The sequence below is a fragment of the Niallia sp. Kr1 genome, assembly GCF_050389805.1.
Lineage (GTDB): Bacteria > Bacillota > Bacilli > Bacillales > Cytobacillaceae > Bacillus_BD.
Genome location: NZ_CP130945.1, coordinates 4502501 through 4560171, shown reverse-complemented (window position 1 = coordinate 4560171; position 57671 = coordinate 4502501). Strand labels below are relative to the sequence as shown.

Here is a 57671-nt window from a genome sequence, read left to right as displayed (position 1 = left end):
TTGGCCACGAATCGTCATTATTCTTTTAATGAATTAAATTGGTTAACCGTTTCTTTAGGGCTATTTACCCTAACAGGAGTGATATGGCTTTCTTTTTTACTCCCTCTCCAAAGAAAAATGATTAAATACAGTGGTGAAGAATTCCAAATCACTAACTATCAAAAAGCCTCTAGAGCTTGGGATATGATTGGTATCATTGCAACGATTATTCCTATTGTTGTTCTATATTTAATGGTTACCAAACCTTTTTGAAACATGGGGACGGTTCTCGCGTTTCATTAGGTGAGTCAAGGGGACAGGGTCCTCGACTCATACCAGTATCAGATGATGAGTCACGGGACCTGTTCCTGTGACTCATGGAATCAGATAGTGAAACGGGCAGAACCGTCCCCGTGTTTCTTACCCCTGTTTCTTATACCCCAAACCGAATATACAACCGATCATCAAATGATACATTTCCTTTACGTAATCCTTTTGTGCATTTGTATTGTTGGAAGCATAGTGGATCTGTCTTCAAGAGGTCTTGAAGGCTGTCCTCAGATTCTTGAAGGGTAGGCTTAAGGTAAGGATATCCGTCCGACGCTAAGACCATTTCCTTTACGTTGCTTGGTACTTTAATCTTTTTGACTTTTGATAAGGCCACCTCAAACCCGTCAATTACTTCAAAGCCATATTGACTTTCAGGATCATTTTGCAGATAGTATTGCTGCTGAATCAAAGGTTTTATATAGTCCCATCCGCTGTCCTCCACTAACAGGTCTTCGACGGTCTTTCCTTTTTTGAGTTCTGCCTCTAAGAATAAGGATCTTGCATTGGCGGTGATGCTGTCTAATTCTTTCTCATTAATAAAAAGCTTTCCATCTATCATGGCTTGACAATCACCAATTTGCCAAATTTCCTGATGGTAGTGGCTATAAACCACCAAACTGGCAGTTGGAGCTAGGGTTCGATTATGCTTTATTTCTTCTAAAATCCCATTTTCTTGATAGGCTTGTTGCAAATCTTTATTGATATTTTCTATTAATTCTTCAAGCGTACATCTTTCATTCTCGATTTGTTCAATCGATTGTTTAATCACTTCAGCAGCAAACCGCCCAGGGGATTTACCCCTAATCACTCGGTCCCAGATGTTTGTAGCTCCATCAATGACTGCTACAAACTGATTATTGAACACATACATGTCTTCACATAAATCCTCGTTATTCTGTTTTCCTTGCTGAAATAACTCAATGAGTTCTATTCCCACTTCATCCACTCCTACTAGAAACTTTTTTTCCAATTATATTGATCCATTAATTTCTTAAGTTTATCAATTATTATCAGTCTAAGTGTAGACTATTAACCCCGTTTTAACGTTTTGTGAATAAATGTAAAGGTTAAAAGGTGTGAAACCTTTGCTGAAAGGAGCACATATATAAAGGAAGGAAGAGACAACCTTTTGGAAGTTAGTGTGCGGGTTTAATAGAATATCGCCATTGTAAAGGGTGACCTAAAGCCAATGTTGTCACGTTTCTTACAAAATCTATCAAACTTCAACAAATATTTACAGTAGGTTTACCTCTATCGGAAAAATGATTAACATTAAGAGTTTATACTAACCTCGTTGATAACAAATGATATTAAATGACAAAAAATGAAATATCATTGAATCTCAACAATCCTATTAAAAAATCGAAGGGATGGGAACAACAACATGGTTATGGGGAAAAAGTGGAAACATGTAAGTTTACTTTTCGTATTATTTCTTGCGCTTATATTAACAGCATGTGGCAATGGGGGAACGGCATCTACTACTGAAGAAACTGAAAATATTTCTGAAGCAACGAATAAAGATGAAAAATTAGTAGTATACACGAATTCAAATAGTGATGGCCGTGGGGAATGGCTAGTAGAAGAAGCCGAAAAAGCAGGCTTTAACATTGAAATTGTTGGCGCTGGGGGCGGAGACCTTACAAACCGTTTGATCTCGGAAAAAGCAAAACCAGTAGCCGATGTTGTATTTGGGTTAAATCATATGTTCTTTGAACAATTACAATCAGAAGATGTATTGCTTCCATATGAACCAGCATGGGCTGGAGAGGTTGAAGAAGGCATTAACGATCCTGATAACTATTACCATGGTTTAGTAAAACAAGCGTTAATTTTATCGTATAATCCTGAATTTGTTAAGGAAGAGGATGCACCTGAAGGCTATCTCGACTTGGCAAATAAGGAAGAGTTTGCTGGAATCTACCAGGCTCGTGATGATTTAGGAGCGGCTACGTCAAAAGTGATCGTTGCTGGGATTCTATCACAATTCCAAGATTCAAACGGGGAATTAGGAATTTCTGCAGAAGGCTGGGAAACGATTGAACGTTATTTTGAGAATGGCGTGCAAATTCCAGAAGGTGAAGATTATTCCACTATGTTTGCGTCTGGTAAAGCACCAATTGGTACGATGATTTCTGGTGAATTAGGAGCAAAGACAGAACAATATGGAACAGAGCCAGCTTTTATCCATCCAGAAGCTGGAACACCGTTAGTCGTTGAAAGTGTTGGAATTGTCAATGGAACCGAACAAGAGAAATTAGCACAGGAATTTATCGATTGGTTTGGTTCTGCAGATGTTCAAGGGGCTTTCGCAGCTGAATTTAATGCCATGCCTGCTAATACGAAAGCTCAGGGTCAAGTGACTGAGTTCCAGAAAGAGGTATTTGCGGATGTCAAAGCGCAAGAGATTGACTGGGCATTTGTCACAGAAAACATTGATTCATGGGTAGAAAAACTAGAACTAGAAATCTTTTAAGCTAGTCATTTTTTAAACGATTAATAGGCTCAGGATTGAAATAATAGGATTTTATCATTATTTCAATCCTTTTTATTTTTGGAAAGAGGGAGAATTCGATGATTACTTTTAAAGATATCACCATCCAATATGATGATTTTATAGCGGTAAAGAAGTTGAATTTTGATGTGAAAGAAGGAGAGTTCTTCACCTTTTTAGGGCCTTCAGGCTGTGGAAAAACGACAACTTTACGTGCCTTAGTGGGTCTAACCCAGCCGTCGTCGGGGAGTATTTATTTAAATGACCGTGACATTACCAAGTTACCTACGGAAAAACGAGATATTAAAATGGTCTTCCAAAGCTACGCTCTGTTTCCAACGATGACGGTATTTGACAACATTGCATTTGGGCCAAAAGTGAATAAAGTGGATAAAGGGATGATTGAGAAAAAGGTTCATGAGATTGCAAGAAAGGTGGATCTAACTTCCGAGCAGTTGAGTAAGAAGGTATCCGAACTATCAGGCGGACAACAGCAGCGGGTGGCCATTGCCCGGGCACTGGTGAATCAGCCGAATATTTTAGTATTGGACGAGCCCTTGTCCAATCTCGATGCAAAGCTACGTGTGCAGCTGCGAAATGAGCTGAAAAGTTTGCAAAGAAACTTTGGGATTACGACGATTTATGTCACTCACGATCAGGAAGAGGCGTTGACCTTATCTGACCGGATTGCTGTTTTTAATAAGGGTGAAATTGAACAAATCGGGACACCCCAAGAGATTTATGAACAATCTGCAACGGAATTTGTCTGTAACTTTATTGGGGATAGCAATGATATGACAACCCTCGTTCATCGATATCCAGAAAAATTTCCTGCCTTGAATTTTAGAGATCACCGTCATTTCTATACACGAATTGAAAAATTAAAACTGTTTACTAGTGATCAATCTTATTCACTTAATGAGGACGAGGTCGCATTCGAAGGGGTTTTGGTCGATACGGAGTATTATGGCATTTACACGAAATATACCATCGCCATTGAGAATACCATTATACGCACCATTTTAAAGGAAAAACTGCCAATGGAAGAGTTACAAAACCAAAAGGTACGAGTTGTCCTAAATCAGCAGCACGTTCTGCAGTATGCATAAGAGGAGGTGGACCTGAGATGGATACGTTAAAAAACAAATTTAATCCCGTCATTATTCTTTTAAGCTTTTTAATCTCTTGGTTTGTCTTTGCCTTTTTGATTTTTCCGAATGTCAATACGATTTATGAGACCTTTTTCGGAACAGGTGACTTTTCGCTTGAACCTGTTCAAAAGCTTTTAAGTTCTGAGCGCGCGGTTCGCAGTATTTTTAATAGTATTTTATTAGCCGTTATTTTAACATGTACAGTTAATTTTGTAGGGATTGCCCTTGTATTAATCACAAATTATTTTGATATCAAAGGGGCCCGCTTTTTAAAAATAAGCTATTTTACCACCCTTATTTACAGTGGAGTTGCACTTAATTTAGGATATAAACTTGTTTATGGTGAGAATAGCCCATTGACTAACCTTTTTCTACAACTAAATCCGAATGGGGATCCTAACTGGTTTAGTGGGTTATTTGCGGTTACATTTGTCATGACTTTCGCGTGTACATCGAACCATGTGCTGTTTTTATCTAGTGCCCTGAAAAGCGTGGATTATCAGACCATTGAAGCAGCCAAAAATTTAGGGGCTTCGCAGTGGACAATTCTCAGGAAAGTGGTTCTCCCTACTTTAAAGCCTACGTTGTTTGCTTTGACGATTTTGACCTTTTTAACAGGATTAAGTGCCACTTCAGCGCCATTAGTGTTTGGTGGGAAAGAATTTGAGACGATTACCCCGATGATTCTAACCTTTGCCAACAGCTCTAGTTCAAAGGATTTAGCGACTGTGCTGGCACTGATTTTAGGGGTTGTAACCATTATTTTATTAACGTTCATGCTTCGATCTGAAGAAAAAGGGAACTACATGTCTATTTCTAAAACGAAGTCGAACTTGGTAAAACAAAAGATCAATCACAAACTGGGAAATGTGCTTGTCCACCTTTTTGCATATGGTGCTTTTGTGATCTATAGCCTTCCTGTGCTAGCCATTATTCTTTATTCCTTTACCGATTCCTTAGCGATTTCATCCGGTGTTCTGACTCTAGACAGTTTTACTTTAGATCATTACTTTTTGGCTTTTTCTAGTTTAGAAGCGCTCAGTCCTTATTTAGTATCACTAGGGTATGGTCTAGCGGGCTCTTTCTTGGTTGTTGCTTTTTGTTTGTTGTGTGCCTATTTGATGAAAAAATATAATAATACATTAACGAGGCTATTAGACTATGTGTTAATGATTCCTTGGTTCCTGCCATCCACATTGATTGCTGTTGGATTAATTGTTACGTTCAATACCAGCCAATGGATTGTGCTGAATCAGGTTTTTACTGGGACATTTTGGTTGCTGTTAATTGGCTATATCATCGTTCATATTCCGTTCACACTGCGTATCTCAAAGTCTACCTTTTACGGGATTAATCATGAAATCGAAGAAGCGGCCAAAAATTTAGGTGCCAATTCTTTCTATACATTTATTAAAGTGCTATTGCCGATCATTTTGCCTTCCATTGCAGGAATTTTTGCTCTAAATTTTATTGGTATTTTGCCAGATTACGATTTAACTGTGTTTCTCTATCATCCATTATATGAGCCACTAGGGATCACCATTATGAATGCGACGAGCAATTCCGTTTCAGCAGACACAAAGGCGCTGACTCTTGTTTATACGGCTATTTTAATGGTCTTAAACACGCTGATTCTTACAGCTGTTTATGGAAATGTAAGGTTTAAAAAAAGAAAGAGGAGAGGTGGTACACATGAGTAATTTACGTTTAGCGACCTATAACATCCGGATGGAAACCCCTGATGATGTCGAAGATCTTTGGGTGAATAGAAAAAATCAAGTCATGAAAGTCATTCGGGATTATGACTTTGATCTGGTGGGGCTACAGGAAGTAAAAGAGGGACAGCTACAGGATCTGCAATCATTAACGGATTATGATTATTTTGGAGTGGGTAGGTCCGAGGAAGAGAGCAATGAATACAATCCTATTTTTTATAAAAAATCAAAGTTCGATTTAGTAGAATTTGATACCTTTTGGCTGTCAGAGACATTAAAATATGAAGAGAAGGAGAAAAGATGGGAGGCCGACTGCCCGAGAATTTGTACGTGGGGAAGATTTCAGATTAGGGAGTCGGGGAAGGAATTTTATGTGTTTAATACCCATTTTGACCATCGCAGTGAAGAAGCTCGTTTTCAGTCTACACAGATTTTATTAGATCGGATTGCAGCGATCGTTGATCATCCGGTATTTTTAATGGGTGATTTTAATGGGGAGAGGGATGAACGGTTTTATCAAGTACTGGTTCCCGAGTTGAGAAATGTTGTCGATGGATCTCCACACCATACCGGTCCGACGGGAACCTGTACAGGTGTTGGTTTTAATCATGGATTAAGTTGGGATCAGTACCATTGGATTGATTATATTTTTGTGAATCAGTATGTAAGAGTGGAAAAAACGACGGTGATTACGGACCGATTCCATGGACGGTATCCTTCCGATCATTTTCCCGTTTGTGTAGATGTGGGATTGTGATGAGGGATGGAAGTGTTAAGAAAAGCGATATGAGTGGTGGTGAGGAAGATGATCCCTTTTAAACGACATGAATACATTTTAGAGAAATTGAAGAAAAAGCCTTCCTATATCACGGAGCTCGCGATGGAGATGGGGGTTTCGGAAATTACCGTCCGTCGAGATTTAAAGCAGCTTGAGGAAAAAGGAATCGTTGAAGTCAAGTATGGCGGTCTAGCTACGTTCATTGATACGACGAAAGAAACGTCCATGAGCAATCGTAATATTCTTTATGTAGAGGAAAAAAAACGAATTGCTGAAAAAGCGATCTCTTACATTGAAGATGGAGATATTATTTTCATTGACTCCGGCACGACGACCCAGATGATGTTCGAATGTTACCAGAATACGAATACAAATACAACGATCTATACAAATGGGATTACCAATATCAATATTGCGGTCGAGAGGAATATAAAGGTCAGTGTCATCGGAGGGAATTTAAAGCATGAAACGATGGCGATGGTGGGACCCATGGCGATTGAGGCGCTATCGAAAATTTATTTTGATAAAGTTTTTCTTGGGACCAATGCGATTGATTCAAGATTCGGACTGACCAATGCGGACCAAAATGAATCGTTACTCAAAGAATTAAGCATCAAAAATTCCCGCCAAGCCTTCGTCTTAGCGGATTCCTCTAAATTCGGAAAGGTGTCCCCCTATCAATTTGCCAGGATCGGGGACGTTCAAATCATAACCGATCACGTACCTGAAGAGTATCAGGGGTATGGGAATATCATTACATGAAACAGGGGGACGGTTCTCCTTGTTCCATTTTAAGCATAATAGGGAAGTGAAATACGGTGGCTCTCCTCATTTCATTTGATGAGGTGAAACAGGAGAACCGTCCCCCTGTTTCATCCCTGTGACTCAATCCAGCCATTCTCAACGCCGGCATGGAAGTTTCCATCTGCATGTGTAACTAAAATATTTACCTTTGTTGGATCTTCTTGGGAAGGAGTGTAGATAAGTAATTGTTCATTTTCTGGATTGTATAGGTAAATTGATTCGCTGTCACCCCTATATTTTTCACCATTAAATTGGTCTGAAATAGCGGTCTCTAACTGATCTTTACTTACCACTGCTGAAATAGAGTCTACCTGATTGCTATAATAAGAGATTAAAAGATGATTCATGTCAAAGGTCTGTATCCATTCATAAAATTCCTCTTCATCCGGACCTTCGTTTTCTGGATTTCCAATTAACCCCTTTACGATAGACGGCGTATCTCCCATTGATATACCAAAAACTTGGAAATTTCCATTATGAATCTGTAAGAGAGGTGGAATCTCAATCGACTCTGCTTTTTTATAATCGCCCTCTAAATATACTTGTGGTGTATGACAACCTCCATTAGGTATAGAAACAGTAATCACATCATGATTTTTAACAAAGGAACCGCCACAATCTGGATTTGAGCTACTTGTTAATTCAATAGAGTTTCCTTTAATCACACCTGTTCCTTCTAAGGAATTTCCATAAGAACTTAAATTAACAGGGTTCATTCTGCTTCCCGCTAGGAGGTAAGTGATCGTATCGTCATCCACCTGTTCAATCAAAAGTTGTCCAAGATTGTCATCACTTAGAAAAATCCACTTACCTTCCCAAGTGACCTCATCTTCATTTAATTCCATCTCATTTGCCGGCTTAGTTTTTTTCTCGTCATCTTGAGTAGAATTTTCTTCTAAATCACTTCCCGCCTTGTCTTGTTTAACCGTTTCCTGCTTTTGAATCGTTTGCTGCTCTTTTACCTCGCTCTGTTCGGTACAGCCTGCTAGTAGAATCGTTACAAAAATAAACAAACATGGCATGAATAACTTCAAATTCCTTTGCCTCCATTCTGCACCATATGAAAAAGAACTACTTCCTATAATGGTCTATATCCCATTTGTAGATTTCAACATTTATTTTCTGTGACCTTGTACTTCCCCTAAGTAGTCATAATACAATTGCCACATTGCCTGTCCGTGTTCTTCCAGGATATTAATTTTCGCACGATATTCTTCGATCCCTTTGGAGTAATCATGAACCGCATACTCTTTCGGAGGAAGTTGATTGGAAAGAATAATGTTCTTCACTCGATCCAATACATCTTGAGATAGACTATCTTGGAATTTCATGATGTGGTGATATAGTTGAGAAATTCGAATAACAGGTACATCCGATTCATTGTTAATCATGACATGATCATTTGCAATGACAATGACGGAATGATAGTGAATGGAAGGGGGAGCTTCCCCGTATAATTTCTCCCATTGTTCCCGAATGAATCGATCTTTTAGGAAGATATGCCGGTTATTTTGGGCCTGCACATCCTTCATGGGAATGATCGTACCGTTCTGATATATTTGCTGCCATTGGCCATCCTTTGCAATCTTTAGACTGTAATTCCCTTTTTCCGCAAAGTTCTTTACTTCTAAGAAAAAGATTCCGTTTGGTGAGAAGACAATACTATCTGTTTCAACAGAGTTTCCTTCTACTTCTAACCGAACATTAGATAAATACGTGCAATATGATTTCATTAAATCCAGTTCGTTCTCTACTCGTTCTTCTCCCCGGTTACCCGAAGCGATAATTCCTAACTCTTTTGAATAAGATTCATGAGCTTCTTGAACATACTCTTCGAATCTTTGAACGAGATTGATGCCTTTGTAAATCCAGTCTATGTCGTTTACGTTTTTTTGATAGAGTTGTTTGTTAAATTGTTCAAGAACATAGGGTTGATATTCAGACAATAGTGAAAAGTGTATTCGTTCTACCTGTGATACAGCGGCTTCTTCTTCTGTTAACCGTAGGTCCTCAAGGTGTTTTATTTTCTCGCTTAAGAATATTTCTTGTTGGTCATTGGCCATCTTCACTTTTTCAGGTTCCAAATGTTCCGGTGCAGTATCAATAAATTCCATATTGGTCTTTATTTTTTCAACCGTTGGAAACGGTGCATGTTTCTTAATTACTTGCCCAGCAATATAATCTACTTGCCGGACCTTTACCAACTCAGCATCATATTTTCTCTTACCTATATACCACAATACCCCCGCGCCTAATAGAAGAACGATAAAAAAGGTTGGAAGAGTTCTGATGGCAATTCTCCCCATCTCTTGCACAGCTGTTCCTTCGTATACATATGAATTGGAACCTTTTTGGATCACGCGAAAAATATAAATGACAACTGCTGCAATCAGTACTTTTACCATGCTTTTCCCAAAGAAATATTGATTATTCCATTTAACTTGTTCTAAGTGGGTTTTATAGTGCTCTCCTACGGTTTCATCGTGCATTCCCATATGTTTGCAGCTCCTCCGGTGTCATCTGAGAGTAACTCAAGTACTACCTCTAGCCTTTTGTAGAAAAGAAAGCTAGGTGGTACAGAAGTTTTTTATCTATATGATAGTTCTGATATAAATACGTATATCGTTTTTTATAAAAATGGAAGCAGGACCATAATTGGTTCCTGCTTCTAAAAATCCAGTTATTTATGTACTCATACCTTAAACTGCCTTTGTATATTGTTCTAATTCCTTTGCTTTTTTTAATCCATTGACTACTTGGTAAATTTTGAAAGGAGTAACAAACATACCGATCATTAGCGATAAAGCAAGTTTAATGCTGAAGTAAATGACCCAGCCGATCACTGGCATAAATAGGAAAATATTTGGAGTAATTCGGCTTAATACGCTCCAACCCCATGGAATACCTGCAATGAAGTATCCGCCTACAAGTGACATAAAGAAACCACTTTCCCCAGTGATTGAAAGGTAAAATCCAAAAATAAATAAGGCCACCATGATTACAGTATTTTTTATTAAGATGTTTCGATCATTGCCAATTCTAGCTAAATTACAACTATCACAAATGGGAAAAGAAAATTTTTCAGAACATGTTGGGCACAGTGCTTTTCCACAGTCTACACATTGAGACACAGCATCCATGTCATAATGCTTATGGCATTTCATACAATCACCTCCTTTTAACCTATTACTATATTACTATACATAGATTGGTTATAAAAGTATTTTTTGGAACGTGGGGACGGTTCTTGTTGTTTCATTACTTATCAAACGTTGCGAGACATGGGGATAGTGAACTTCATACCTGTTGATGGAAATGAATAATTCCTTTGAATGTTTTTGGGGAATATAACAATAGTTTTGGTTGGCTATTCGTTTGGCTCATAAAAGTAGACATTATAATTCCGGATTTTCTTTAAATGAAGAGGTTTGCTAATTTGTATGTTAAATATTAATAATACTATTTTTGTTTAATAGACTATAGGTCATGTATTCCTAACGGCAATTTTAGCCTTATTACTTCCACGTTTGACTACTTTATCAAATCTATTATTACCTGTATCGAGATGAATAAAAAGCAAACAGTTAAAGATTCAATATTATTCTTCATATTGACTAATGTTAACCGTATATCTTATTTTGTTTGAATGATTCAACAAATGTGTAGGATAAATATTCTTAAAATAATTTACAAATTCAATGTAAACGATTAAAATATATAAATAGGAACTAATGTTCGGTTTGGTAATAGGGATACAATTGCCTATAGTATTAGATTGAAAAGAATCTAAGTGAAAATATTGACGCTTCTCACGTTTTACATTTAACAAAAAAGAGTAGAGACATACCAAAACTTTCTCTTGTTTCAACAGGGAGCAGGCAATGAAAAGCGAGAACCGTAATCACTTTTTTCAAAAAATAAAAGATTGAAGGGAGGTGATAAAGATGGCTGTTAAACATATACCAACTGGAATTGTGCATAATGGAACTAAAGGTGGAAACACTGGTTGCGGATTCAATACAAAGGAAAATTATAGTCACTGGGAGAATACTAGTACCAAAATAACTTGTGATAAAAATGGTTGTAAGAACTAATTGTATAAAATAATCTTATTTTTTTGTAAAAAGTTTAAAAGGTAAAGGGATTAATTTTGGGTATCTAGATTGGGTGCACAGTCACTACCCGAAATCTGTCAAAAGATTAGTAGATAAATAGAAGTGGGAAGGGTCTGTAGGAGAAATCTCTGCAGACCTATTCTTTTTGTTCCTCTTAAGCAAATAGTAAAAAAGAAGAAGGTGTATATTATTTTCTCGTTGTGTTAGATTGTCTGTCATTTATCTTGCTGGAATTTTGCCGATATATGTAATAATGAGAAATAAATAATGGAAGGAAATGAATATGTTCCAATTTATGAATATTTTCCGTAAGGAGAAAAAAGTTGATGTGGCTGAAAAACAAAAGCCTAAACATACTAGTGATAAAAACAAAGAAAAGTTTGCAAGTCGTAAAGGGGATATAGGAGAGTATAAAACCGATATACAATTGAGTCAATTTCCTAAAAACTATTTACACATAAGTGATTTACTAATAAGAAACTATAAGTCGCTATCCGGTTACTCACAAATTGATCATGTAATTATTACTCCATATGGAATCTTTGTGATAGAGACGAAAAATTATCAGGGGACCGTATATGGTGGGGAAGATAGGAAAACTTGGTCAGTAAATGGAAAGTTTAAAATGATGAATCCGCTTAAACAGAATTATGGCCATATTCAAGCATTGATTCATTATATTGGCAAAGAGTATGAACGTACATTTGTTTCAATCATATCATTTACGAAAAGGTGTACGTTTAAAATTGACCCAGAACTTAGAAAGATTTCATCAGATCAACTCGTCATTTATGATATAGAGCTGACGGAATTTATCAACCGAAAAATAGCGGTGAGAAAATTACAGCACAACGAACCTTTACTTATGCAAGAGGACATAACGACAATCTATCAATCTATTCTAAATGCTAACATTACTGACGCAGCAATCAGAGAAAAACATAAATTGAGTATCCAAAAGCAAGTAAAGATAAATGAAACCAATAACACATGCGTTATCTGTAATAAGCAAGTCTCTGAAAAGGTGACATCTTATTGCCTTGCAAATAAAAAGTTTAAAGGCAAGATCTATTGCTACGACCATCAAAAAATGGTATAGAAGTGACCAAGGGTGAACACGGGGACGGTTCTCCTTGTTTCATTTTATCCAAACAAAGATTCTGATGGCTAGATCTCGAATGTTTTAGAAACCAAGCGGAGAATTTTGTTTCTTTAAGATTTTTGAAACACTAGAACTGTTTTGACACCTAAAAGAGTGAAACGCTGAGAACCGTCCCCGTGTTTCTATTCAAGCATTAATTATATTGGGCAATAAGTATGCACATAGTAAAGGAGGTCTGAATTTCTCAGACCTCCTTACACTTTTTAAAAATGATTAAGCGGTTTTGGTGTTACTTTCATCTAATTGTTGATCGGTTTGATAATCGGCTGCTTTGTCATTGATGAAAAACATGGCGATCATGCCGAAGATGGCTGCTATTCCAATGAGCATGAAGTTCAATTGTGGCTGTAGGTTCATCGTTAGCAACACGGCCACATAGGTTGGAGCGACAATGGAACCGATTCGACCGAAGGCCATTGTACTTCCAAGGGCCGCCGAACGAATGTCGACTGGATAATAATTAGCAACGAATGCATTGGACATATTTTGTAGCCCCACTGTCGCAGCCCCGATAAGGAAAATTAAAAAGTATGCTAGATATAGATTTGTAGAAAAGCCAATCAGTGTTAAACTAACCGCGCCTACAAAATAAAGCGGGATTAATACCTTTTTATATCCTACTTTTTGAATAACATTACCAAGAATTAAGGTACCAACAATGGAACCAATTTGTAAGACAGCCACAAACATTAAGCTTGAAGATAAGTTATAACCAGTTTGTAGCATTAATGTGGGTAACCAAGTGTTAAGCGAGTACATGAGAATAAATGTACAGAAACACGATAACCAGAACATCATCGTTGAAATAGCGTATTTTTTCGTGAAGAGAGCACTAATCGGTGATTTTTTCACTTTTGCTTTCTTTTTAAAAGTAAAATCAAGTGTTGCCGTCACGCTAGGTTGAATTTTATCAACAATCTTCGCAATACGGTTATGCTGTTTGTTCGTCAGCAGGTATTCCAGTGATTCAGGAATGGCCTTTACCATTAATGGGAGTAAAAATAAAGGAATCGCTCCGATCCAGTAAACCGGTTGCCAGCCAAAATCAGGAAGGACGGCCTGACCGATAAAAGAGGCGCCCATCGCACCAACGGAATATCCACAAAAGATAAAGGAAATAATCGCTGCTCGAAATTTTAATGGTGCATATTCAGAAATAAGCGAAGCGACATTCGGCATTGCTCCTCCAAATCCTAATCCAGCAATCACTCGACAAACCGTGAAGAAGGTTGCATTCGGTGCAAAACCTGACAACATAGTGAAAAGGCTAAACATAACGGTCGTTAAAATAATGATACGTTTCCGCTCAAACCGATCGGAATATAATCCGAAAATTACAGCACCAATGGCTGTCCCAATGGTTGTATAACTGCCGATCGAACCTGCTACGATATCAGATATTCCCCATGATTCTTTTAAGAAAGGAATGGTCGCCCCGTAGATCACGACATCATATCCTTCAAACATCATAATGATAAATAACCAAAAAACGAACCAAATGTGGAAGGGTTTTAATTTGCTTTGCTCAAAAAATGAAACAGGATTCATTTTAAATCTCTCCAATCAATATAAGTATGTTATGTCGATGCATCGACACCGCCTGTTGTATGAAAGTAATTGTAGCATGGTGGAATCCGTATAGCGTAACACGTATAAACTATCGTTTGGTATAGCCTAAAGCTATGGCGATCTGTAACAGGGGGACGGTTCTCCTTGTTTCATTTTACCCAAACTAAAGATACTAATGGCTTGATCTTGAATTAGTAAGAAACCAAGGGAATAATTTTATTTTTAAGATATTTGAAACACTAGAACTGTCCTGACGCCTGAAAGAGTGAAACGCTGAGAACCGTCCCCATGTTTCAATGTTATAATGGGAGAAAAAGATCGTGAAGGGGAATGGTTATATGCAAAAGCAATTATTTTACACAGCGGATCCTACCGAATTTGAGAAGTACTTTTTTGAAGATAAATTATTGGATTTTCCTAAGTATTTGACTTTTTTACAAACGTATTTGGAAAGTAAGGACCAGCCTATCGAATTTATACAGGCCTTTGTCCATTTAGAATCTATAGATGGGGAAAAGGAAGATGTATTAACCGTAGAAACTGTATTTTTAGAACAAGCAAAGTTTTTACGGATCTGGGGTGTAAAAGATTTAGAAAGTGATGTTGCTTTAAAAGTGACAGTAGAGTTGATCAATCCGGATACTAAACAAACAGAGGCAGAATATACGGTTATTGATAATGGTGAAGAATTTTTTCGTGAATCAATCCCCGAACAATAAAGGGGAAAAGGTAGAAAAACAAGGGGACGGTTCCGGCGTTTCAAAATGAAACGCTGAGAACCGTCCCCCTGTTTCCGGCGTTTCAAAATGAAACGCTGAGAACCGTCCCCCTGTTTTATTCTTCAATAGATACGTTTTTAAGCTGTAATAATTGGGTTGGGAGTTGTGTTAATCCCTTTACTTCATCACGTACGCCTAATAAATGTTCTAGGTAAAGAATGTTTACAGTTGGTGCAATTTCAATCAGTCTTTCTTGTGCTTTGCTATATAAATCTAAACGTTTTTCGGAATCGATCGTTTGTCGAGCTTCCGCTAGGTGTTGGTCTAACTCTTCATCTACCGTAAAGGTACGATTTCCTGGAGCTCCTAGGTTCGCTGAGTGGAACAATGGGAACAAGCCATTGTCTGCGTCACCTGTAACGGTTGTCCAGCCAAATACCATCATGTCGTGTTCTCCGTTTGCTGTCTTTTCTAACATCGCACCAAATTCCAACGTTTCCACTTTTGCGTCAATCCCAATTTTAGCAAGTTGTGCTTGGACATTTGTTGCCGTATCTACACGCTGACGGTCATCGTTAACCCAAATAGTGGTAGAGAAGCCATCAGCATATCCAGCTTCTGCTAATAATTTTTTCGCTTCTTCGATATTGTATTCTGGAGCTTTAAGATCTTTATCATAACCAAAAATTCCTGGGGCTAGTGGTCCGTTTGCAGGGATTCCTACACCATCATAAATGCCCTTAATGATTTCTTCTTTATCAATGGCCATGGAAATAGCTTGACGGACACGAACATCATCAAATGGTTTTTTGTCCATATTGAATCCGATATAAGACAATGATGAACTTTCTTGTCGTTGTACATGCATTCCATCGGTACCCTCTACTTGAGCGACATCAGATGGGCTAAGCGGCATAGATATATGAGAATCCCCAGTAGTCAATTCTGAAATACGTGTTAAGTCTTCTGGAACGACTTTAAATGTAACGGAATTAAGCAATGCCGGTGTGTTCCAATAGTCATCATTTTTTACTAACGTAATAGATTGACCTGTTTTCCATTCCTTGAATTTGAATGGACCTGATCCGATTGGATGCTCATTAATCACACTACCTGCTTTTTCTCCAGATTCCATTGCCGCATAATCTGCTTCAATTTGATCTTTTGAAATCATTCCACCAACAGGGTGTGCTAAGTGCGCTGGTAGTGGTGCGAAAGGAAATTCCGTAATAAATCGTACGGTATACTCGTCAACCACTTGAACTTCTTTTACCATGTTATACATAAACGCAGCTGGTGATGCAACTTTAGGGTCAAGGATACGATCGATATTTGCTTTTACCACTTCTGCATTAAAAGTCGATCCATCATGGTATGTTACACCTTCACGAAGTTTAAATTCCCAAGTCGTATCATCAACTTGTTCCCAACTTTCTGCAAGGCTGGGTTGTAATTCCATGTTCCCGTCTTGGGTTACTAATGTATCGTAAATATTGATTCGGACATTGGCAGATGAAGTATCGTTTGATAATTGCGGATCTAATGATACGGCATCTGATTGTGTGGCAATGACTAAATCTCCGCCTGTGCTTTGTGCTTTGTCGCCATTATTATCAGACGTTTGATCTTCTGGTTCACTTGCACAAGCGGCAAGGAATAAACTTAGTAAAACGGCAAAAACCGTAACAATGAATGATTTCTTAGATGTTTTCATATTGTTTTTCCCCTTCTGTTTCTTTTTTAAAATGCAAAACTTGTCCCTTCATCCAAATGGAATAGGAATGCTATTAGTAAATCTTTTGTTGCCACTAAATCAGCAACACTTATGACCTCTACAGGAGAGTGGGCATAACGGGATGGAATGGATAATACACCTGTCGGGATCCCTTTGTTCGATAACGCAACAGCTCCACCGTCTGTACCAATGCCAGGGAAAACCTCCAATTGGTATGGAATCTCTTCTTCCTGCGCAATGGTTTTCAAGCGATCTTTGATTGTTTTTTGGACAATCAAGCTAAAATCCATGACTTTAATCCCTGTACCGGCACCGATGCGTAAGCTTTGATCCATCGTTTCCTCTGGAGTGTCACTAACAGCAGTCGTATCGACGGCAATAGCCAGATCGATGTCGGTTAATCCACTCAAAGCGGTTTGCGCGCCTCTTAAACCTACTTCCTCTTGGACGGTAAAAAGAAAGACGATTTCCCCAGCAAAATCTTTGTCCTGGATTTCATCTAATACAGCCAACAGAACCGCACAACCTGCACGATCATCGAGGGCTTTTCCAACGATCTTTTGATTATTGGCTTTTCCAATTACCTTCGTTTCCGTTGCCCAAGTAACCGGTGTTCCAACTTCTACACCCATATCCATGACCTCTTGTTTGGAGGAGGCACCAATATCTATGTACAACTCGGAATGAGCTCGAACCTTTTTGGGATCATCATATTTAAGATAATGAACCGAGATGGTTCCAATCACGCCATCGCATTCACCTTTTGAGCCAAGCACCTTTACGGGTTGTGCGAGAAGAATCCGGTCATCATGTCCACCAAGTTTTTCGAAGCGAAGTAAGCCATTCTCCTCGATTTTTTTGACGATGAAGCCGACCTCATCCATATGTGCAGTCAATAGTGTGACAGGTCCAGGTTTCGTTCCTTTTTTCCTTGCGATCACATTCCCTAATGCATCGACGCAGGACTCCGTTACTTTCTCCTGAACATAGTCTCTAATAAAGTAGGTGACATTCTGCTCATACCCACATGGACCATGTAATTGACTAAGTTGTTTCACTAAGTTGTACATGATTACATCTCCCTGTTTATTTGGATATTGTGGAATTTTCTAAATTCATATCGTGTAAAAATTTTGACATGAATCGACAAATTCCTATCTATTTTATACTAACGCGGTGAAGCAATCAATGTATTTTTCTCGAAAACCAAGAAAATTTATCGGGATTTGTTGAATTAGTGCTGTAACATGTTAACTATTTTTAGAAAAAGACTCCAGTGGTGGAGTCTTTTCCGGTTAATCTATTATACAGTTGTCTGCAACTTATTAGCCGAGATCTCTTCCATATAGTGACATGCCGCTTGATGGCCATCTTTCATATTGTCGGCACTTCGAAGCTCTGGTGTTTCTGTTCTACACAACTCTGTAGCAAAAGGACAACGTGTATGGAATCGGCAGCCTGTTGGCGGATCAATCGGTGAAGGAACATCCCCTTTTAGAATGATCCGTTCTTTTTTATGATCGACATTCGTACTTGGAATCGCTGATAATAGCGATTTTGTATAAGGATGTTGTGGATTTTCAAACAATGATTTTTTATCGGCAATTTCTACTATTTTACCTAAATACATCACGATGATTCGATCTGAAATGTGACGGACAACCCCAAGGTCATGTGAAATAAATAGATAAGTTAAACGAAATTCACGCTGCAATTTTTTTAGTAAATTTAAGACCTGGGCTTGAATCGATACATCTAATGCAGATACCGCTTCATCAGCAATAATGAGTTTAGGATTAACAGATAACGCCCGTGCAATCCCAATCCGTTGTCTTTGTCCACCACTAAATTCATGAGGCAATCTGTCTGCTTGGTGTGCACCTAGACCTACTGTTTCAAGTAGTTCGATGACTCTGTCATCCCGCTGATCTTTTGGTAAAACATGTTGAATTTCCATTGCTTCCGTTAAAATTTGGCGAACCGTGTGCCTAGGGTTAATCGAAGCATAGGGGTCCTGAAAAATGATTTGAAGGTTTTTCCTCATTTTGTTCATTTCTTTTTTATTAAGGGACAATAAATCGACACCATCAAAATCCACGCTACCTGAAGTGGGTTCATCCAGCCTCAGGATGGCACGTCCTGTAGTCGATTTCCCACAACCTGATTCACCAACAATGCTTAATGTTTCCCCTTCATAAACGGTGAAGGAAATGTCATCTACTGCTTTTACATGATTGACGGTTCTTCCCAAAATTCCACCTTTGATGGGAAAATACTGTTTCAAATTCGTTACTTTAAGAAGTTCTTTCTGTTGTTGCATGGACATTCACCTCCGCGTCTCCATCCCACTCATCTGTATAAATCCAGCAGCGAATTTGATTTCCTTCTTCATCTGTTTTCAAATCAGGCAATTTAGTTTTACAAAGTTCTGTTGCAAATGGACAACGAGGAGCAAAACGGCATCCTGTTGGCATTTCATTCGGATTTGGTACAGAACCTTGAATGGTTTGCAGATCCCCTTCAATATCGTGGTCGTGTGGGGGAATGGAGTTCATGAGACCGACTGTGTATGGATGCTTTGGATGCTTGAATAATGTTTTTACGTCGGCGTATTCTACCACTTGACCGCAGTACATGACCGCTACAACATCACAGGTTTCCGCCACTACTCCAAGATCATGGGTGATGAAAAGAACGCCCATGCCTAATTCGGCTTGAAGATCTTTGATTAAATCTAAAATCTGTGCTTGAATCGTAACGTCCAGTGCGGTCGTTGGTTCATCAGCTATTAATAAATCAGGATTGCATGCCAGTGCCATCGCGATCATGACCCGTTGTCTCATCCCACCTGATAGTTCGTACGGATACTGTTTTACTCGTTTTTCTGGGGATGGGATCCCGACGAGTTTTAACATTTCAACCGATCGCTCTAGTGCTTCTTTTTTACCTAGTCCTTGATGGATTTTAAAAGCTTCCCCAATCTGCTGACCAATCGTAAAGGTTGGATTTAATGAGGTCATCGGTTCTTGGAAAATCATAGATATTTCGTTTCCACGAATTTTGCGCATGTCTGCTTCGGTTTTATCTAATAGATTTTCCCCTTTAAAATAGATTTCTCCACCCACCACTTTTCCTGGTTTTTCTATTAATCTAAGAATGGATAGGGAGGTAATGCTTTTCCCTGACCCAGATTCCCCAACAACACCGAGCGTTTTCCGCTTAGGAATCGAGAACGAGACACCATCCACTGCCTTTACTTCATTATTTTTTGTAAAAAATGAAGTTCGTAACTCTTTGATTTCTAAAATATTTTCATATGAATGAGTTGTTGCCATATGCATATTCCTTTCTAGTAACGATGATTTCGTCTAATCCAGGTCGATTCGTTTGTTCAAGAATTTATAGGTGATATCCACTAGTAAATTCACCCCTACAAATAGGAGGGCGATAACCAAAATCGTTCCTTGCACAACTGGGAAGTCTCTAGCACTGATGGAATCAATGACGAGTCGTCCCATTCCATTAATGGCAAATACGGTTTCGGTTAAGACAGCACCGCCGAGCAGACCGCCAAATTGAAGACCAACAACCGTTACAACGGGGATTAATGCGTTTTTTAGAGCGTGGCGATAAATCACGACACGTTCCTTAACCCCTTTAGCTCGAGCTGTACGAATATAATCTTGTCCAATCACATCCAGCATGCTGGAGCGCGTCATCCGCGCAATAATCGCTGCACTACCCGTTCCGAGTGTAATCACTGGCAGAACGAGTTGTTCGAAGCTTCCCCAACCGGATGGCTTGAACCATCTTGTATTTTCAAGGAAGGGAATCCAACTCGGTAAGTCTATTCCAATGGCAAACCACTGAATAAGCATCAAGCCTAACCAGAAACTTGGCATCGATAAACCGAAAAGGGCCACCACCATGATTCCCGTATCAATCCATGTATTTTTTCTCGTTGCGGAAATCACTCCGGCAATAATCCCGATAAAAATGGCCAAAATCGTACTGTACACGGACAGCTCCACTGTTACCCAAAAACGTGAGCTAATTTCATCCATTACGTCACGTCCACTACGAATCGAATTTCCTAGATCACCCTGAATCGCATTTCCAATATAAGTGAAGTACTGAACAGGTAAGGGATCATTCAATCCTAAGCTTTCTCTAATATTTTCAACTTGTTCTTTTGGAGCATTTTCCCCAGCCATAATTTGGGCAGGGTCCCCAGGAACTAAGTGCATCATGCTGAATACTAAAATAGACACCCCGATTAGAACGGGAATGGTCTGTAGGATCCTTCGTAAAATAAACTTAAACAATGTTGTTCACCTCTCTAGTCTTTTGCCTTTGGATCTAATGCATCTCTGAGTCCATCGCCCAGTATGTTAAAAGCAAGGACCACAATGGCAATCGCAAGCCCAGGAATTAACGCGACATGAGGTGCATTATATAAGAAGTTTCGACCATCACTAAGCATGGCTCCCCATTCTGGTGTAGGTGGTTGAGCGCCTAGACCAAGGAAGGAAAGACCACTAGCTGATAAGATCGCCGTCGCTATATTTAAGGTTGCTTGGACAATAAGCGGTGACGTAATATTTGGAAAAATATGTTTGAAAATAATTCTTCTATCACTTGCCCCTAATGCTCTTATTGCATCAATATACTCTAGTTTTTTAACAGATAAGGTAGAGCCCCTTACAATCCTAGCAAATATAGGAATAGAGGAAATGGATACTGCAATCACTACATTAATGATACTTCCTCCAAGCACACTCACAATGGCTAGTGCTAGTAAAATTCCTGGAAAAGCTAGTAGGACGTCCATACTTCTCATGATGACACTGTCGGTTTTTCCACCATAATAACCAGAAACAATACCGAGTAGAACGCCAAGGGTTGCTCCTAAAGCGACCGAGGCGAAGCCAACAAATAAGGTAATAGCAGTACCGTGAAGGATACGGCTAAAAATATCCCTTCCAAAATTATCGGTACCAAACCAATGCTCGCTCGATGGAGGCTGGAGTTTATTTACGATATCCTGTGCAGTCGGATCATATGGAGCAAAAAACGGACCGAATATTGCAATAATTATAGTAAAAAGTATAAAAAATCCACCAACAACAGCCGATTTATTCCGGATAAATCGATTAAACACTTTCTTCCTGTTGGTCAGGCGGGGATTTGGATGAGGAGGTCGGTTAGTTACGTGGCTCCTGCTGTCAATGGTCTCTCCTGATTCAATCACTACTTTGACACCCTTTCTCAAAAATCGACAAATTTTTTAAAAATCTATTGTACGATTGTAACACAAAATACCAAACTATTAACATGACAAAATTCTACAAAACAGGGGAAACAGGGGCTGGTCAAACAGGGGGCGGCAGTTCTCGTTGTTTGAAACAGGGGGACGGTTCTTGTTGTTGCATTTTTAGTTATCACTAAATAACGTGAGATTCAGACACTCTCAGAATAAGGAATATCTAGAAGGGGCATTCATCCATTTTGACTGCTGTATTGCAAGCCTCTTTAAATAAAAAAACAGTATAATATAGTTGATAAGTTGTGTTTCAATCATGTTAATAGAAAAAAAGAATGGTAACTTTTGTAACGATTCTATTAAATGATGTCAAGAATTGTAGAAAACCCCCACATAAAGTAATATCATCATGCTATTATTAGTTGTTAAAATAATTGAAAAAAGTCTACCAATTATGTTTAAACTCCAATCGGATAAGGGGGGGATCACTTGAAATGGGACGAGGCCTTTTCGTTGTTAAAGGAAGCGGGAATCACCGACGATATTGATGTATTTAGAAAATGGATACGAGAAGATAGAATTATGTCAATCGGCTTAACGATCGATGCCCATTCCTTGGAGCAATTTATGAAGGACTATAAAAATCCTGATAAGGAATTAACGATTAAACAGTTAAAAGCAAAAATTCACGCACAAAATAATCATATTACCGGCATTGAAAAGTTACATGAAACAACAGCCCAAACCTTTGCTAGACAGAGAGAACAGTTAAAGGGAGAAATTCTATTTTTAAAAAAAGAAAACCAACGATTACAACAAGAAAGTATGGATTTATTAAAAGAGAATATCGCTTTACGTGATCAACTGATTAAACTTAAGGAAAACGCATCTGGTACAACTCAACCAAAGTCAGGATCCCAAGAATCACCTTCTCCTTTACATGTCGATAAACAAAAATTAGGGCTTTCCAAAATGGCAAGCAATCAAGAGGTATTATCCGCTTATAAAGAGTTATTAAAATTAGCTCATCCTGATCGTGGTGGGAATGCTAAATTGTTTCAGTACATAAAAACTGATTTTGATCGGATTCGAAGAAAAAGCAAACATTGATTTTCGCATAAAGAAGGAAATTAAAGAGACTATCTATTATAATAACGGGTTCCCTTTTTTAGTAAAAAATGAAAAAAGGCATTGAAATTAGCGGTGCTGTAGATCATAAATGAAAACTAAAGTAAATGAACAATGAGCATTAAGAAAGGAACTAGAATCATTTTATCCGAGCTTCATTCTTTTGATTACTATACGGCGGACATAGAATCTCCTATTTTGCAAATAAACGTTTCCATCATTGCCTTTCTGGACATCAGTTCCTTTATTAATCTCGTATCACTCTAATTAACTTCAAAATAACTAAAATAGCGGAACGAGTGTCCGATTATCATAAAAATCATAGGTTTTTATCGAAATAACGGAACAGGCGTCCTCGAAAAAGGTTGACTAGGTGCATTTATTATCTGGCTTCATGGCAGGATAAGCATACCTATTTATTTTCGGACAAGGAATGATGGACATAACCAAAACCTAGTGAGAAAAAGAGAAGTTATAAACACATTTGAGCATCTTTTGTTATAATTAACTGTCGAAATAGTTAAATTTTTGGAGAAGAGCTTGGAAAACAATTCGCTGGAAAAACTAACTTCAAAACCAGAATGAAATGTTCAGAATGAAGAAATGAAGCGAAATATGGAGGAAATGATGAGAAAGTTAACAGTTCTTATTTTAACAGTAGTACTTTTTCTTTTATTATCGGCTTGTTCCAGTAAAGAAGTGGATCAAGCGATCGATAAAGGAATGGATATGCTAGCAGAGAAGAATTATGCTTCAGCGGTCTCATACTTTGAAATGGCGCTGGCGGAGGATGAGGCAGATCCTAAAACTAAATCCTACCTAGAACAGGCAAATTTGCTTAAACAGGCTGTTCAGTCAATGGAAGATGAGGATTATGATGCTGCTCTGGCAACAATTATCGAAATTGAAAAAATGGGCGAGACCTTGAGTATGGTGAAAACAGATGCTAGTGATTTGAAAAAGGAGATTTCCGAGAAAAAACAGGAATCGGTATATCAAAATGAACTAAATACCATTCAAAACCTAATTGAAAGTGGTCATTATGACGAAGCCCAAGGAAAACTAACTGCTTTAAAAGAGCAATTGGGCGATGATTCAACGTATCAAAGCAAGCTTGTAGCGTTAACAGAAGAGATCCAAGAGCAAAAGGGCAGCGATACAGCTCTTGAAAAAGAAACGGAAAACAAACAAGAGGTAGCAAAGGGAGAAAAAGCAGACGAGCCGAAAAAGAAACAAAAGGAAGCTGCTGCGTTCAAGACTTATAATAATGCTAGATTTGGGTTTTCTGTCGAATATCCAACAAGCTTTACGATGGGAGAACCGCCAACCAATGATGATGGTCGAAGCTTTACGAACGGAGAATTTACAATGGTGGCCTATGGAAGTCATATCAATACAGTTGAAGACAATGAAACCATTGAAGATTATTATCATCGGGCTCTAGCCAGTTCACCTTCTCCGATTGCCTATCAGCGTTTAGGTGATAACTGGTACATCGTTTCATATATAGATGGATTTAATATCCATTATGAAAAAGCAATGATAAATAATGACGTTATCTACACACTTCAAATGAAATATCCAACTGGACAAAAGGACAAATACGATAAAATCGTAACAAGAATCTCCAACAGCTTTAAAGCAGGGAGATGAGTCACGGTGAGTCAGGGGGACAGTCCCTCGACTCACGCCAGTATCACAAATGAGTCACGGGACCTGTCCCTGTGACTCATTTTGTAATCTATTCGAAAAGGGAATGAAATGATTGCTTGGTACAATGATAGAATAGGTCTTTAAATCTTGTTTGGAAAAAGGGGGATTTGAATGGATTCATATGCTGAAAAAGCATTGCAAGAGTGGAAAGTGGAAATAAACGCAATGTTAGAGGGAATCGATCAAGAATATGAAGAGACGAGAAGTGAATTGCAAGTATATAATTATAAATATAACATCACGAAGCAGGTCGTCCAATCTACAACGAATGAGGAAATGATTCGAAACATTAGAGAGCAGTATCAAAAGCCCTTTGAGAAGAGATTCAATGAACTAAAAGAATTAATAAAAGGGTTAGAAGAAAAGAAAAAAGTCTACCAAATGTTTATTGATCGAATTGATCGAGTTTTGGAGAAAAGGGAGGATACATTCAAAATTTCGCTTTCTGAATGAAATACTTGAGCCTAAGCATGTGCTTTCTCTGTTGTATCGGCTAATTCAATGAACTGATCAACCTTAGATTCTTACAATTATTTTTCAACAAAGACTTTTCGTTGTGTTAAACGAACGTCTAGTGCCACCTTAAACTACAGCAACTCTAGTCAATCATAAATAGTTTGTCTGCAATTCTGTCTTTGTCTCGACACCCTCAGCTAATCATTCAATACATAATTTTTTCTATCACTTACTGTAATTATTAAGTGAAAGTTATTACCTGTCACTATCCGAATTTTGTCAGAGGATTAATAGATAAATAGAAGAAGGAAGGTTCTGTGGAAGAAATCTCCGCAGGACTTTTTTGTTTCTTTTATGAAAATGATGAAAAAGCAGAAGCTGTATATTACTCTCGTTATGTTAGATTGTCTGTCTATTGATCTTTATTTTGAAACAGAGAGAACCGTCCCTCTGTTTCAAAAGCTCCACCCTATTTGATAGTTTGTGTATCACAATTATTGGTTAAGCTGATGATAGGGGGAGTGATGAGTGTGGAACTTGAATATTCGCTAGTTTTTGGGATTGATAAACAAATGCACTTTTTCAGTTATGCCTTGATTTCATTTGTTTTAGGAATGATGGTGATCTTGATATCAAAGAGAAAATCGATCATGCGAAACATATGCCTTTTATGGATGATATTAATAGCGATTGGTACGATAGAAGAATATCGGCAATATCTGTTACCGAATAGAAGTGCCGAGTTTTTAGATGCAATTGCTAATATATTAGGGGTAACAATCGGGTTGGCATTCCCCAGTATTATTCTAATGGTAATAATCCACCGACATCATTTTATGACCAAACTCCTTTCCATATATGGAATAATGATGATCCCGCTTTTAATTGGACTACTATATATGAACGAGAGGCCTTTTCTAACATTAAAAGAACCTGTTAAGATAAAATTAAAAACACTGGTGGCTATGATAGGGTTATAGTGAGTCAAGGGGGGACAGGTCCCTCGACTCACGACAGAATCACATAAGAGTTACGGGACCTGTCCCTGTGACTCACAGGAGGAGATACCAAATTGAAAGCGTACATAATAAAAATTGAGTTAGAAGGATCAAATCCGTTGATATGGAGAAGAGTGATCATGCCAGCGGGAGCGACTTATAGAAGACTACATGATACGATCCAAAATTCGACTAATTTTCAGGGGGGCTATCCTAGTGAGGGGTACCACCTCTATGAATTTGACCTGAAAGAGGAGAACCGAAGAGTTACTGATAATGAAGAGGCGTATCTTGAACATCAGCACTACAAAAAGAACAAAGCGATGTTTGCAAAACGCTTAAAGACAGTGTCGCCGGATATGTTAGAGTTTGAAAAGAACTACCAGAAGAGGCTACAAACGGAGGTGCGCAAACCTAGCACATTAAAAATAGATGAATATTTAGAGAAGCATAAGAGAATTAACTATCGATATGACTTTGGGGACGATTGGAATTTTGTTATTACACTTGAAGAGATTGTAGAAGACTATTACTTTGGGTTTCCAACCCTTCTTGATGGAGAAGAGACAGCCCCACCTGAGGACGTAGGTGGGATGTACGGTTTTTATGAGTTTATGAAGGCCTATAAAAATCCAAAGCACCCAGAGCATAAAGCCATGAAAGAATGGGCCGAGAGTTCAAGGTTCGAGGAATACGACTTCGATCGAATCAACGAAAGACTAAAATGGATTCATTATAAAAAGACCGAATGGAACAAAATTAACCACGATAACTATGAAATCATTGAGGATAAGTACAGGAAGTGAAACGGGGGGACGGTTCTCTTTGTTTCATTTTTTTGAAAGACTAAGGTGGCAGTGAGTCAAGGGGAAAGGTCCCTCGACTCACGCCAGTGTCACATAATGAGTCACGGGGCCTGTCCCTACGACTCACATCTCAATCATCATAATAGGTTCATGATTACTGTTTTGATTGATGACCGTAAAACCAAATGGTTCGTAAAACGAAAGTAATCTTTTAATATAGTTTTCTCTTTCAATAGGTTCTTAATTCATGATCCGTGGGTGCTGGTTTTAATGCGATAAAGTCAACCCCTACAATCCCCCAATACTCAATAAATTCCTTTATAGCTATGGAGCCAAATCCAAAATTCCTGAAGTTTTCTTCTATTATAATCCTTTTTAAAATCACTAACTTCCCAAATGGTTCTTCATCATTAAGCTTATTGGAAAGAATGTTCATGACTTCATAATCTTCATCGGAATCCCCGTCAGCTGTGTCAAGCACATCAGACCAGTCCTCATATTGAACAAGGTTATAAAAATTAAATTCGGCATTTCCTATCTCTGTTTGCGCATCTGTATCTAAATGAATTAACTTCAAGTTTGCATAAAAATTGATGATCCCTAAATCTTCATCAAGGGTTGATTGGTAACTAATATGTAGGAATTGATCCTCAAAACCTTCTTTTACTATAATTATTATTCACCTCTGTATCCTTTATGTATGATAAAACGTGGGGCAGTACTACTGTTTTCTGAAAAAATTATAATTACGCTACTAAGACTATAATCAAAATGTGTACTGGCACTAACATGATTATATACTAACCCCAAACCCGGCACTTTTATACGAATAAGACACTGAAACATTGAGGGAAGTAAATCCCTGCCACATGCCTCTTTCAAAAAATATAATTTAATGTCTTGGGTAAAATATGGAGAGAGTTGCTGATCATATAGAAACTTTTAGCAAGCGTTAATGCGAAATATATATTAGAATGATCAAGTAGGACAGATCCTTTGTCCCACTTAAAGTTATACTTGCCGATATTATAGAATGATTGAGTAGAATGAGTCAGGGGACCTGTCCCTGTGACTCACTAATTGGAGGTACAATATGTTGAATCAGCAGGACCCGCAATTTTATATTTCTAAACTAGGTTTAGAACCGCATCCAGAGGGTGGATATTATAAAAGAACGTATGAATCAACGGAACGGATTACAGATCAGGAATTATCCGTTGATTTTGAAGGGGAACGATTGCTTTATACAAGCATTTACTTTTTATTAACGTCAAAAGACGTTTCCCATTTTCATCGTTTAAAATCCGATGAATTGTGGTATTACCACGGTGGCAGTCCATTATCTGTTCATATCATTGATGAAAATGGTGAATACCATGAACGAAAATTAGGGCTGAACCTCGATAAAGGGGAAGTTCCGCAAGTGTTAGTGCCTAAGAATTGCATCTTCGGATCGTCTGTATCGGACCCAGACACGTTCTCCCTAGTGGGATGTATGGTTTCACCAGGTTTCGAATTTCGGGACTTTGAAATGTTTACACAAGCTGAACTTTTAACAAAATATCCTCAACATAAGGACATCATTATGAAGTTAGCATATGAGGTTCTTCCTGAGTAACCAGGGGGTTGGGGGCTAGTTAGCGTCTGAAGATTAGAAATCCATTTTGTAAAAAGAGAGTTTCTAATAGAAGATAGTAAAAAGACGCCTGTTAAAAACAGGCGTCTTTTATGCGTTTGCGGCAATGGACCGAACGACCACATTCGTTCGTTTAGCTTAAAAAGCATGCCCATTGTCTTATGCAAATTAGCTCATCGCTTTACTAATATAGCATTTCTTGATCGCTACAACAAGTTATTTTTTCAGGAAACATGTTCAACCCTGTCCCATTCCATAGAACAAGACTCACGTTTCTTTTTTTCTGAAAGAAGTGGAAGCGGGGCTGCGACAATGGAACGCTTTGAAAAATCTTGTTACACAAAAAAGTTGAGCCGTTTTTAATCGAACCAAAAACACTATTTATAAGTTAATAAAATTAAAAAATGACAAAATGGTGACAATGGTTGTAATTACATGTGGAGTCATGTATATTATAGATATAGAAGTTAGTGAATGTTTTCACAAACATATAACGATATAAAACAATTGGACTTATTTTTTTAGACATAAATGTGAAAATAATCACAATATATAAATTGGAGGGAAATGTTATGAAAACAAAATGGTGGAAAACTCCTCAAGTCAGTGCGATTTGGACGGTAATCAGAATTTGGTTAGGGGTACAATGGATGACCGCAGGATGGGGCAAAATAACAGGTGGATTCGAAGTGAATGGATTTTTACAAGGAGCGATTGCGAAGGCTGGTGGCGAAGCACCCATCGTACAAGGCTGGTATGCAGGATTCTTAGAAAACGTTGCTCTACCAAATGCAGGATTGTTTAATGTATTGGTTCCATGGGGTGAATTCTTAGTTGGAATTGGACTTATTCTTGGCGTAGCAACAATCCCAGCTTTAATCGCAGCAGCTTTTATGAACTTGAATTTCCTTTTAGCTGGAACAATCAGTACAAATCCGGAATACTTAGCTTTAGCAGTAATCTTATTATTTGCCGGTGTCGGAAGCTACTACTGGGGCATTGACCGCTTTGCGATTCCAGCGATCAAAACGTATCTTGGGAAAAAAGAAAACCGTGTTACAGATAAAAAGCCTATAGCTGTTTAAAAATTTTTAATCATTAATGTGAAAGTAATCACAATCTATAAATTGGAGGGAAATGTTATGAAAACAAAATGGTGGAAAACTCCTCAAGTCAGTGGGATTTGGACAGTTATTAGAATTTGGTTAGGAGTACAATGGATGACCGCAGGATGGGGCAAAATAACAGGTGGATTTGAAGTGAATGGATTTTTACAAGGAGCGATTGCGAAGGCTGGTGGGGAAGCACCCATCGTACAAGGCTGGTATGCAGGATTCTTAGAAAACGTGGCGCTACCAAATGCAGGGTTATTTAACGTATTGGTACCATGGGGTGAATTCTTAGTCGGAATCGGATTGATTCTAGGGGCAGCCACGATTCCAGCTTTAATCGCAGCGGCGTTCATGAACTTGAATTTCCTTTTAGCTGGAACAATCAGTACAAATCCGGAATACTTAGCTTTAGCAGTCATCCTATTATTTGCTGGTGTCGGAAGCTACTACTGGGGCATTGACCGCTTTGCAATTCCAGCGATCAAAACGTATTTTACTAATAGAAGAAATCATGGTACAGAGAATAAAAAGCCTGTAGCCGTTTAAAAGATGGACTCTCAAAAAGGCAAGCGACCCTGCATTGGTTGCTTGCTTTTTTTCATACATTGATTAATCAGATACGATTAGTTTGTATAGGAGTTCCAAAAATTCTTCAAATGTATCAGGTAAATGTTCAGGTAACTCGTTTGTCGTATCAATCATGTTATCCTCTCCTTATGCACTGTTGTTATAGGGGCAATCTATAAACTTTTATTACTTGTTTATTTTTGAAATTCCCGTTAGAAAAGATTTGTATGTAGAAGGACAATCAAGAAGTTGCTGTACCCTTTGTGGATAGCTCTGCTTAAAACCATTATAAACCGGTTCTTTTAATAAAAGTTTCGATTAATACCTAATTTATGTACTTTTAAAAGGTTTGTAATATTTATTAATAGAATTGAAAAAACGATCTATGTACGTATTCGAAAATGTAAAGAAAGTATTCGATATAATTAGCACATAAAAAGGCTTGGATCATCCAAGCCTTTCTCAATTTTGGGTCAGGGGACCCTGTCCCTATGACTCATTTCCCTTACAGTGGTAGAGGGTCCATGCTTTGGTCGTTTGGTGTTAAATCGATGCCGTAATCTTTGGCGAACACCATATGTGTGTCAACTAAGACATTTTCTGTGTTTTCGTCTAAATGGAATACTCGGGCACCACGGAGTCTGTGCTTTTCTGCGCCTGAAAGTCCATAGGTTCCAAAACCGGCACTGCCCGCATAACCAAGTAATACCCCATAATAATTTCCATGATATGTATTAATATGATCATGCCCACAGAATACGCCTTTAACATCTCCGCGATCTAATATCGCTGAAAACATTCCACTGTTGAAAGGTCCTGGACACTCATCTTCATTTCTTTCGCCGACAATTTGATGTTTTTGAATGGCGCGTTGGCGTGCTGCATCTGATCGGTCATCTACACTTGAGAACGACATAAAACGATGCTCCCATAGCGGAATATGCATGAACATTAAGGAAGGAATTTTACGATTGTATCTTTTTTCAATTTCCTTAGATGTTTCATAGTACCAATTGACTTGATTTCCACGCAACCAATCCCAATCCGGGTAGCCTTCAAAATTCTGACCGTTGATCGTATCTGGAGCATATCGACCGCTGTCCATCAACCAAACATTAAAGGCCGGTGTAGTTCCTTTTGAATTATCAATCAAAATATTGGCATTTCCTGTTCCAGTGATTCCTTTTTCACTAGGTCTATTCAAATTGTGAGGATAAGACATATAGAATTTAAGCATCGCTTCTTCGTCAAGACCACTTTTAGCTGTCGAATCTTCATCATGATTTCCAAACGTAACGGCCCAGTGAATGCCTCTCTTTTCCATCGGCTGTGCAAGGTTATTAAGAGCTTGTTTATTTTCAAGAGGAGAATCCACACCTGAAGCAATATTATCCCCATTTAAGACAACGAAATCTGGTTTTTCAGCATCAAGTACCTTTTCCATTAATTCAATGGTTCTACGATCGATTCGTTCATCGTCCTGCGTGTCATTGAACTGGACAATTTTAAATTTTCCATCTCCATTAAAACGTAATTTTTTATCATAGTTGGCTTTAGCGGAAGCAGTTGGCGTTTTTACACCCAATAACTCCCCAGGAAGACCTGTAGCTCCTAGTGTTAATGCCAGCGTACTGACACCACCAATTTTAAGAAACTTTCGTCTGTCTAATTCTTTTCCTTCAAAATTACTCATTCTGCCATCTCCCATCTGTCATCATTACTGATATGCTCCATATTGTAATTCGACAATGATAAACAGAAATTTCATAGAGATAAAGATTATGTAAAACAATGTCAATCCTAGCCGTCGAATATTAAGAAAAAAAGGACATTCCACACAGAACTTTTGGACTGTGAGTCAAAGAGACAGGTTCCTCGACTCATCAAGAGAGAATGGTAGGTCATTGGTAAATGGGAGGGATGCTATCATCATAGACTATTACCTTTTTCCCGTGCATTTTATGTTCTGAAAATTTAAATTGTAATATTTTTCATGAATTTATTCCCATTTTTGTTTACGAATGGAAACAAGGGGAAACAAGGGGACGGTTCTCAGTGTTTCACTCCTTAAATTAGGGTAAAATCATCGGAGATAAAATAGATATTGGAAAGGAATGAGGGGTTGAAATTGCTTCTTTGTTTAAGATTAAAGAGTGAAACAGCAGAACCGTCCCCCTGTTTCATTCCCCTGTTTCATTCTGCCAACTGTAGATGATGGATTTTCCAATGAAACCATTGGGTTTGACGTGTTTCTCGCGGGATAAATTGACGTATTTCATCTTGATTATACCCAACCATTATTCTTTTTTTATCCAGAATAATAGGTGATTTTAGTAATTCTTTATGGCCATGGATGAGTTCGAGTAAATCCTTTAATGGAAGTTCATCTATTTTTATTTTCATAGCCAGCTCTTTATATCCTTTAGATCTAGTCGATAGAATTTCGTCAGTCCCCTCTAACGTCATATGAAGAATACTTTGCAATTCATTGATGGTTAACGGCTCTTTTGTCATATTTCGTTCAAGATAGGGAATGTTGTTCTTTTTAAACCAATTTTTGGCTTTAATTGAAGAAAGACACGATGTTTTTGTCATGATGGTAATTGTCATGTTTCAAACTCCTTTAGCTATTGATTATATTTGAAAAGCATAGAACTTTTTAAAAAAGGTAACGGCTTCATATGAGTTCTTTATATTAAATTTTCTACATAAATAACCTAGAACCAATAGTTTGTAAGATAGCTCCCTTTGATTATTAGTGGCAAGGACGTAAAGAATTAAAGTATTTAAAACGGGTTGCGCTAATTTGAATTTTTTTAACTTCGTAAGAAGATCTGGATGCATATGAACGGTTGGGAACCGTTTTTGTACTTCATTTATGATTTCTTCTGTTGTATGACCTTCTAAATAACGGACCAATTGATTCTCTTTTACTTTTAGTACATAACGAGTTTCATTCATGTCTGTTTTCCTCCTTTTTCTAGCAAACTTAGAAATTGGATTGAAGAGACGTTTATTAGGAAAGTATGGAAAGGTGATGGTTGGAAATGTTCTTTTAATCTTTTAAAACATAGATAAAACGCCTGTCCAACCTTCTAAGCTTATTACGTTTTTTATTATAAAATTCCAATATGACAGGAAAATGGCTAAAATAAGAACAAATTATGAACAAAACTGGGAACAGGGGGACGGTTCTCTTTGTTTCCTTTTAACAGAGAAACAGGAGAACCTCCCTCATGTTTCCACGACACAGGTGCTTCCAAGAAACCGGTATTCACCTATGTTTGCCTAAGTGCGTATTTTAGGTTGAAGTCATTTTAGTGATACGGGGGAATCAATTTGGGATACTATGTAAATGTAGATTCAGGTGTAAAGTTATATGTTGAAGACATTAATCCTGAGGGCAGTAAGACGATCGTGTTTTTACATGGGTGGCCATTAAACCATAAACAGTTTGAGTATCAGTTTAATGTTCTTCCTGCAAGGGGATTCCGTTGTATCGGAATTGACTGGAGAGGGTTCGGAAAGTCGGATAAACCCCTGAGTGGTTACCATTATAACCGATTGGCAGATGATATTCGTGCAGTTGTTGATGCCCTTCAATTAGACAACTTCACTCTGGTAGGTCATTCTACAGGTGGAGCGATCGCGATTCGCTATATGTCCCGATACAATGGGTACGGAGTGACCAAACTTGTCCTTGTTGATGCGGCAGCCCCGATAGGTTTTACGACAGAAACAGCTAATACTTTTCTTAAAGGAGCCTTAAATGACCGCCCTAAAATGATGCAGGACGTAACCGATGGCTTTTTCTTTCAGTATATAACGAAACCATTCTCGGATTGGTTTTTTCAGTTGGGGTTACAGGCAGCAGGTTGGTCAACGGCCGCCATCATCACGACGCTAAGAGATGAGAAGCTTTATACCGATTTGCCAAAAATCCATATCCCCACACTAATTGTTCACGGCGTCCATGATAAAGTCATTCCATTTGCCCAAGCTCAAGAACTGAATCAAAAAATAGCAAACTCACAGCTCGTTCCATTTCATTACAGCGGACATGGTCCCTTCTGGGAAGAACGGGTCAAATTTAACCAGCTTTTGATGTCCGCGTTACAGTGACGTCTCGATTTTTTTAGTAAATTAAAATATAACCAAAAGCCCTGTGACCGTTTTGTTGTCACAGGGCTTTTTTATAAATAATCATGATTCAGTAACAACAATTGCGCCCCTTTTCCATATGAAGGACTCGAATGTAAAGAACGGTTAACAGCATGTTGAAGAAGGAATAAAATAACTAAATTAAGAATAGTTAATAAAACGGATCTTTACGTCAAAAAACAGGAGGATAATGGTTATGGACTCCAACGAAATCAAAAGTTTAATTCAAAGTTATTTGAATGCGTATAACTCTTTTGATGTTGCTGGGATGTTGCAACTTTTGCATCATGATATTGAATTCAGGAACATATCAAATGGTGTAGTTGATGTAGAGACAAAGGGGATTAATGAATTTCGAGAAGTAGCTGAACAATCAAAGAAACTATTTTCACATCGACTTCAAAGGATAAAGAATTTCTCAGCTCATGACGATCAGGTAGAAGTTGAGATTCATTTTGAAGGTACTTTAGCTACTGAGTTACCGAACGGTCTTAAGGCTGGAGAAACAATCATACTTAAAGGGATAACTCTATTTAAGATTAAAGATAAAAAGTTGTTTCGAATTGAAGACTATAGTTGAAGAATATGAAAAATCATAATTGACATATTTCACATCAGACGCGTTTTCAGAAAAGGGAAGCGTCTGTTTTATTTTAGGTCCATTTTTTTAATAAAAGAGGTTTTAGTAGAAAGTCAAAATAAATCAAGATGACCTTTTTGTGTGTAAATAAACGATTGAGGTGGGACATTGATGAATCTGGGGATGGAGTATTTAAAAGTTGTGCAGGAAAGATTTCAAAGCGTTAAGAGCCTTGGAGATAAAACCATCATGCAATTATCAGAAGAAGAGTTTCATTGGTCTTTAAATGAGGCATCCAATAGTATTGCCGTTATTGTCAATCATGTCAGCGGAAATATGGTCTCTAGGTGGACTGATTTTTTAACATTGGATGGAGAAAAGTCTTATAGAAACAGAGATCAAGAATTTGAGGTTCGACCATCATCAAAACAAGAATTACTGGCAACGTGGGAAAAGGGTTGGAACGTGCTTTTTGAAACATTGAATACATTGAGAGAAGATGATTTATTAAAGAATATTTATATCCGTGGTGAACGACATACGGTAATTCAAGCGATTGAAAGGCAGATGGCTCATTACTCCTATCATATTGGGCAAATCGTTTACATTGGTAAGCAATTAAGAGATGAGAAATGGGAAAGTCTTAGTATCCCTAAATGAGTCAAGGGGACAGGTTCCTTGACTCATCAAGAGAGAATGGTTGATCATTGATAAACGGGAGGGATGCTATCATCATATACTATTACCTTTTTCCCGTGCATTTTATGTTTTGGAAATTCAAATTGTAATATTTTTCACGAATTTATTCCCATTTTTGTTTACGAACGGGGCAAGGGTGAGTCGAGGGACCTGACCCCTTGACCCATGCCCTTGACTCAGATTTATTTTCCAACCGTAAACGTAGCTGAAGCAACAGCATCATAGCCACTACCGTAGAAGTAGACTAGTTTATAAGTGGAACCCTCTTTGTAGCGAGCAGGATAGATGTTTTTACTAGGATCATAGGTGAATGTAAGAGTACCATTTGTCACTTCTGTCCACATCCACCAAATCGAAGCGGGACCTCCTGGTTCTTCATTCACTTCATATAAACCGATCCAATCACTTTTTGGTGCTCTGGCATTTTCGACCGTGACTTCCACGGTATCATGGACACCATTTAATTCAGTTTTAGAAAGAGAGATCGAAATGTCTTTTCCCTCCAATGTTTTTCCCAAAGCCTTTAATGAATTTGGACTTTCCTTGCCATAGGCATCTACTGCGAAAATTTCAAGTTCATATAAGGTATTTGGCTTTAGGCGATCAATCGTTAAGGTTAGCGGGTTTGGAACTGGATCCTTGTAATATTCGGAAAAAGCGAGATATTCTTTTTCGACTTGTCCATTATCGACCCGTTTGGCGATAATTTTATAATCGTGGACAAGAATGTCATCCTTCGCTTGCGTTAACATAAGACTTAAGCTGGTAGCGGTTGTCCCATCCTGAACAATCGATACCATCGCATCCTTAGAGAATTGGGGAGCTTTTTTGTCTCTTCTTTTTTCGGTATATTTAAAGTTATTCTTGTTGGCTGGTAGACTGATTTCGAATGGTTCGCCTGTCCAGTCATTATTGTGAATATCACGTGGTTTAATCAACACTTTATTGTTATAAACTTCGACAACCAGTGCCTGGTTTAGAAAATCGGCTCCCTCAGGAACTTCTCCCTGAACTCGTCCAGCATCCATCCATAAATAGGCACCTGTAGACGTTCCAATACTTGTAAAATCCTCTTGGTGAATAATTCTTGGATCATCTAACGGATAATGCGTATGGCCTGAGAAGGAAATAACTTGTGGGTATGGTTTCAACGTATTATACATTAGATCACGATTTTCATTGAAACCCCATTCGCTGCCATAAACCGTTCCCGTCATGGGTTGATGGTGGAAAACAAAAATCGGCTTCTTTGGATCATCCTCATTCGCGATTTTTAATTGTTCACCTAACCAATTGATTTGTTGTACAGAAAATCGTCCTTCTGTTAGTCCATCCTCTGTACCCAGCATAATAAAATGATAGCCATTGATCACTTTATGAAAATAGAGCGATTCCATCCCGGTTTTATTGAGGAATAAGCTTTGTGCATCCGCCACACTTAACCCGTTCCAATAATCATGATTTCCCATTACCATCAATGGAACCGTTTTTGATTGTTTACTAGCGTTAAAAGCAGACATGAGCTTGTCATATTGAGGGACATCTCCATATTCAGTTAAGTCCCCGACAATGGCAAACGCATCCTGTTTTGGAGCCACTTGATTGAGTTGATCTAAGGTGGTCTTAAATTTGTTTAGATTTTGATCATTATCGGTATAAATATGTACATCACTGATAACAGGAAAAACTAAATCAGGTTTTGCTCCGTTTGAATTCATAACAGAAGAACGAGAAGCAGCGTTGGCAGGCAGAGCGTTTAAGGGGCCCATTAGGGTGGCTCCTAATGCCACTCCAGCCATTTTTGTCGTTTTTCCTAAAAATGAACGACGGTCCATTTCTTTGTTAAAAAGTCCATCATGTACAGCTTGAACGTGATCACTCGTAAACTTCTTATCCGTCATGAAGCGATTCCCCATTTCTTTCAATTATTGTCGTTTTCATTTGGAGGATAAAGTACAAACAAATGTGTGCAAAATAAAAATTGACCATGCACAGGTGATGATCAAAAACATGCGTCGAAATGTGTTGTCGAATAAATCCTCTCATTAAAAATCGTACCCGTCGTCTATTAAACAGATTTAAATATAAGATAAATAATTATTACAGCTTGGTTAATTGTATATAAAGTTTCGAAGATTCGTTACCTTATGTCTATTGACATGGGCCAAGGGGGCAGGTACCTTGGTCCGCATCGCGGGATTAAAGGAGCGGGTACTGTCCCCCTTTTTTTAGGGATGAAGGAAGGCAACAAAAAAAGTGACTCAATAGAACCTCGCAGGGGAGTATTCTAAATGAGTCACCTGTTTTTACTTCAAGTTAAACCTCTCTTTAAAATGGAAGTCCAATTGGAATTGATTGTATTCATCGGTCAAGTTTTTATAATCCGTGTAGGTTCTTTCCTTTGTGGACATTTTATCTACAAATGGTGAATAAGTTCGGAAATAGAGCTTGTTGTCCTCTTCATCAAATTCTACGAGTCTGAGCCAGCCATTTCCGCCTCGGTAATCATATTGGTAATTAACCAGCATTTGAATCACGTCATTTCCCGCTGCGTTTTGTTTGACTTGGTGGGTAACGCCAAAATAATGTCCATTCACTGTCATAAACACTTGATTATGATGTTGAACGAGCTCGTTCCAAATAAGTTGACCGTTTGATGACTCAACAGCCACCGTTTTATCATCCTTCGCTTCAGGATAAAGAATATCATGAGAGACGATAATCGTTGGTTTGTCTTTGTGCTGCTCTAATACCTGTTTCGACCATTCTAAATCCTGCCCAATATTTTTCATATCCACGATTATAATTAGATATTCATAGCTGCCTGCCTCAACCATACTATAGGAGCCGTATCCTGAAGGCGAGGAACCCATATAGTAATCTTTATCCGCATAGCGCTGCGGTCCATAGTGGGTTAAGAAAGGGTCACCGCTTGCGTAATCATGATTTCCAGCCGCCATGACATAAGGAATGTTCTTTTGATCTAAATAGGAAATATATGAAAGTGAATTTTCCCATTGTACTTCTGAATTGCCATCAACAATATCCCCGACAAATGCGTTCATGACAATATTGTTTTTCTTGGTGTTATTCGCGATCCACTTCATTTGACTGTCAAAAATCTCTGGATTGTGGTTTGAATATTTTTGTGTATCCGGTACAAAAAGAAAATTATAATTGTCTTTGTCTGTCAGTAATGGAGTGTTCTCATTTGTTCCTACAACAGGCTGGTCATCTTGGGCATCCTGAACAAGCCATTCTTTTTCAGGCAAAGCCTCATCAGCAATCCGTATTTCTTGAAGATTTCCTGCAAAAAGTGCATCTAATTCATTGCCCCATTCAGAAGCACCAATGTTCCAGCCCTTACCTTCTATCGTTGCAATCCCTATGACTTCCTCAGATTTTCCGTAGTCAGAGATGCCATTTACGGTTAAAGTTGTCGTTTCACCATCATTGACAACCGCCAAATGATACCATTCATCCGTTTTTAATGGACGGGACCAGTTCGTCACATTATAGTTGAGATTTGTTGGATGGCTTGTCCATTGAATTTCTTTATCACTGGATACAGATAAAGTGGTAAGGATTTCTTTTTCACCTTCCATTTTACGGATGTCAGCCGCCTGACCTTGTCGTGTGAAAATACCCATCCAGCTATGGGAGCGACTGGTAAAATTGCTTGGTAATTTGAATATGGCTTCAACGGTAAATCCATCTTCAAATGTTTCCGAATTGATCGGGGCTTCGTTGGTTGTTTTAAAATATCTGCCAGCGGGAGCGTTTTTGTAATTAGCGAATTGTATACTATCGATATGTTCTTGATTATCATAGTCGTCTTCAGACCATTTCATGATGTTCTTCAAATCTGGTGAAGATGCATCTCCCACTGTCACTAACTGCAAATCATTTCCATTTTGACTTGCGTCTTCAATGATTAAATCTCCGTTTTGAATCGATCCACTTTTTACATAGTCTTTCGAGAATTTCCAGTTTGCTACAATGTGATCATTCTCCTGTTGGGTTTTGGATCCCGAAGCCTCTGCAGGCAAAGTAAATCCTGGAACAATCATACAAATGAGCGACAACCCGATTAGTGATTTTCTCATTCCCATCCTTTGTTTCCTCCTAGTTGAAAAGTTTAATAAAGTAGTAGAGTACCAATGATTATTAAATTCACTGTGAAAAATAGGTAAATATTAGGTAAACCAAGCTTTTTCGTTCTTATGGACTATTCTGTTAGAACCATCTATGAAACCCTAATTGGTTAAATCTTTCACTTAGGTGCCCAAGAACCAATGAGAGAATTAGCTTCGAAGTTTCTTCAATTAATCGTGGAAATATTTTGGTAGGGTCTCAGCACTATTCCAAAACAAAAACCCCTTCTAATCCGAAGGGGTCTGTAATGAATTACTTATCTCTCTTACCTTCCAAACTAATAATAGGTGTCGTAGGTTCTGGATCATTCTCTAATAAGAATTCCTGTAATCCTGCTAAATCATCCGTGTTGATGAAATCAACTCCCGCGTTCAATAGTTCAGTCCATATGGTTTCACGTTGAGGACCTGGGAGGTCTGGAGTTGCCCAAAAGCGGACCTTTTGGCCGTTTTCATGAGAAGTAGATACGATGTGATTCAGTTTCTCTTTTTCAATTTCTGGCATTTCACCCACACCCATCCAAGTAAAGTGCTTTGTCCAGTTATCACTAATGACGGGGATTAATTCATTGGATACGTCTGTATCAAAGTCGCTCATACGTCCATCATAGGCTGCGTAGCGAACTTTCTGGTTTTCCATTACTTCACGAGGACGGTTCCCAGAGATGTACACCGTTACCGCACCGGGCTTTACCCCAGCAGGAGTGTACCTCGTTAACATGTTTTGAAAATTTCGAAGCTCGTTGTGAATTGCTTGGTAAGTCTCTACACCTTCAGATTTAATATCGATCCAAAGGATGAATTCATGCTCATATCCTGGGTAAACAGCGCCGCCATTTTTCTTTACTTCTTCCAATAATGGTTTAAGATAAAGTGATTCTAATGTACGATCCGGGTTCACATCTTCCCTGTCATGAGCAACGAGCAGCTTGCCATCCACAAGCCAGACATCAGATTCAACACTAGTAAAGCCATGGCCTAACGCATCATATAATGGTCGATTATGCTCGTAATCATTGTGAGCATGAGCTTTCACTAATGGTACAACTTTCTGTTTCTCTTCGACAGCCGCCGCCGATACATTTGAAAAAGGCAAAACAAGTGCAGCGAAGAGAAGAGTCATCATTAATCTCCATCTTTTCATAAATTATCTCCTCCTATCTCTGTCTATCATCTTAAAATAAAAAAGGCCATTTTTCGATAAAGATAGTCTAAATTTTACAAAAATTAACCGTGTACTTACAATGCATAAACGATTTAATAATTGTGAAATAAAGGGGGGGCATGGCGATAAAAGGGGATAGGTATTTTGTTCCGGTTAAGCCATTGTACATGTTCAGTTACTAGTGAAGGGGAAGGTGTACAGGTTACATTGTTTAATGTGTTAGGTTGTTTCAAAATAAGGTATTGAAACAACAGAACCGTCCCTTTTTTCTAACAGGGACTGCAATTTACATTTTTTTAATGGATTTGTTGTTTGGATTTTAAAAATATTTGGTATGGTGAAGGATAGTTAAGAGTTGTTGAATATCATATTATAGGGTGTTGATTTCGACTAAGTATCTGAAATCGTTCCCGTGTTCCCCTGTATTTGAGAAGACTGGTTAGATAAGGAGTATCAAATATGAAAAACATTCGCTTAAAGGCCGCCTTGGATTGGGACCAAATCGAGGATCGTTTAAAGTATAATCCGGAGATTTTAGAGCTTCATGTGAAAGAAGAGAATTTGTATCGTCCGGAGGAAGTGGTGGAGGTAATCCGCAAGGTGAAGGGGAAAGGCGTTAAGGTATATCTTCATCATCCTTCCAGATTCAAGGGGCAATATATGGATATTATCAGCTCTAGTCGCGAGGTGCGTGATTATTATGATTGGTCGTGTAAGGAGCTCGCTGCGATATGTAAGCAGGAACAGGTGAAATGTGTTGTCCATTGCCACTATGCTCAATCCGAAAGCAGCCACTTTATGGACCGAGATTCTAGAATTAAAGTGAGAAAACGATTAGAAACGATTTTATCGATTTGTGGAGAATCCTTTCTTTGGGAAGATACGACACAAGGAATATTTTCAGCAGAAAATCCCTTTTTACTTGAGGAAATCGTAAAGCCGTTGCAGTTACCTCTCAATATAGATATAAGCCACGCTTTTATCGCTTTAAAGGGGGATAACGAGAAACTCAAGCATCATCTAGATCAATACAGTCCCTATGCTCAATATTATCATCTGGTTGATTCAAATGGTGAATACCATGATGCCCTCCCATTAGGAAAAGGAAAAATCGATTGGCTAATGGTCAAATCCTATATCCAAAACACGGACTTCATCTTCGAAATTGACCTCAAACCCTCTAAGTATCTAGATTGCACACCTATGATCGAAAGCGCTAAGTATTATAATCAGTTGTGAAACAGGGGGACGGTTCTCGCTGTTTCATTTTTTATAAATAATTAAACGGTGGTAAAGGGCCACGGACAAGGCTTTTCCCGTGGCCTCATATTTGGAGGATAACCATACCGGGGTGCCATCCGAGTTATTCGAGATTTGCTGAAATTTCTCCTAGTTAATGTAAGCTACATACGAATAGCACCTTATATGGATATTGAGCTATTCGTTAAAAACAGTTCTTCATTTCGAATTCCAGAAATAGGATGAACCTAGTGAAACAAAGGATAGGCTTCCTATTTCGTCAATTATAAGGATTCGCAATGAAAATGGTTATTTAACCTTTGTGTGTAACGGTGGTTGGGTCAAGGACCTGTACCTGTGTCCCATATACCAAGATACTAATCCAAAACACAAAACGGCACATTAAGCAGCTAACACTGCTTAATGTGCCGTTTTTCGCGTAAAACTTCCGATTTTTGAAACAGGGACGGTTCTCGCCGTTTCAAAAAAAGGTAGTGAAACACTCAGAACCGTCCCCATGTTTCACAAATTTACATAAAAATTACCTAAAATTGCATTGTTATTTACGGCAATATCATATAACTTTTTAATTGATATATATAATTATTTTATTTGAAGGGTGGTATGGCTTTGGCAACGTTAAAAGATATAGCGAATATGACGGGGGTCTCAACGGCAACGATTAGTAGAATTCTTAATGATAATGACCAGCACTCCTTCTCAAAAGAAACGATTGAGCAAGTAAAGGAAGTTGCAAGAAGTTTAAATTATGTCCCATCAAGAAAAAAGAAAATCAAAAAGCAGGTAGATACCATCAACACGCTTTCGCTAAGAATTGCGGTTGTATTTTGGTTTCAAGAAAGTCTCGAACATGGTTATGAATATTATCATGGTATTCGCATGGGGTTAGAAAAGAGATTTATTGAAAGAAATATACAGTTTAAACGTTATTATACAGTCAATCAACTTGTACAAAGTGAAAAACGTGAATTAGATGGGATCATAGCAACGGGTAAATTCTCTAGTTTTGAAATCAAACAGCTTGAAAGCCTTTCGTGCCCCATTATTTTTGTTGATACTTCGCCAAACCCTCTCAAATATGGAAGTGTAGTAGTAGACTTTTTCAAAGCGGTTCATGACATTATTGACTATTTAGTAAATAATGGTCATAAAAGTATCGGATATATTGGCATGAAAGAATATACGGTATCCACTAAAGAACCTATACCAGATGTTAGGAAAGATAGTTTTGAAATGATTACAAAATACAAAGATATTTTCAATAAGTCTCATGTATATATCATTGATGAGTCGACTCCATCTGCAGGCTATAATATTATTAAAGATCGTGTGATTCATCAAGAAATCCCTGATGCTTTTATTGTTTTTTCTGATACCATTGCGATGGGTGTACTAAGAGGTCTATTGGAAGAAGGCATTTCAGTTCCAAATGATCTATCTATTATTAGCTTTGATGATCTTCCAATTGCTGAATACACGTTTCCTCCATTATCCACGGTTAGAATTCAAACAGAAATGATGGGAAGCTTTGCCTTTGATTTAATGGTTGATCAAATATTAAATAAGGAAAAGCTCCCTAAAAAAATAGTGATTCCACACGAATTAATAATCAGAGAGAGCAGCCGCCGCTTAAGCAATAGATAAATAAAAAACACATTCGTAATTCTTCCGTTAAGGAAAAGGCCAATAACGTTTACTTCGTTATTGGCCTTTTTCTCTATCATGATAGAATGTTACATTTACGCAAACTTTTAAAAATTGCCTAAATATTTTCTCTTGTTTTACACACTATTTACTGCGCATTTACATTCTGTTGCTATAATTTTCATGTAAACATACGAATTAGGGAGGAACTTTCATGTTAAAGAAATGGTCATTATTTGTGGTATTCCTTTTATTTATGGTAGCTATGGTAGGATGTTCTTCAAACGAAACTAGCAATTCAGAGGAAAAACAGGCTAAAAATTCTCCACAAGAAAATGTAGATGAAAAAGTCGTTGTCTATTCTCCTCATGGTGAAGAAATTATGACGGAGTTAGCTAATCTTTTTGAAGAAGAAACTGGAATTAAGACTGAATTTCTGACAATGGGTGGCGGAGAACTAGTAGACCGTATTCGTGCAGAGAAAGAAAATCCACAGGCAGATGTTATTTATGGAAATCCATCTTCTGTTTTTAACGAAATGAAAAATGAAGATTTACTTGCTTCTTTTACCCCTACATGGGCTGATAAAATAGACCCGATCTTTAAAGATACAGAAAACTATTGGTATGGAACAATCCAAACGCCTGTTGTTATGTTTTACAATCATGACATGTTATCTGAAGAAGAAGCACCAAAAGATTGGGCGGACCTAGCTGATGAAAAATTTAAAGATCAGATGATCGTTCGTAGTACAACATCAGCTTCCTCTAGAGTGTTGTTTGCAAGTTTAATTGATCAGTTTTATCAAAAAGGAACATTAGAAGATGAAGGATGGCAATTCATGAAGGACTTTGATGCTAACATTAAAAAACATGTTTCAGACTCTTCCCTTGTTTTCCAATCTATTGCTCGTCAAGAAGGAGCAGTCAGCTTCTGGACATTAAGTGGTGTCATTGACAATATCGAGAACAATAACATGCCATTTACAATGGTTGATGCAGAAAGCGGAAGTCCAATCATCACAGATGGTATTGCTGTCATTAACGGAGCAAAACATGAAAGTGCAGCTCAAAAATTCGTGGAATTTGCCGGTCGACCTGATATTCAAGCGAAATTAGCACAAGACTTCAACCGTATGCCTACACATCCAGATGCATTAGAAGAATCTCCAGAATGGATGAGAACATTTGATTACAAGCCAATGAATGTTAATTGGGAAAATTTAGCGGAACATTCATCAGAATGGTTACTAAACTATGAAGATAATATTCGTGATTCTTCAAGAGTTGAATAAGGAGATAGAGCTTAATGACATCTGTGATTTTAAAAAATGTAACAAAACGCTTTAATTCATATACAGCTGTAAATAATCTAAATATGGAGATCAAGGAAGGAAGCTTTTTCACCTTTCTTGGTCCCTCGGGATGTGGAAAGACGACAACATTACGTATGATTTCCGGCTTTACTACGCCTTCAGAAGGAACGATCTACATTGGGAATGAAGATGTAACGCATTTAGAGCCTGAAAAACGCAAGGTAGGAATGGTATTTCAAAACTATGCTTTATTTCCTCATATGAACGTCTTTGATAATGTAGCTTATGGGTTAAAAATGATGAAACTACGTAAAACGGAAATAAAGGATCGAGTAAAAAAATATTTAAAAATGGTCGAACTTGATGGCTATGAAAATAGAAAAATATCAGAGTTATCTGGTGGCCAACAGCAGCGTATTGCTCTTGCCCGGTCACTCGTAATTGAACCGAGTATTCTGTTATTGGATGAACCGTTATCCAATTTAGATGCAAAATTAAGAGAAACAATGCGGTTTGAATTAAAAAGAATTCAAAAGGAACTTAAGATTACGACAATCTATGTAACACATGATCAAACCGAAGCCTTAACGATGTCAGATGAGATTGCTGTATTCAATAAAGGAATTTGTCAACAAATCAGTTCACCAAAAGGTATTTACGAAAATCCTGTTAATTCTTTTGTGGCAAAATTTATAGGCGAAGCCAATCTTTTTAGAGTAAACCAACGGGGAAATGAGATGTTGATTGAAAATCAATTGCCTGTAGTAATAGAAAATGAAGGAAAAGGTTCTTTTCTGTTAGTACGCCCAACATCGATAACACTATCTTATACGGCAACAAATGGGGTAAATGAGTGGCAGGCAATTGTAAAAAGTAAGCAGTATTATGGCTCACACTCTTCTTACATCATGAATGTTCGGGGGCTCGAATTTCAAGTAGATGTGGCGCCCCTTCAAGATGGTCACTATGAAATCGGTGAAGAAGTATTTTTATCAGTGGATCCAAAGGAACTATCTCTTATTCCTGATGGGCAGGAGGAGAAAGTATAATGACCAGTTTATGGAGGAAAAGGATTGGAATAACTCTTGCACTGATTCCATTACTTTGGATTCTCATAGGCTTTATTCTTTACCCGACTTTAAGTACAGTAAAAATTAGTTTGATTGGTGAACAGGGATTTACGTTGGGGTACTTTAAGGAATTTTTTACCTACTCCAAAAATATGGAAGCCTTTTATAACACGATACTTGTTGGAGTTGCTACCGTTATTATTTGCGGGTTGATTGGAACGATGCTCGCTTTCTTTGTGAATGCTTTTGAATTCCCTGGAAAGAAAATGGTTAATATTTTGCTTTTATCCCCCATTATGCTTCCGGGTGTTGTTATTACCCTAGTGTTTATTCAACTATATGGAGAAAGCGGACTTGTGACGAAGACGATTCAATTTGCCCTGCATATGGACAGTATACCTTTCCAATTGAAGGGATTTTGGGGCATTATGTTTATTCATGCCTATACGCAGTATGTCTTTTTTTATGTCAATGTTTCGGCAGCTTTAAAGAGAATTGATCATTCATTAATTGAAGCTGCTAAAAATATGGGAGCTTCCAACTGGAGAGTATTCCGTACCATTATACTGCCTTTGTTAACACCGGCTATGGTCGCTTCCTCCATTTTAACCTTTATGAGTGGGGTTGGATCCTTTGCAGCTCCAATGTTAGTTGGAGGCTCGTTTCGGGTCATGAGTATCCAAATATTAATGGCAAAGGTAAACAACAATTTAGAACTTGCAGCCGTGCAAGGAATTATGCTCTCCCTGATTTCTGTTGCTTTTCTAATCTTTATGCGTTGGTATGAATCACGAAAGGATTATACGATTTCGACGCGAGGGAATGTAATGGGAACGATAACGGTGAAGAATCCGGTATTGAAGGTTCTATTTATATTTATTTCTGTTATTGTTGTTCTCATTATTATTCTACCGATTCTAACTTTAATCTTGCTATCATTTGTTAAACAAGGCACTTGGATTGCTGATATTTATCCAAAAACATTCAGCTTTGATAATTATATTGATTTCTTTACAGAGCCTAAAGTGATGCAACCCTTTATTAATAGTATCAATATGTCGCTGCTAGCTACCATTCTTGCGATTATTGTAGGAAGCATTTCTTCTTATATTATTGTAAAAACAAAAATGAAAATTAAATGGCTCGTTGAAATTCTAGTTCTTTTACCTTGGGCTCTTCCTGCAAGTACCGTAGCCATTAATATGGTTATTGGCTTTAATACTCCTAATCTTTTCTCTTTTGGACAAGTCTTAGTGGGAACCTATTGGATCTTACCTCTTGCTTATTTTATCGGAATGTTGACACTGGTTGTCCGCTCAACAAATGCATCCCTTCTGCAATTGCATGATTCCCTTGAGGAGGCATCACGCAGCTTGGGGGCAAATTGGTTTACTACTTTCAGAAAAATCGTCATTCCTATTGCCATGCCTGGTATATTAGCGGGTGCATTGCTTGGATTTGTTGGTGCATTAGGGGATTATACGACATCAGCCATGATGTATACGGTCCATAATGTTCCCATTTCAATTGAAATGATTAATAAAACCTATAATTTTAATATTGGTCTTTCGATGACCTATGGAGTTGTGCAAGTAGCTATCACATTCCTCATTATCCTTATCAGCCAAAAGATTGGTAAGATAGGTGATTTTAAGTTTTGATCATGTGATAGAAAACGATTTTTATTTCATGGAGTTAGGGTAGATCAATAGCAGGATGGGCTGGAATCAAATTCGCCTGTCGAATTTGCACCCGGATTTTTATCGGGCATGTACAAAAAAATATCGTAAAAGTGTTTTGAAGGAAATTTTACTTACATGAGGTGTTTGCTATGAAGAAAGGGTATCATATTCCGTTACATCTAACCGAAAATCAAATTGTTAGCATGGGTGAAAAACTGTTAGGTGAAAAATGGTATGAAGCGATTGAAATTAAATTTCCTTTTAATGATGGAAACAACCATTCCGATTCTTATGTAAAAGGAATCCGCTATTTAATAAATGAGTTCTCTCCAATGGTTAGTATGCATATTCCTACTAATCTTGATCTTGGTCACGGGAATACCTTTGTACGACAAACGATTATAGACCAAATAAAAGAATCGATTGATTTTGCCCAAAGTTGTGGGGCTATAATGCTGCCCATTCACCCTGGTACTATCGGTACCATGGATATACCGGTTACTGGAGACAGTCAAATAAAGGAACGGCTGATTAAGGCTAGTGAAAATAAGAAACAGAAAGCCCGAGAATTAACTATAGAAGCGCTAGTTGATTTATCTGATTATATTTCAAGTACACAGATGATTTTGACACTGGAAAATGTTCTGCTTCCTCAAGAAATTGTCTATTCCGCGAACGATTTGGATTCGATTTTAAAAGAAGTGGACCGTCCAAATGTTAAAGCACTGTTTGATTGTGGACACGCGTACCGCTGTGGAATTGAACCTGCAAAGTTTATTAATGAACTTCAATCTGAAATTGCACATATCCATGTGAATGATAATGATGGAACCTGTGATCTTCATTTAAGTATCGGTGAGGGGACGATTGATTATGGATCGATGTTTAACGAGTTAAAAAATAAAAACTATCAAGGAACCATTGTTATGGAGACAGGCTATGACTCAGCGGAAGATTTAATAGAGGATGCTAAGCGACTTCAACAATACATTGAAGGTTAAATTCATTAAATGAAATCCTCTGTTTTATTTAAATTTAAATCATTTTATTTTTCATTTAGTTCGATGTTAGCCATTTCACAGGGATTCTTTCTTCCTTATTTAATTAGCCGGAATTCTTCAAATGCAGACATTGGCCTATTAATGACGATTAGTACACTTACTGGGATCATCGGGCAATTAGGAACAGGTATCCTCTGTGACTCTATTAAAAAAATTAAAGTGATCTTTATTCTGTGGACTCTTCTTTTATCTGGCATGGTTCTTTGGTTGTATGGGGCAGAAGCGCCTCTATCTTTTATCGCGGCGATCGTTGGAGTTTCTTTTTTTCAATCGGCTTTAATTGGCTTGATCGATAGTTGGATTATAGAATCAAGTTCAGAACTCGAAAATCGATTTGGTGAAATTCGAGCATTTGGTTCGCTTGGGTGGGGGATTTCAACGGCCGTCATAGGATGGCTCCTTACCCTTTTTGATTTTAAAATGATACCGATTTGGTTTATCATCTTTGCGCTCATCCTATTGATCGTTATGCGTCCCATTCAAGACGCTCAAAAACAAGGTGACAAACATAGTCAAAAAAAAGTATCCTTTAAAGCGTTAATTCAGAATAAGAGATTCCAATATTTGAATGGGATTTATATCTGTTTTTACATGCTTTTAGGAATGGTTGGAATGTTCACGATGATCTTAATGGAAGAAGAAGGTGCAACGGAATTCCACATGGGACTATATTTGGCCATCGTCGCATTTTCTGAAATCCCTTGTTTCATATTATCCAAACATCTAATGAAAAAAATAAAGCGTGTCCACATCCTTACGATATCTATTTCTATTATGTTATTTCGGATTCTTATATTATTATTTATTAACAACCTATATATTTTAATCTTGTCAGGGTTACTACAAGCCTTCACCATGCCTTTATTCATGGTTGCTTCGAAGAAATTGACTGATGATTTATCCTCACCAGAGACACGAACATCATTTCAAATGTTTTCCGTAGCAGCTTACACAGGTATCGGAAGTGGGGTAACCTCTATTCTTTCAGGATCGCTTTCTGAAGTAATCGGAATGGATCAAACGCTCATTCTATATCTATTTTTGAATCTCGTAACAATTGTTTTTTCAATTATGTATGCGAAAGCGTATTACTCTACGAAGGTACTAAATTGAAACATGGGGCCGGTTCTCGTTATTTCACTTTTTGAAATAATTAGACGGTGGCAAAGGGACGGGACAGGCTTTTCCCATGACCATATCTGGAGGAAACATGGGGCCGGTTCTGTCTGTTTCATTTTTTAAAATGGTCATGGTGAAGCTTCGAATATGTAGGAATCAATATGTAGTCAAAAGCCCTGTGACAGGTTATGTGTCACAGGGCTTTATTATGGATAAACACCGAAAAATATATGAAACAAGAAAACGATGCGTCACAGTGACTTTGTTAAAAAACGTGAACTGGTGAAACAGCGAGAACCGTCCCCTTGTTTCTATCTTTCCACGATTACATCGTCAAAGGAGCTATTCGGATTTCCCCATGAGTATAAAGCGATGGTTCCCTTTGGATGGGAATCATCGATAATCGGACCACCAAAGATGTCGATTCCGTCCTGGAATGCTTGGATCTGGTTACCAATTACCTTGACTTCTAATTCAAAATTGGCACCTGGGATATATCCGGGCTTAGCTTCATGCGCCAGTGTAGTTTCTACGCCATCCGCAACCTTGAAGAGTTTGTAGAATTTGCGTTCATTGTCCAATTCAAGCTTATAGTAGTTCTCCGGATCTTGATAGCGGAACATCAGACCTATTCCGTCATTATCGGTTGAGCGTAATGTAGCTGAGAAGGAGTAATCTTTCCATTGGAATGCATTGTTCTTGTTGAGAAATGCATAGGTGCCCTTGCGATGGTCAACCGCAGGTACATCCGGTCCATAGATGTTGGAGGACTGTACGAGTTCTCCTCTCACGACCGACCATTTAGATGGTCCGTCAATCGTTCCTTCATCCATGATCTCCCAGTTGTTCATTAATTTGTCCTCAACCTGTTGCTGCTTACCCTTGTTAAAATCATCCTTTAAAAGTTCTCTAGAAGTGTTAGCATCTTTAACGATTACATCATCGTAGTAGTTGCTCTGATTTCCCCAAGAATAGAGAGCAACTGTCCCTGAAGAGTGAGAATCATCGATGATTGGACCTCCGAATAGATCGATTCCATCACGGAACACCTGGATTTGATTTCCAACCACCTTAATTTCGATGTCAAATTTAGTCCCAGGTGTATATCCTGGTTCAGCCACATGAGCCAGTGTTGTTTCCACGCCATCCACAACTTTGAAAAGCTTAGAAAATTTACGCTGGTTGTCCAATTCTAGTTTATAGTAGTTCTCCGGATCCTGATAGCGGAACATTAGACCTGTTCCGTCATTATCGGTAGCGCGTAATGTAGCGGAGAAGGTGTAGTCCGTCCAGTTCAGGGAATTACCTCTGTCGTAATAAGCAAAGGTACCCTTACGATTATCAACAGCCGGAACATTCGGACCATAGATATTGGAAGATTGTACGACTTCTCCATTTACAACTGACCATTTGGATGGTCCGTCAATTTTTCCTTCATCCACGACCGTCCAGCCGTTGTTAAGCTCGGTATCCTCACGTTTTTTTTCCAAACTAAAATCATCGCTAAAAAGATATCTAGGCTTTTTCACTTTCGAATCAGGTGTGCCAAGCTCAACGTTTTTAAATTCGAATTGATTTTGCCAGTCTGTTTTGTATTGGTCTAGATAAGGGGAGTAACTGGTTGCTTCGATCGTTCCTGCCTCTGGATCAATTTCTAAAAGACGGATAAACCCATTTCCTCCATTTGCTTGCATCTGGTAGTTTGATAGCATTTGATAGACTTTGTTGCCATAGTCTCCAACGGAAACACGACGGCCTTGTCCATCATTTAACACATGTCCATTCAGTACCATTGAAATATTAGGATGCTTCTTAACGAATTTCTGCCACATTTCTTCTCCGTCATTCACCCCGCCTGGCTCTGAAGCTACACCGTAATTATGTGGATTCCAAGCGTGTCCCGTAGTATGACGGGTCTCATCAGAAAACATATAGTCATGCGTTACAACAATAACACGGTGATTCGGATGAGAAGCCACCACTTCGTTCGCCCAATCCAATACCGGATCTCTTGGTCCAAATTCCAGTGACAGGACTAACCAATCCGTTCCACCAGCGCTGAAGGTATGATAATTGTTATCATATTTGTCCGGTTCCGCTGGATAAACGCCTCCAAACGTCTCTGTATTAGAGAAATCACTTACCGGAAAATAAGTATTAAATAAAGTGGTATCACGTGTACTGGCCGAACCGTTTTCTCCCATATCATGGTTCCCTGGTGTAACCGAATAAGGAACAACCCCATCTAACGTGCGCATCGCATCATAAGCAACTTCCCACTGTGGAACATTGTTGTTGTTCACGATGTCACCGAGGTGAACAACAAACTCGATATTCTGTTCTTGGTAGTTGTCGGCAATCCATTGTGTTTGAGCCTTAAAGATTTCTGGATGGCTTCTTGATAAGTTTTGGGTATCAGGCAAAACCGCAATTTTAAAAGCAGACGAACTAGCCGCCTCTGCTTGGTGAGGTCCCTGTAAAAAAGGAGTCACGACCAAACCGAAAATCATCATCAAAACAAAAACATATTTAGTGGCTTTCATCTTTTTCATCCTTTCTTAAAAGAGGGAGGGGAGGCTTGTGCGTGCACCCTCCATTGTTTTTCCATAAACCTTTGCATTCGTTATTTGGATAGGTTCGTAGTTTGATAGATTAACAAGGAAGCATCATCGTCATCTGGTACAGCGTATAACTTGATTTCTTCCTCAGCTTTTTCAAGGAATACCGGATTACGAGTGATTACGTTTCCCTTAGGTGAAAGTTCTGTAACTGGCACTTCATGCAGGATGTCGTTATTTTTCAAATCGAGTAGGGCGAGTCCACCTAGTTGGAAACTGTTATTATTTGCAGGGTTTGGCAGATTGGTAATTCCGCTGCAAATCATTTGGCCATTTCCAGTGCTTTCACAGTCCTGATAATCGACAAAATGACTAGGGTTATCTTCAACATTTAACTGTTTCCCTTTATGATTCCATTCATAGAATAGCCGAGATCCCCAGCTGACTCCGTGAAGTTTTTGGGATTTGTCATTTTTCACAATTCCACCAATGTGGTCATCCGCACGAAATGCTTCTTCGACTTCCAGCGTTTCCGCATTCACCTTATAAACGATAGATTCACTATTTGGACGATATTCTGCTACAGGGACCCAAATGAATTTGCCATCGTAATCAATCCCACCTGGGTGATACATATCCCCTTCACCAAGTTCAATATCCTCTAAAAGTTCTCCTTGCTCATTAAAGACAAATAAGTGTCCTTTGCCCTTACCAGGACTACGGTCGTAGCCATCAATAGGCTGCTCATATCGGGTTGTTCCTTCAATAATCTCCACAGATGACATAAAATACAGATCCCCTACCTTTGTCATTCCTTGTGGATGAAAAACATCAAATTGAAGATCAATCTGATCTAGCTTCTCCCAACTTGTCCCACGTGATAGTTCTTGTACCTGATCGTTCAATGTTTCCTCTTTTGCCTGAATCATTGGTGCATGAGGCAGTGTTAGCATGGCAGACACTGCAACCGATGCAGTTAATAGAGATAAAGATACCTTTTTCATAGTCTATATTCCTCCTTTTCATTCAACCAGAGTATAGAAAACCACTATTTAGAATTGTTAAATATTTCATGAAGAATCAGTAAATCAAAGCAAAATGATAGATTAGACTTACCTTTACGGTAGGAAAACTAGTAAATAAGAAACAGAGGGACGGTTCTGCGCGTTTCAAAAAAGATGTGAAACAAGGGGACGGTTCTCGCTGTTTCAAAAAAGGTAGTGAAACATGCAGAACCGTCCATGTTTCGCTATTTTCAAAAAACTCTCTTGACAATAACTAGGAGGTCATCTATATTAAACTATTATAATTAATCCTATTTATTTAGTCGGGATTAAAGGGGTGCTTATATGAAACTATCAACCAAAATTACCGTTAGTTTACTACTCGGTATAGTTGCAGGAATCATTCTTAATTTATTTTTTCCAAGTATTGTACCTGGTTTGGACCAATATGTGTTATCGCCAATCGGGAAAATCTTTCTAAGAAGTATTCAATTTATTGTTGTACCGATTGTCTTTACCTCACTTATTGTTGGTTTTACTAGTATTAAAAACTCAGAAAAAGTCGGACGACTTACAGGAAAATTATTATCCTTGTACATTGTAACGAACTTAGTGGCTCTTGTGATCGGAATGGCAACTGCCGCAATCTTAAAGCCTGGAAATTCCGTAAACGATATCGGTGAATTAACGAAGCCAGAAGCGCCTGAAGGGCAAGGAATCCTGGATTGGCTGGTCTCCATTATTCCAACGAATCCATTTGAGGCGTTTTCAACGGGTAACTTATTGCAAGTTATCTTCACAGCCATTCTAATCATTGTGGGTATCCGTCTTGCTGGGGAAAAGGCGAATCCATTTGTATCCTTTGTTGAAAGTTTTCATGAGATTGTTGGGAAAATTACTACCGTTGTATTAAAGCTTTCACCTATTGGAGTTTTTGCTTTAATTTGCTCAGTTATTGCCACTCAAGGAATGGAACTTGTCCAAAAACTGGTGATGTATATCGTGGGATTAATTTTAGCGGTTGTCGTGATGATTTTTGCTTATTTCTTATTCTTAAGCTTCATGAAAATTTCACCTGTTCATTTTTGGAAGAGCTTCCTGCCAGCTTTCGGTATTGCGTTTGGTACGTCAAGCTCCAACGCAGCTTTACCGGTTGCGATCGAAAACGCGCAAGGTCCTTTTAAAATGAAAAAAGAGATTGCTGGTTTTGCGATTTCATTAGGAACAGCATTAAAACGAGATGGCGCTTGCATTATGCAAGGATTTAACGCTTTATTTATCGCGCAGCTTTTCAATGTAGAGTTAACACCGATCCTCATTGTGAGCGTCATGATCAGTACGGTGATCGTTTCCTTTAGCACAGCAGGGGTTCCCGGTGCAGGAATCATTATGATGTCAACAGTCTTAACAGCTGCAGGACTACCATTAGAGGGGATTGCTATCGTCGCAGGTGTCGATCGCCTAACAGAAGGATTTAGAACATTGCTAAACGTACTTGGCAACACTGCCAATGCAGCAATCCTTAACAAATGGGAATCCAAAGAAATAAAAACACAAAACAAAGCAACAGCTTGAAACAAGGGGACGGTTCTAAGTGTTTCAAATGAGTCGAGGGGACAGGTCCCTCGACTCATGTTTCAGTACAATTTAGATATTACATAACATGTAATTAAAAAGAGTGGTACACACCTAAAACTATGGGTGAGTACCACTTTTTGTTATAGGTATTTACGAATTGCAAGGACCTGTTACTCTGACCCATATAGTTGTTACTTTCTTATAAAAAATAGTATAAAGGTGGATTTTTAACCTCATATCATGTCCTTTGTTTCTTTATATAAATAGGTATGGTTTGTTCCAACTCCACTGGCATATTTGAAGTGGTCTAATTTATAAACTAGGTAGTTTTATTAAATAATTGAAAAATATTACAAAAAGAAGATTCACAGAAGATTCCTTCAATATGTTATGATAAAAGTAAGTCCAAGTAGGGAGGGTCCTGAATTGAACAAACATTCTTTTGAAGCTGCTCCGCTGATACAAAACTTTTGTGATTGGTTACAGGAACAAAAAAAATCACCGAATACGATTAAAACGTATAAACGTGAAATGGAAAAGTATCAAGAGTGGCTCCAGGAACGTGGAACAGGCATTGGGTATTTAAAAAAAGTCGATATACAATCCTACATCTATCATTTAGAAGAGCAACAAAAAAGTGTAACAACGATTGATAAAACGGTTGGTGTGATCCGTACTTTTGCGAAATACCTAGGAAAGCCTGAACTAACATTTGGATTAGAACTACAACCGGTAGAAAAAAATAATCATATTGAAACATTGTCTGAAAAAGAATATGCCGATCTTATTAAACGTGTTAAAGAAGATGGAAACTTGAGAAATATAGCCATCGTCCATGTGCTACTTCATACTGGAATTCGTGTATCAGAGTTATGTAACTTAGATCGTTCTTATATTGATTTAAAGAACCACGAATTAACTGTGGATAAAAGTGAAGATACGAGAGTGATTCCACTCTCAAAAGAGGCGAGAGAGTACTTAAAGGCATATCTAGATTCGCATTCTTCTGAAGCTGTTTTTATTTCCGAAAACACCGGTGAAAGGTTATCGGAAAGAACTATTCAATATATGTTAAAGGAATATAACGTCACCCCCCAGCTTCTTCGTCATACGTTCTGTCAAAGACTAATTGACAATGGGGTTGATGTCGAAACAGTCGCTCGCTTAGCTGGTCATAAGGATATTAACGTGACTAAAAAGTATATTAAGAAAAGCATGAACAAACAAAACATCGAAGATGCGATTAATAAAGCATTCTAATAGAATATAGATAATTAAAGTAAAACTCCTTTCATTTTGAGAGGAGTTTTTTTTATAAATGGGTTGATTTATGTTTGTGGAGATGATAATATATTTTTCCGTTGCCCTTATTTCTAATAGAGCAATAAATAGAGTAAAAAAATAGGTTTTAAAAAAGTTTTAAAAAGAAGTTGACTTCAGCGAATTTAGATGATATATTATTACTTGTCGCTGAGATGAGAAGTTAAAAAACTTCTACAAAACAGTTGACTTCAACGAATGTAAATGATATACTTTAAAAAGTCGTTCAAACAACGACAGATTGTTCTTTGAAAACTAAACAAAGCAGATAACGTCAACGTTAATTCTAGTTACTATATGTAACAAAACTAGTTGCTTAATTGCAACAAACTTTATGAGCTTTATCAAACACTTTATTGGAGAGTTTGATCCTGGCTCAGGACGAACGCTGGCGGCGTGCCTAATACATGCAAGTCGAGCGAATCTGAGGGAGCTTGCTCCCAAAGATTAGCGGCGGACGGGTGAGTAACACGTGGGCAACCTGCCTGTAAGACTGGGATAACTTCGGGAAACCGGAGCTAATACCAGATAATTCTTACCAACTCATGTTGGTAAGCTAAAAGACGGTTTCGGCTGTCACTTACAGATGGGCCCGCGGCGCATTAGCTAGTTGGTGAGGTAACGGCTCACCAAGGCAACGATGCGTAGCCGACCTGAGAGGGTGATCGGCCACACTGGGACTGAGACACGGCCCAGACTCCTACGGGAGGCAGCAGTAGGGAATCTTCCGCAATGGACGAAAGTCTGACGGAGCAACGCCGCGTGAGTGATGAAGGTTTTCGGATCGTAAAACTCTGTTGTTAGGGAAGAACAAGTACGAGAGTAACTGCTCGTACCTTGACGGTACCTAACCAGAAAGCCACGGCTAACTACGTGCCAGCAGCCGCGGTAATACGTAGGTGGCAAGCGTTGTCCGGAATTATTGGGCGTAAAGCGCGCGCAGGCGGTCCTTTAAGTCTGATGTGAAAGCCCACGGCTCAACCGTGGAGGGTCATTGGAAACTGGGGGACTTGAGTGCAGGAGAGAAAAGTGGAATTCCACGTGTAGCGGTGAAATGCGTAGAGATGTGGA

Annotated in this window: 49 protein-coding genes and 1 rRNA gene (2 of these 50 running past the window's edge); 30 read left to right on the top strand and 20 right to left on the bottom strand. The window is 38.3% G+C overall.

The window, feature by feature from the left end; translation table 11 throughout:
- Positions 1–252: the 3' portion of a DUF2269 family protein gene (locus tag Q5760_RS22460; RefSeq protein ID WP_428909780.1), read on the top strand. The gene continues 198 nt to the left of window position 1, outside the view; only the last 252 of its 450 coding nucleotides appear in the window; its start codon lies off the left edge, out of view; it ends in the stop codon at positions 250–252.
- 160 nt (positions 253–412) lie between these two features.
- Here Q5760_RS22460 and Q5760_RS22455 read toward each other — a convergent pair whose 3' ends face one another.
- Positions 413–1279, bottom strand: a complete 867-nt coding sequence (locus Q5760_RS22455) for a hypothetical protein (protein ID WP_428909779.1) — start codon at positions 1277–1279, stop codon at positions 413–415.
- A 420-nt stretch (positions 1280–1699) separates the two neighbouring features.
- Here Q5760_RS22455 and Q5760_RS22450 point away from each other — a divergent pair, with 420 nt between their 5' ends.
- The 5 genes from Q5760_RS22450 to Q5760_RS22430 all read left to right on the top strand — a co-directional run bounded on the left by Q5760_RS22450 (position 1700) and on the right by Q5760_RS22430 (position 7209).
- On the top strand, positions 1700–2785 hold the full coding sequence (locus Q5760_RS22450) for an extracellular solute-binding protein (protein WP_428909778.1): 1086 nt from the start codon (positions 1700–1702) through the stop codon (positions 2783–2785).
- Positions 2786–2883: 98 nt separating this feature from the next.
- Positions 2884–3912, top strand: a complete 1029-nt coding sequence (locus tag Q5760_RS22445; protein ID WP_428909777.1) for an ABC transporter ATP-binding protein — start codon at positions 2884–2886, stop codon at positions 3910–3912.
- 17 nt (positions 3913–3929) lie between these two features.
- Positions 3930–5654, top strand: a complete 1725-nt coding sequence (locus Q5760_RS22440; RefSeq protein ID WP_428909776.1) for an ABC transporter permease — start codon at positions 3930–3932, stop codon at positions 5652–5654.
- On the top strand, positions 5647–6426 hold the full coding sequence (locus tag Q5760_RS22435; protein WP_428909775.1) for an endonuclease/exonuclease/phosphatase family protein: 780 nt from the start codon (positions 5647–5649) through the stop codon (positions 6424–6426). Before Q5760_RS22440 ends, Q5760_RS22435 begins: the two co-directional genes overlap by 8 nt.
- A gap of 48 nt (positions 6427–6474) precedes the next feature.
- Positions 6475–7209 carry a DeoR/GlpR family DNA-binding transcription regulator gene (locus Q5760_RS22430; RefSeq protein WP_428912662.1) on the top strand — a complete coding sequence of 245 codons (735 nt, stop codon included), beginning with the start codon at positions 6475–6477 and terminating at the stop codon, positions 7207–7209.
- 110 nt (positions 7210–7319) lie between these two features.
- On the opposite strand, the gene Q5760_RS22425 is transcribed toward Q5760_RS22430, so the two are convergent.
- From Q5760_RS22425 to Q5760_RS22415, 3 genes are all read right to left on the bottom strand, one after another.
- On the bottom strand, positions 7320–8285 hold the full coding sequence (locus Q5760_RS22425) for a hypothetical protein (RefSeq protein ID WP_428909774.1): 966 nt from the start codon (positions 8283–8285) through the stop codon (positions 7320–7322).
- 81 nt (positions 8286–8366) lie between these two features.
- A complete protein-coding gene (locus Q5760_RS22420) occupies positions 8367–9746 on the bottom strand; it encodes a nuclease-related domain-containing protein (RefSeq protein ID WP_428909773.1) in 1380 nt (459 codons plus the stop codon).
- 204 nt (positions 9747–9950) lie between these two features.
- Positions 9951–10415, bottom strand: a complete 465-nt coding sequence (locus tag Q5760_RS22415) for a hypothetical protein (RefSeq protein ID WP_428909772.1) — start codon at positions 10413–10415, stop codon at positions 9951–9953.
- Between the two features lie 780 nt (positions 10416–11195).
- On the opposite strand from Q5760_RS22415, the gene Q5760_RS22410 reads away from it, so the two are divergent.
- Both Q5760_RS22410 and Q5760_RS22405 read left to right on the top strand, forming a co-directional pair.
- The gene (locus Q5760_RS22410) at positions 11196–11345 is read left to right on the top strand and encodes a hypothetical protein (protein ID WP_428909771.1); all 150 of its coding nucleotides are present in this window, start codon (positions 11196–11198) and stop codon (positions 11343–11345) included.
- 316 nt (positions 11346–11661) lie between these two features.
- Positions 11662–12465, top strand: coding sequence for a nuclease-related domain-containing protein (locus Q5760_RS22405; protein ID WP_428909770.1), 804 nt, complete (start codon positions 11662–11664; stop codon positions 12463–12465).
- Between the two features lie 276 nt (positions 12466–12741).
- Here Q5760_RS22405 and Q5760_RS22400 read toward each other — a convergent pair whose 3' ends face one another.
- Positions 12742–14076 (bottom strand): MFS transporter, encoded by a 1335-nt coding sequence (locus Q5760_RS22400; protein WP_428909769.1) that lies wholly within the window; start codon positions 14074–14076, stop codon positions 12742–12744.
- Positions 14077–14435: 359 nt separating this feature from the next.
- Between Q5760_RS22400 and Q5760_RS22395 the strand changes: the two genes are divergently transcribed.
- Positions 14436–14816 carry a hypothetical protein gene (locus Q5760_RS22395; RefSeq protein WP_428909768.1) on the top strand — a complete coding sequence of 127 codons (381 nt, stop codon included), beginning with the start codon at positions 14436–14438 and terminating at the stop codon, positions 14814–14816.
- Between the two features lie 115 nt (positions 14817–14931).
- Here the strand turns inward: Q5760_RS22395 and Q5760_RS22390 are convergent, their stop codons facing one another.
- The 6 genes from Q5760_RS22390 to nikC all read right to left on the bottom strand — a co-directional run bounded on the left by Q5760_RS22390 (position 14932) and on the right by nikC (position 21781).
- Positions 14932–16530: a glutathione ABC transporter substrate-binding protein gene (locus tag Q5760_RS22390; protein WP_428909767.1), complete on the bottom strand. Its 1599-nt coding sequence runs from the start codon at positions 16528–16530 to the stop codon at positions 14932–14934.
- A 26-nt stretch (positions 16531–16556) separates the two neighbouring features.
- Positions 16557–17621: a M42 family metallopeptidase gene (locus Q5760_RS22385; protein WP_428909766.1), complete on the bottom strand. Its 1065-nt coding sequence runs from the start codon at positions 17619–17621 to the stop codon at positions 16557–16559.
- 233 nt (positions 17622–17854) lie between these two features.
- On the bottom strand, positions 17855–18871 hold the full coding sequence (locus Q5760_RS22380) for an ABC transporter ATP-binding protein (protein ID WP_428909765.1): 1017 nt from the start codon (positions 18869–18871) through the stop codon (positions 17855–17857).
- Positions 18846–19886, bottom strand: coding sequence for an ABC transporter ATP-binding protein (locus Q5760_RS22375; RefSeq protein WP_428909764.1), 1041 nt, complete (start codon positions 19884–19886; stop codon positions 18846–18848). The genes Q5760_RS22380 and Q5760_RS22375 overlap by 26 nt, the downstream gene beginning before the upstream one ends.
- 33 nt (positions 19887–19919) lie before the next feature.
- Positions 19920–20876 (bottom strand): ABC transporter permease, encoded by a 957-nt coding sequence (locus Q5760_RS22370; RefSeq protein ID WP_428909763.1) that lies wholly within the window; start codon positions 20874–20876, stop codon positions 19920–19922.
- A gap of 14 nt (positions 20877–20890) precedes the next feature.
- On the bottom strand, positions 20891–21781 hold the full coding sequence (gene nikC, locus Q5760_RS22365; protein ID WP_428912661.1) for a nickel transporter permease: 891 nt from the start codon (positions 21779–21781) through the stop codon (positions 20891–20893).
- 522 nt (positions 21782–22303) lie between these two features.
- On the opposite strand from nikC, the gene Q5760_RS22360 reads away from it, so the two are divergent.
- The 5 genes from Q5760_RS22360 to Q5760_RS22340 all read left to right on the top strand — a co-directional run bounded on the left by Q5760_RS22360 (position 22304) and on the right by Q5760_RS22340 (position 26915).
- Positions 22304–22924, top strand: a complete 621-nt coding sequence (locus tag Q5760_RS22360) for a hypothetical protein (protein WP_428909762.1) — start codon at positions 22304–22306, stop codon at positions 22922–22924.
- A gap of 645 nt (positions 22925–23569) precedes the next feature.
- Entirely contained in the window at positions 23570–24595 is a 1026-nt protein-coding gene (locus Q5760_RS22355) for a hypothetical protein (RefSeq protein WP_428909761.1), read from the top strand.
- A 171-nt stretch (positions 24596–24766) separates the two neighbouring features.
- Complete coding sequence (locus Q5760_RS22350; protein WP_428909760.1) at positions 24767–25108, top strand: hypothetical protein; 342 nt, start codon at positions 24767–24769, stop codon at positions 25106–25108.
- Between the two features lie 533 nt (positions 25109–25641).
- Positions 25642–26091 carry a VanZ family protein gene (locus Q5760_RS22345; RefSeq protein WP_428909759.1) on the top strand — a complete coding sequence of 150 codons (450 nt, stop codon included), beginning with the start codon at positions 25642–25644 and terminating at the stop codon, positions 26089–26091.
- Between the two features lie 92 nt (positions 26092–26183).
- Positions 26184–26915: a plasmid pRiA4b ORF-3 family protein gene (locus tag Q5760_RS22340; RefSeq protein ID WP_428909758.1), complete on the top strand. Its 732-nt coding sequence runs from the start codon at positions 26184–26186 to the stop codon at positions 26913–26915.
- A gap of 229 nt (positions 26916–27144) precedes the next feature.
- On the opposite strand, the gene Q5760_RS22335 is transcribed toward Q5760_RS22340, so the two are convergent.
- Complete coding sequence (locus Q5760_RS22335) at positions 27145–27492, bottom strand: hypothetical protein (protein ID WP_428909757.1); 348 nt, start codon at positions 27490–27492, stop codon at positions 27145–27147.
- A gap of 519 nt (positions 27493–28011) precedes the next feature.
- On the opposite strand from Q5760_RS22335, the gene Q5760_RS22330 reads away from it, so the two are divergent.
- The 3 genes from Q5760_RS22330 to Q5760_RS22320 all read left to right on the top strand — a co-directional run bounded on the left by Q5760_RS22330 (position 28012) and on the right by Q5760_RS22320 (position 30209).
- Positions 28012–28533, top strand: a complete 522-nt coding sequence (locus tag Q5760_RS22330) for a cupin domain-containing protein (protein WP_428909756.1) — start codon at positions 28012–28014, stop codon at positions 28531–28533.
- A gap of 590 nt (positions 28534–29123) precedes the next feature.
- The gene (locus Q5760_RS22325) at positions 29124–29636 is read left to right on the top strand and encodes a DoxX family protein (protein ID WP_428909755.1); all 513 of its coding nucleotides are present in this window, start codon (positions 29124–29126) and stop codon (positions 29634–29636) included.
- A gap of 57 nt (positions 29637–29693) precedes the next feature.
- Complete coding sequence (locus tag Q5760_RS22320) at positions 29694–30209, top strand: DoxX family protein (protein WP_428909754.1); 516 nt, start codon at positions 29694–29696, stop codon at positions 30207–30209.
- A gap of 526 nt (positions 30210–30735) precedes the next feature.
- On the opposite strand, the gene Q5760_RS22315 is transcribed toward Q5760_RS22320, so the two are convergent.
- From Q5760_RS22315 to Q5760_RS22305, 3 genes are all read right to left on the bottom strand, one after another.
- A complete protein-coding gene (locus tag Q5760_RS22315; RefSeq protein ID WP_428909753.1) occupies positions 30736–31923 on the bottom strand; it encodes a metallophosphoesterase family protein in 1188 nt (395 codons plus the stop codon).
- Between the two features lie 500 nt (positions 31924–32423).
- Complete coding sequence (locus Q5760_RS22310; RefSeq protein WP_428909752.1) at positions 32424–32840, bottom strand: Spx/MgsR family RNA polymerase-binding regulatory protein; 417 nt, start codon at positions 32838–32840, stop codon at positions 32424–32426.
- 24 nt (positions 32841–32864) lie between these two features.
- Positions 32865–33191, bottom strand: a complete 327-nt coding sequence (locus Q5760_RS22305) for a hypothetical protein (RefSeq protein WP_428909751.1) — start codon at positions 33189–33191, stop codon at positions 32865–32867.
- Positions 33192–33569: 378 nt separating this feature from the next.
- On the opposite strand from Q5760_RS22305, the gene Q5760_RS22300 reads away from it, so the two are divergent.
- The 3 genes from Q5760_RS22300 (at position 33570) to Q5760_RS22290 (ending at position 35631) form a co-directional block, all read left to right on the top strand.
- Positions 33570–34352, top strand: coding sequence for an alpha/beta fold hydrolase (locus Q5760_RS22300; RefSeq protein ID WP_428909750.1), 783 nt, complete (start codon positions 33570–33572; stop codon positions 34350–34352).
- Between the two features lie 235 nt (positions 34353–34587).
- Complete coding sequence (locus Q5760_RS22295; protein ID WP_428909749.1) at positions 34588–34971, top strand: nuclear transport factor 2 family protein; 384 nt, start codon at positions 34588–34590, stop codon at positions 34969–34971.
- 171 nt (positions 34972–35142) lie between these two features.
- Positions 35143–35631, top strand: coding sequence for a DUF1572 domain-containing protein (locus Q5760_RS22290; protein WP_428909748.1), 489 nt, complete (start codon positions 35143–35145; stop codon positions 35629–35631).
- A gap of 221 nt (positions 35632–35852) precedes the next feature.
- Here Q5760_RS22290 and Q5760_RS22285 read toward each other — a convergent pair whose 3' ends face one another.
- From Q5760_RS22285 to Q5760_RS22275, 3 genes are all read right to left on the bottom strand, one after another.
- Positions 35853–37571 (bottom strand): metallophosphoesterase, encoded by a 1719-nt coding sequence (locus Q5760_RS22285; RefSeq protein ID WP_428909747.1) that lies wholly within the window; start codon positions 37569–37571, stop codon positions 35853–35855.
- A gap of 405 nt (positions 37572–37976) precedes the next feature.
- Positions 37977–39782: a LamG-like jellyroll fold domain-containing protein gene (locus Q5760_RS22280; protein ID WP_428909746.1), complete on the bottom strand. Its 1806-nt coding sequence runs from the start codon at positions 39780–39782 to the stop codon at positions 37977–37979.
- Positions 39783–40077: 295 nt separating this feature from the next.
- On the bottom strand, positions 40078–40968 hold the full coding sequence (locus Q5760_RS22275; protein WP_428909745.1) for a phosphatidylinositol-specific phospholipase C/glycerophosphodiester phosphodiesterase family protein: 891 nt from the start codon (positions 40966–40968) through the stop codon (positions 40078–40080).
- A 480-nt stretch (positions 40969–41448) separates the two neighbouring features.
- Here Q5760_RS22275 and Q5760_RS22270 point away from each other — a divergent pair, with 480 nt between their 5' ends.
- The 7 genes from Q5760_RS22270 (at position 41449) to Q5760_RS22240 (ending at position 50134) form a co-directional block, all read left to right on the top strand.
- Positions 41449–42228, top strand: a complete 780-nt coding sequence (locus Q5760_RS22270; RefSeq protein WP_428909744.1) for a TIM barrel protein — start codon at positions 41449–41451, stop codon at positions 42226–42228.
- Positions 42229–42858: 630 nt separating this feature from the next.
- A complete protein-coding gene (locus Q5760_RS22265; RefSeq protein WP_428909743.1) occupies positions 42859–43893 on the top strand; it encodes a LacI family DNA-binding transcriptional regulator in 1035 nt (344 codons plus the stop codon).
- Between the two features lie 214 nt (positions 43894–44107).
- Complete coding sequence (locus tag Q5760_RS22260; RefSeq protein WP_428909742.1) at positions 44108–45187, top strand: extracellular solute-binding protein; 1080 nt, start codon at positions 44108–44110, stop codon at positions 45185–45187.
- 14 nt (positions 45188–45201) lie between these two features.
- Positions 45202–46257, top strand: coding sequence for an ABC transporter ATP-binding protein (locus Q5760_RS22255; RefSeq protein WP_428909741.1), 1056 nt, complete (start codon positions 45202–45204; stop codon positions 46255–46257).
- Positions 46257–47939 (top strand): ABC transporter permease, encoded by a 1683-nt coding sequence (locus Q5760_RS22250; protein WP_428909740.1) that lies wholly within the window; start codon positions 46257–46259, stop codon positions 47937–47939. The genes Q5760_RS22255 and Q5760_RS22250 overlap by 1 nt, the downstream gene beginning before the upstream one ends.
- Positions 47940–48109: 170 nt before the next feature.
- On the top strand, positions 48110–48961 hold the full coding sequence (locus Q5760_RS22245; protein ID WP_428909739.1) for a sugar phosphate isomerase/epimerase family protein: 852 nt from the start codon (positions 48110–48112) through the stop codon (positions 48959–48961).
- Positions 48962–48970: 9 nt separating this feature from the next.
- Positions 48971–50134, top strand: a complete 1164-nt coding sequence (locus Q5760_RS22240) for an MFS transporter (RefSeq protein WP_428909738.1) — start codon at positions 48971–48973, stop codon at positions 50132–50134.
- 317 nt (positions 50135–50451) lie between these two features.
- Here the strand turns inward: Q5760_RS22240 and Q5760_RS22235 are convergent, their stop codons facing one another.
- Together Q5760_RS22235 and Q5760_RS22230 are read right to left on the bottom strand one after the other, a co-directional pair.
- Positions 50452–52683: a family 16 glycoside hydrolase gene (locus Q5760_RS22235; RefSeq protein ID WP_428909737.1), complete on the bottom strand. Its 2232-nt coding sequence runs from the start codon at positions 52681–52683 to the stop codon at positions 50452–50454.
- Between the two features lie 80 nt (positions 52684–52763).
- The gene (locus tag Q5760_RS22230; RefSeq protein ID WP_428909736.1) at positions 52764–53702 is read right to left on the bottom strand and encodes a DUF6454 family protein; all 939 of its coding nucleotides are present in this window, start codon (positions 53700–53702) and stop codon (positions 52764–52766) included.
- A gap of 345 nt (positions 53703–54047) precedes the next feature.
- On the opposite strand from Q5760_RS22230, the gene Q5760_RS22225 reads away from it, so the two are divergent.
- From Q5760_RS22225 to Q5760_RS22215, 3 genes are all read left to right on the top strand, one after another.
- A complete protein-coding gene (locus Q5760_RS22225; RefSeq protein WP_428909735.1) occupies positions 54048–55277 on the top strand; it encodes a dicarboxylate/amino acid:cation symporter in 1230 nt (409 codons plus the stop codon).
- 429 nt (positions 55278–55706) lie between these two features.
- A complete protein-coding gene (locus Q5760_RS22220) occupies positions 55707–56540 on the top strand; it encodes a tyrosine-type recombinase/integrase (protein ID WP_428909734.1) in 834 nt (277 codons plus the stop codon).
- Between the two features lie 413 nt (positions 56541–56953).
- Positions 56954–57671, top strand: a 16S ribosomal RNA gene (locus Q5760_RS22215) (it continues 832 nt past the right edge of the window).

Coding starts and splice junctions, on each gene's coding strand:
- Q5760_RS22415 (WP_428909772.1), bottom strand. CDS start 10,415: ATGAAATGCCATAAGCATTATGACATGGATGCTGTGTCTCAATGTGTA.
- Q5760_RS22395 (WP_428909768.1), top strand. CDS start 14,436: ATGCAAAAGCAATTATTTTACACAGCGGATCCTACCGAATTTGAGAAG.
- Q5760_RS22285 (WP_428909747.1), bottom strand. CDS start 37,571: ATGACGGATAAGAAGTTTACGAGTGATCACGTTCAAGCTGTACATGAT.
- Q5760_RS22380 (WP_428909765.1), bottom strand. CDS start 18,871: ATGCAACAACAGAAAGAACTTCTTAAAGTAACGAATTTGAAACAGTAT.
- Q5760_RS22245 (WP_428909739.1), top strand. CDS start 48,110: ATGAAGAAAGGGTATCATATTCCGTTACATCTAACCGAAAATCAAATT.
- Q5760_RS22275 (WP_428909745.1), bottom strand. CDS start 40,968: ATGAAAAGATGGAGATTAATGATGACTCTTCTCTTCGCTGCACTTGTT.
- Q5760_RS22450 (WP_428909778.1), top strand. CDS start 1,700: ATGGGGAAAAAGTGGAAACATGTAAGTTTACTTTTCGTATTATTTCTT.
- Q5760_RS22355 (WP_428909761.1), top strand. CDS start 23,570: ATGAGAAAGTTAACAGTTCTTATTTTAACAGTAGTACTTTTTCTTTTA.
- Q5760_RS22230 (WP_428909736.1), bottom strand. CDS start 53,702: ATGAAAAAGGTATCTTTATCTCTATTAACTGCATCGGTTGCAGTGTCT.
- Q5760_RS22390 (WP_428909767.1), bottom strand. CDS start 16,530: ATGAAAACATCTAAGAAATCATTCATTGTTACGGTTTTTGCCGTTTTA.
- Q5760_RS22290 (WP_428909748.1), top strand. CDS start 35,143: ATGAATCTGGGGATGGAGTATTTAAAAGTTGTGCAGGAAAGATTTCAA.
- Q5760_RS22320 (WP_428909754.1), top strand. CDS start 29,694: ATGAAAACAAAATGGTGGAAAACTCCTCAAGTCAGTGGGATTTGGACA.
- Q5760_RS22405 (WP_428909770.1), top strand. CDS start 11,662: ATGAATATTTTCCGTAAGGAGAAAAAAGTTGATGTGGCTGAAAAACAA.
- Q5760_RS22225 (WP_428909735.1), top strand. CDS start 54,048: ATGAAACTATCAACCAAAATTACCGTTAGTTTACTACTCGGTATAGTT.
- Q5760_RS22385 (WP_428909766.1), bottom strand. CDS start 17,621: ATGTACAACTTAGTGAAACAACTTAGTCAATTACATGGTCCATGTGGG.
- Q5760_RS22420 (WP_428909773.1), bottom strand. CDS start 9,746: ATGGGAATGCACGATGAAACCGTAGGAGAGCACTATAAAACCCACTTA.
- Q5760_RS22350 (WP_428909760.1), top strand. CDS start 24,767: ATGGATTCATATGCTGAAAAAGCATTGCAAGAGTGGAAAGTGGAAATA.
- Q5760_RS22250 (WP_428909740.1), top strand. CDS start 46,257: ATGACCAGTTTATGGAGGAAAAGGATTGGAATAACTCTTGCACTGATT.
- Q5760_RS22440 (WP_428909776.1), top strand. CDS start 3,930: ATGGATACGTTAAAAAACAAATTTAATCCCGTCATTATTCTTTTAAGC.
- Q5760_RS22295 (WP_428909749.1), top strand. CDS start 34,588: ATGGACTCCAACGAAATCAAAAGTTTAATTCAAAGTTATTTGAATGCG.
- Q5760_RS22430 (WP_428912662.1), top strand. CDS start 6,475: ATGATCCCTTTTAAACGACATGAATACATTTTAGAGAAATTGAAGAAA.
- Q5760_RS22315 (WP_428909753.1), bottom strand. CDS start 31,923: ATGAGTAATTTTGAAGGAAAAGAATTAGACAGACGAAAGTTTCTTAAA.
- Q5760_RS22375 (WP_428909764.1), bottom strand. CDS start 19,886: ATGGCAACAACTCATTCATATGAAAATATTTTAGAAATCAAAGAGTTA.
- Q5760_RS22255 (WP_428909741.1), top strand. CDS start 45,202: ATGACATCTGTGATTTTAAAAAATGTAACAAAACGCTTTAATTCATAT.
- Q5760_RS22305 (WP_428909751.1), bottom strand. CDS start 33,191: ATGAATGAAACTCGTTATGTACTAAAAGTAAAAGAGAATCAATTGGTC.
- Q5760_RS22435 (WP_428909775.1), top strand. CDS start 5,647: ATGAGTAATTTACGTTTAGCGACCTATAACATCCGGATGGAAACCCCT.
- Q5760_RS22445 (WP_428909777.1), top strand. CDS start 2,884: ATGATTACTTTTAAAGATATCACCATCCAATATGATGATTTTATAGCG.
- Q5760_RS22280 (WP_428909746.1), bottom strand. CDS start 39,782: ATGGGAATGAGAAAATCACTAATCGGGTTGTCGCTCATTTGTATGATT.
- Q5760_RS22235 (WP_428909737.1), bottom strand. CDS start 52,683: ATGAAAGCCACTAAATATGTTTTTGTTTTGATGATGATTTTCGGTTTG.
- Q5760_RS22410 (WP_428909771.1), top strand. CDS start 11,196: ATGGCTGTTAAACATATACCAACTGGAATTGTGCATAATGGAACTAAA.
- Q5760_RS22260 (WP_428909742.1), top strand. CDS start 44,108: ATGTTAAAGAAATGGTCATTATTTGTGGTATTCCTTTTATTTATGGTA.
- Q5760_RS22240 (WP_428909738.1), top strand. CDS start 48,971: ATGAAATCCTCTGTTTTATTTAAATTTAAATCATTTTATTTTTCATTT.
- Q5760_RS22310 (WP_428909752.1), bottom strand. CDS start 32,840: ATGACAATTACCATCATGACAAAAACATCGTGTCTTTCTTCAATTAAA.
- Q5760_RS22325 (WP_428909755.1), top strand. CDS start 29,124: ATGAAAACAAAATGGTGGAAAACTCCTCAAGTCAGTGCGATTTGGACG.
- Q5760_RS22270 (WP_428909744.1), top strand. CDS start 41,449: ATGAAAAACATTCGCTTAAAGGCCGCCTTGGATTGGGACCAAATCGAG.
- Q5760_RS22400 (WP_428909769.1), bottom strand. CDS start 14,076: ATGAATCCTGTTTCATTTTTTGAGCAAAGCAAATTAAAACCCTTCCAC.